58 protein-coding genes and 2 tRNA genes (2 of these 60 running past the window's edge) are annotated in these 57,408 nt (G+C 33.6%); 38 read left to right on the top strand and 22 right to left on the bottom strand.

Annotated elements, in window-relative coordinates:
- The 4 genes from AC6CH4_RS18740 to AC6CH4_RS18755 form a co-directional block, all read left to right on the top strand.
- Positions 1–1,526: the 3' portion of a hypothetical protein gene (locus tag AC6CH4_RS18740; protein WP_498105650.1), read on the top strand. Its footprint begins 829 nt before the window's first position; the window shows 1,526 of its 2,355 coding nt (coding positions 830–2,355); its start codon lies beyond the left edge, outside the window; its stop codon occupies positions 1,524–1,526.
- Between the two features lie 32 nt (positions 1,527–1,558).
- Positions 1,559–1,963: a methylmalonyl-CoA epimerase gene (mce, locus tag AC6CH4_RS18745; RefSeq protein ID WP_498105652.1), complete on the top strand. Its 405-nt coding sequence runs from the start codon at positions 1,559–1,561 to the stop codon at positions 1,961–1,963.
- A 147-nt stretch (positions 1,964–2,110) separates the two neighbouring features.
- Positions 2,111–2,184 (top strand) — tRNA-Ile (locus AC6CH4_RS18750).
- Positions 2,185–2,366: 182 nt separating this feature from the next.
- On the top strand, positions 2,367–2,585 hold the full coding sequence (locus AC6CH4_RS18755; RefSeq protein ID WP_498105654.1) for a hypothetical protein: 219 nt from the start codon (positions 2,367–2,369) through the stop codon (positions 2,583–2,585).
- Between the two features lie 35 nt (positions 2,586–2,620).
- Here AC6CH4_RS18755 and AC6CH4_RS18760 read toward each other — a convergent pair whose 3' ends face one another.
- Positions 2,621–3,211, bottom strand: coding sequence for a riboflavin synthase (locus AC6CH4_RS18760; RefSeq protein ID WP_498105656.1), 591 nt, complete (start codon positions 3,209–3,211; stop codon positions 2,621–2,623).
- A gap of 57 nt (positions 3,212–3,268) precedes the next feature.
- Between AC6CH4_RS18760 and pdxA the strand changes: the two genes are divergently transcribed.
- The 13 genes from pdxA to AC6CH4_RS18825 all read left to right on the top strand — a co-directional run bounded on the left by pdxA (position 3,269) and on the right by AC6CH4_RS18825 (position 12,057).
- Entirely contained in the window at positions 3,269–4,318 is a 1,050-nt protein-coding gene (gene pdxA, locus AC6CH4_RS18765) for a 4-hydroxythreonine-4-phosphate dehydrogenase PdxA (RefSeq protein WP_498105658.1), read from the top strand.
- A gap of 106 nt (positions 4,319–4,424) precedes the next feature.
- On the top strand, positions 4,425–4,976 hold the full coding sequence (locus AC6CH4_RS18770) for a YceD family protein (RefSeq protein ID WP_056186989.1): 552 nt from the start codon (positions 4,425–4,427) through the stop codon (positions 4,974–4,976).
- Between the two features lie 9 nt (positions 4,977–4,985).
- Positions 4,986–5,180 carry a 50S ribosomal protein L32 gene (gene rpmF, locus AC6CH4_RS18775; RefSeq protein WP_007137315.1) on the top strand — a complete coding sequence of 65 codons (195 nt, stop codon included), beginning with the start codon at positions 4,986–4,988 and terminating at the stop codon, positions 5,178–5,180.
- A gap of 173 nt (positions 5,181–5,353) precedes the next feature.
- Entirely contained in the window at positions 5,354–6,352 is a 999-nt protein-coding gene (locus tag AC6CH4_RS18780) for a beta-ketoacyl-ACP synthase III (RefSeq protein ID WP_498105660.1), read from the top strand.
- A gap of 23 nt (positions 6,353–6,375) precedes the next feature.
- A complete protein-coding gene (gene accB / locus AC6CH4_RS18785; RefSeq protein WP_498105662.1) occupies positions 6,376–6,861 on the top strand; it encodes an acetyl-CoA carboxylase biotin carboxyl carrier protein in 486 nt (161 codons plus the stop codon).
- A 99-nt stretch (positions 6,862–6,960) separates the two neighbouring features.
- Positions 6,961–8,307, top strand: a complete 1,347-nt coding sequence (accC, locus tag AC6CH4_RS18790) for an acetyl-CoA carboxylase biotin carboxylase subunit (protein ID WP_072969753.1) — start codon at positions 6,961–6,963, stop codon at positions 8,305–8,307.
- Positions 8,308–8,601: 294 nt separating this feature from the next.
- Positions 8,602–8,898, top strand: a complete 297-nt coding sequence (locus AC6CH4_RS18795) for a hypothetical protein (protein WP_192186827.1) — start codon at positions 8,602–8,604, stop codon at positions 8,896–8,898.
- A 75-nt stretch (positions 8,899–8,973) separates the two neighbouring features.
- The gene (locus AC6CH4_RS18800) at positions 8,974–9,270 is read left to right on the top strand and encodes a hypothetical protein (protein ID WP_498105664.1); all 297 of its coding nucleotides are present in this window, start codon (positions 8,974–8,976) and stop codon (positions 9,268–9,270) included.
- A gap of 62 nt (positions 9,271–9,332) precedes the next feature.
- On the top strand, positions 9,333–9,629 hold the full coding sequence (locus AC6CH4_RS18805) for a hypothetical protein (protein ID WP_192186829.1): 297 nt from the start codon (positions 9,333–9,335) through the stop codon (positions 9,627–9,629).
- Between the two features lie 26 nt (positions 9,630–9,655).
- Positions 9,656–9,946, top strand: coding sequence for a hypothetical protein (locus AC6CH4_RS18810; RefSeq protein ID WP_498105666.1), 291 nt, complete (start codon positions 9,656–9,658; stop codon positions 9,944–9,946).
- A gap of 19 nt (positions 9,947–9,965) precedes the next feature.
- Entirely contained in the window at positions 9,966–10,259 is a 294-nt protein-coding gene (locus tag AC6CH4_RS18815) for a hypothetical protein (RefSeq protein WP_498105668.1), read from the top strand.
- Positions 10,260–10,273: 14 nt separating this feature from the next.
- A complete protein-coding gene (locus tag AC6CH4_RS18820; protein ID WP_498105670.1) occupies positions 10,274–10,570 on the top strand; it encodes a hypothetical protein in 297 nt (98 codons plus the stop codon).
- Between the two features lie 128 nt (positions 10,571–10,698).
- Positions 10,699–12,057 (top strand): sigma-54-dependent transcriptional regulator, encoded by a 1,359-nt coding sequence (locus tag AC6CH4_RS18825; protein WP_498105672.1) that lies wholly within the window; start codon positions 10,699–10,701, stop codon positions 12,055–12,057.
- Here the strand turns inward: AC6CH4_RS18825 and AC6CH4_RS18830 are convergent.
- Together AC6CH4_RS18830 and AC6CH4_RS18835 are read right to left on the bottom strand one after the other, a co-directional pair.
- Entirely contained in the window at positions 12,054–14,489 is a 2,436-nt protein-coding gene (locus AC6CH4_RS18830) for an ATP-binding response regulator (protein ID WP_498105674.1), read from the bottom strand. The two genes, AC6CH4_RS18825 and AC6CH4_RS18830, sit on opposite strands and share 4 nt — an antisense overlap.
- 177 nt (positions 14,490–14,666) lie before the next feature.
- On the bottom strand, positions 14,667–16,568 hold the full coding sequence (locus AC6CH4_RS18835; protein WP_498105676.1) for a S9 family peptidase: 1,902 nt from the start codon (positions 16,566–16,568) through the stop codon (positions 14,667–14,669).
- Positions 16,569–16,806: 238 nt separating this feature from the next.
- On the opposite strand from AC6CH4_RS18835, the gene AC6CH4_RS18840 reads away from it, so the two are divergent.
- The 9 genes from AC6CH4_RS18840 (at position 16,807) to AC6CH4_RS18880 (ending at position 25,548) form a co-directional block, all read left to right on the top strand.
- A complete protein-coding gene (locus tag AC6CH4_RS18840) occupies positions 16,807–17,919 on the top strand; it encodes an NAD(P)/FAD-dependent oxidoreductase (protein WP_498105678.1) in 1,113 nt (370 codons plus the stop codon).
- Positions 17,919–18,692: a monofunctional biosynthetic peptidoglycan transglycosylase gene (gene mtgA / locus AC6CH4_RS18845; RefSeq protein ID WP_498105680.1), complete on the top strand. Its 774-nt coding sequence runs from the start codon at positions 17,919–17,921 to the stop codon at positions 18,690–18,692. Before AC6CH4_RS18840 ends, mtgA begins: the two co-directional genes overlap by 1 nt.
- A complete protein-coding gene (locus tag AC6CH4_RS18850; protein WP_498105682.1) occupies positions 18,682–19,638 on the top strand; it encodes a lipid A deacylase LpxR family protein in 957 nt (318 codons plus the stop codon). Before mtgA ends, AC6CH4_RS18850 begins: the two co-directional genes overlap by 11 nt.
- 263 nt (positions 19,639–19,901) lie before the next feature.
- Positions 19,902–20,315, top strand: a complete 414-nt coding sequence (locus AC6CH4_RS18855; protein ID WP_498105684.1) for a hypothetical protein — start codon at positions 19,902–19,904, stop codon at positions 20,313–20,315.
- A 562-nt stretch (positions 20,316–20,877) separates the two neighbouring features.
- Complete coding sequence (locus AC6CH4_RS18860; RefSeq protein WP_498105686.1) at positions 20,878–21,141, top strand: hypothetical protein; 264 nt, start codon at positions 20,878–20,880, stop codon at positions 21,139–21,141.
- A gap of 17 nt (positions 21,142–21,158) precedes the next feature.
- The gene (locus AC6CH4_RS18865) at positions 21,159–21,494 is read left to right on the top strand and encodes a hypothetical protein (protein WP_498105688.1); all 336 of its coding nucleotides are present in this window, start codon (positions 21,159–21,161) and stop codon (positions 21,492–21,494) included.
- Positions 21,495–21,496: 2 nt separating this feature from the next.
- A complete protein-coding gene (locus AC6CH4_RS18870) occupies positions 21,497–22,684 on the top strand; it encodes a PfkB family carbohydrate kinase (protein ID WP_498105690.1) in 1,188 nt (395 codons plus the stop codon).
- Positions 22,678–23,853, top strand: coding sequence for an adenylosuccinate synthetase (locus AC6CH4_RS18875; protein ID WP_498105692.1), 1,176 nt, complete (start codon positions 22,678–22,680; stop codon positions 23,851–23,853). Before AC6CH4_RS18870 ends, AC6CH4_RS18875 begins: the two co-directional genes overlap by 7 nt.
- Positions 23,854–24,594: 741 nt before the next feature.
- A complete protein-coding gene (locus tag AC6CH4_RS18880; RefSeq protein WP_498105694.1) occupies positions 24,595–25,548 on the top strand; it encodes a hypothetical protein in 954 nt (317 codons plus the stop codon).
- Between the two features lie 295 nt (positions 25,549–25,843).
- On the opposite strand, the gene AC6CH4_RS18885 is transcribed toward AC6CH4_RS18880, so the two are convergent.
- Both AC6CH4_RS18885 and AC6CH4_RS18890 read right to left on the bottom strand, forming a co-directional pair.
- On the bottom strand, positions 25,844–26,308 hold the full coding sequence (locus AC6CH4_RS18885; RefSeq protein ID WP_498105696.1) for a hypothetical protein: 465 nt from the start codon (positions 26,306–26,308) through the stop codon (positions 25,844–25,846).
- Positions 26,309–26,391: 83 nt separating this feature from the next.
- Positions 26,392–26,465, bottom strand: a tRNA-Ala gene (locus AC6CH4_RS18890).
- A gap of 105 nt (positions 26,466–26,570) precedes the next feature.
- On the opposite strand from AC6CH4_RS18890, the gene AC6CH4_RS18895 reads away from it, so the two are divergent.
- From AC6CH4_RS18895 to AC6CH4_RS18905, 3 genes are all read left to right on the top strand, one after another.
- The gene (locus AC6CH4_RS18895) at positions 26,571–27,335 is read left to right on the top strand and encodes an enoyl-CoA hydratase/isomerase family protein (protein WP_498105698.1); all 765 of its coding nucleotides are present in this window, start codon (positions 26,571–26,573) and stop codon (positions 27,333–27,335) included.
- Between the two features lie 421 nt (positions 27,336–27,756).
- Positions 27,757–28,206: a 6-pyruvoyl trahydropterin synthase family protein gene (locus AC6CH4_RS18900; protein ID WP_498105700.1), complete on the top strand. Its 450-nt coding sequence runs from the start codon at positions 27,757–27,759 to the stop codon at positions 28,204–28,206.
- Between the two features lie 90 nt (positions 28,207–28,296).
- Entirely contained in the window at positions 28,297–29,040 is a 744-nt protein-coding gene (locus AC6CH4_RS18905; protein ID WP_026983567.1) for a UDP-2,3-diacylglucosamine diphosphatase, read from the top strand.
- Positions 29,041–29,043: 3 nt separating this feature from the next.
- Here the strand turns inward: AC6CH4_RS18905 and AC6CH4_RS18910 are convergent, their stop codons facing one another.
- The 9 genes from AC6CH4_RS18910 to AC6CH4_RS18950 form a co-directional block, all read right to left on the bottom strand.
- Positions 29,044–30,252 carry a cytochrome c3 family protein gene (locus tag AC6CH4_RS18910; RefSeq protein ID WP_498105702.1) on the bottom strand — a complete coding sequence of 403 codons (1,209 nt, stop codon included), beginning with the start codon at positions 30,250–30,252 and terminating at the stop codon, positions 29,044–29,046.
- Positions 30,253–30,336: 84 nt separating this feature from the next.
- A complete protein-coding gene (locus AC6CH4_RS18915; protein ID WP_056187127.1) occupies positions 30,337–30,693 on the bottom strand; it encodes a hypothetical protein in 357 nt (118 codons plus the stop codon).
- Between the two features lie 321 nt (positions 30,694–31,014).
- Positions 31,015–31,935, bottom strand: a complete 921-nt coding sequence (locus AC6CH4_RS18920) for an alpha/beta fold hydrolase (protein ID WP_498105704.1) — start codon at positions 31,933–31,935, stop codon at positions 31,015–31,017.
- Positions 31,935–33,215, bottom strand: a complete 1,281-nt coding sequence (locus AC6CH4_RS18925; RefSeq protein WP_498105706.1) for an MFS transporter — start codon at positions 33,213–33,215, stop codon at positions 31,935–31,937. Before AC6CH4_RS18925 ends, AC6CH4_RS18920 begins: the two co-directional genes overlap by 1 nt.
- Positions 33,205–34,905: a single-stranded-DNA-specific exonuclease RecJ gene (gene recJ / locus AC6CH4_RS18930; RefSeq protein ID WP_498105708.1), complete on the bottom strand. Its 1,701-nt coding sequence runs from the start codon at positions 34,903–34,905 to the stop codon at positions 33,205–33,207. Before recJ ends, AC6CH4_RS18925 begins: the two co-directional genes overlap by 11 nt.
- Before the next feature lie 136 nt (positions 34,906–35,041).
- Positions 35,042–35,386 (bottom strand): HopJ type III effector protein, encoded by a 345-nt coding sequence (locus AC6CH4_RS18935; RefSeq protein ID WP_498105710.1) that lies wholly within the window; start codon positions 35,384–35,386, stop codon positions 35,042–35,044.
- A gap of 26 nt (positions 35,387–35,412) precedes the next feature.
- Entirely contained in the window at positions 35,413–36,288 is an 876-nt protein-coding gene (locus tag AC6CH4_RS18940; protein WP_498105712.1) for a hypothetical protein, read from the bottom strand.
- A 27-nt stretch (positions 36,289–36,315) separates the two neighbouring features.
- Entirely contained in the window at positions 36,316–37,035 is a 720-nt protein-coding gene (gene rsmI, locus AC6CH4_RS18945; RefSeq protein ID WP_026983559.1) for a 16S rRNA (cytidine(1402)-2'-O)-methyltransferase, read from the bottom strand.
- A gap of 36 nt (positions 37,036–37,071) precedes the next feature.
- Positions 37,072–38,151 carry a DUF8457 domain-containing protein gene (locus AC6CH4_RS18950; RefSeq protein ID WP_498105714.1) on the bottom strand — a complete coding sequence of 360 codons (1,080 nt, stop codon included), beginning with the start codon at positions 38,149–38,151 and terminating at the stop codon, positions 37,072–37,074.
- A gap of 237 nt (positions 38,152–38,388) precedes the next feature.
- Here AC6CH4_RS18950 and AC6CH4_RS18955 point away from each other — a divergent pair, with 237 nt between their 5' ends.
- The 4 genes from AC6CH4_RS18955 to AC6CH4_RS18970 all read left to right on the top strand — a co-directional run bounded on the left by AC6CH4_RS18955 (position 38,389) and on the right by AC6CH4_RS18970 (position 40,231).
- Positions 38,389–38,979 carry a thymidine kinase gene (locus AC6CH4_RS18955; protein ID WP_115847924.1) on the top strand — a complete coding sequence of 197 codons (591 nt, stop codon included), beginning with the start codon at positions 38,389–38,391 and terminating at the stop codon, positions 38,977–38,979.
- A 27-nt stretch (positions 38,980–39,006) separates the two neighbouring features.
- On the top strand, positions 39,007–39,453 hold the full coding sequence (locus AC6CH4_RS18960; protein WP_498105716.1) for a DUF8479 domain-containing protein: 447 nt from the start codon (positions 39,007–39,009) through the stop codon (positions 39,451–39,453).
- Between the two features lie 104 nt (positions 39,454–39,557).
- Positions 39,558–39,821, top strand: a complete 264-nt coding sequence (locus AC6CH4_RS18965) for a DUF6364 family protein (RefSeq protein ID WP_498105718.1) — start codon at positions 39,558–39,560, stop codon at positions 39,819–39,821.
- Entirely contained in the window at positions 39,818–40,231 is a 414-nt protein-coding gene (locus AC6CH4_RS18970; protein ID WP_498105720.1) for a type II toxin-antitoxin system VapC family toxin, read from the top strand. Before AC6CH4_RS18965 ends, AC6CH4_RS18970 begins: the two co-directional genes overlap by 4 nt.
- 99 nt (positions 40,232–40,330) lie before the next feature.
- Here the strand turns inward: AC6CH4_RS18970 and rpoN are convergent, their stop codons facing one another.
- From rpoN to AC6CH4_RS18985, 3 genes are all read right to left on the bottom strand, one after another.
- Positions 40,331–41,791, bottom strand: coding sequence for an RNA polymerase factor sigma-54 (gene rpoN, locus AC6CH4_RS18975; protein WP_498105722.1), 1,461 nt, complete (start codon positions 41,789–41,791; stop codon positions 40,331–40,333).
- Positions 41,792–41,922: 131 nt separating this feature from the next.
- Positions 41,923–43,368, bottom strand: a complete 1,446-nt coding sequence (asnS, locus tag AC6CH4_RS18980; protein ID WP_498105724.1) for an asparagine--tRNA ligase — start codon at positions 43,366–43,368, stop codon at positions 41,923–41,925.
- 390 nt (positions 43,369–43,758) lie between these two features.
- Complete coding sequence (locus AC6CH4_RS18985; protein ID WP_498105726.1) at positions 43,759–46,125, bottom strand: efflux RND transporter permease subunit; 2,367 nt, start codon at positions 46,123–46,125, stop codon at positions 43,759–43,761.
- Between the two features lie 180 nt (positions 46,126–46,305).
- On the opposite strand from AC6CH4_RS18985, the gene AC6CH4_RS18990 reads away from it, so the two are divergent.
- The 4 genes from AC6CH4_RS18990 (at position 46,306) to AC6CH4_RS19005 (ending at position 50,676) form a co-directional block, all read left to right on the top strand.
- Complete coding sequence (locus tag AC6CH4_RS18990) at positions 46,306–46,635, top strand: DMT family transporter (RefSeq protein WP_194657438.1); 330 nt, start codon at positions 46,306–46,308, stop codon at positions 46,633–46,635.
- A gap of 213 nt (positions 46,636–46,848) precedes the next feature.
- Positions 46,849–47,610 carry a sensor histidine kinase gene (locus AC6CH4_RS18995; RefSeq protein WP_498105728.1) on the top strand — a complete coding sequence of 254 codons (762 nt, stop codon included), beginning with the start codon at positions 46,849–46,851 and terminating at the stop codon, positions 47,608–47,610.
- Positions 47,573–48,292 carry a LytR/AlgR family response regulator transcription factor gene (locus tag AC6CH4_RS19000; protein WP_498105730.1) on the top strand — a complete coding sequence of 240 codons (720 nt, stop codon included), beginning with the start codon at positions 47,573–47,575 and terminating at the stop codon, positions 48,290–48,292. The genes AC6CH4_RS18995 and AC6CH4_RS19000 overlap by 38 nt, the downstream gene beginning before the upstream one ends.
- Positions 48,293–48,405: 113 nt before the next feature.
- Positions 48,406–50,676 carry a cation:proton antiporter gene (locus tag AC6CH4_RS19005; RefSeq protein ID WP_498105732.1) on the top strand — a complete coding sequence of 757 codons (2,271 nt, stop codon included), beginning with the start codon at positions 48,406–48,408 and terminating at the stop codon, positions 50,674–50,676.
- 114 nt (positions 50,677–50,790) lie between these two features.
- Here AC6CH4_RS19005 and AC6CH4_RS19010 read toward each other — a convergent pair whose 3' ends face one another.
- The 3 genes from AC6CH4_RS19010 to pyrH form a co-directional block, all read right to left on the bottom strand.
- Positions 50,791–53,286, bottom strand: coding sequence for a DUF5686 family protein (locus tag AC6CH4_RS19010; RefSeq protein ID WP_498105734.1), 2,496 nt, complete (start codon positions 53,284–53,286; stop codon positions 50,791–50,793).
- 118 nt (positions 53,287–53,404) lie between these two features.
- Complete coding sequence (frr, locus tag AC6CH4_RS19015; RefSeq protein WP_192186887.1) at positions 53,405–53,968, bottom strand: ribosome recycling factor; 564 nt, start codon at positions 53,966–53,968, stop codon at positions 53,405–53,407.
- A gap of 147 nt (positions 53,969–54,115) precedes the next feature.
- Positions 54,116–54,823, bottom strand: coding sequence for a UMP kinase (pyrH, locus tag AC6CH4_RS19020; protein WP_026983543.1), 708 nt, complete (start codon positions 54,821–54,823; stop codon positions 54,116–54,118).
- Positions 54,824–55,013: 190 nt separating this feature from the next.
- Between pyrH and AC6CH4_RS19025 the strand changes: the two genes are divergently transcribed.
- Positions 55,014–55,631, top strand: coding sequence for a thioredoxin family protein (locus tag AC6CH4_RS19025; protein WP_498105736.1), 618 nt, complete (start codon positions 55,014–55,016; stop codon positions 55,629–55,631).
- A gap of 345 nt (positions 55,632–55,976) precedes the next feature.
- On the opposite strand, the gene truB is transcribed toward AC6CH4_RS19025, so the two are convergent.
- Entirely contained in the window at positions 55,977–56,672 is a 696-nt protein-coding gene (gene truB / locus AC6CH4_RS19030) for a tRNA pseudouridine(55) synthase TruB (protein ID WP_498105738.1), read from the bottom strand.
- Positions 56,672–57,408 carry the 3' portion of an undecaprenyl-diphosphate phosphatase gene (locus tag AC6CH4_RS19035; protein ID WP_498105740.1) on the bottom strand. The gene runs 61 nt beyond the window's last position, so only the last 737 of its 798 coding nucleotides appear in the window; its start codon lies off the right edge, out of view; it ends in the stop codon at positions 56,672–56,674. The genes truB and AC6CH4_RS19035 overlap by 1 nt, the downstream gene beginning before the upstream one ends.

Consider the following 57,408-nt stretch of genomic DNA (forward strand, 5'->3'; position numbering starts at 1 on the left):
TGAGAGTTGTGACAGCCTACAGTTTTCATCCTCAAAATGAAGCAGATTGGAATAAGTCATTAGCAATGGCAAAAGATAATAAAGAGAAAGCAGCACTTTGGGCGATTCATGGTTATTACAAAGATGAGGTACAGGCTATTGATAAAATTTACGGATTAGATCCTAAAAGTGAACATCTGAATTATCTGCTTACCAGATTGGTAAACAAACAAGAGCAGAATGTCAATAATTCTTTTGAAGAAAGCGCAAAAGAAAATGAACCCGCAAAAAAACTTTCAGTTGCTGAAAATAAAGAAATAAACAAAAGTAAAATTGATAAAAAAGCGTTTGATTTAGTTTCGAAAATTACCACAACAGGGAATACTGAAAAGCCGTATTTGTGGAATATTGCGTTGGGATATTTGCAAACACTAAAAGGGGATTATGTAAATGCAGATACTAATTTTGACAAAGCAGAAAAAATAATGCCTAAAACAGAACTGGCGAAATATCAGTTAAGACTGCTTCGTTTTGTAAATAATATGAGTAAAATTGATAGGCTAACCGATAAAAGCGAACAAACTATTCTCGTCGATTTGAATTGGTTATATCAGGAGCTTCCTAAAACATATAAAGGGGGAGAATTTCGTTATCAAAATGCTTCTTCATGGAGCAGAAGTTATTTAGCAGCACTTTATAAAGCAAATGGCAATCCGGTTATGACGGAGATATTCGGTGAATCGCGTTATAGCTACTGGAATGACGGAAATGCTTTTTATGATAATGAAAAAAATCTTCTAGCCATGAAATCCTTTCTAAGTAAGAACAATAAAACTGAAATAGAAAAAATTGGTGCCAGCATTTACAGTTTGAAGTTAAAAGATATCAATAATTTTCAGGCAGTTCAGGCGACGTTCAAAAATAAAATTTCTGAAGCAATTGCTTTTATAAAAGAAACAGATTCTGTTCAATATTATAATTTCTTAGGAAATCCGTTTAACGGAAATATTAAAGATTGTCACGATTGCGAACATGCAGCCTACCAAAAGAAGAAGTATTCTCAAATTGAATTTTTAAGTACAATAAAATCTATGCAGGATAAATTGGCTCAAAAAGAAGATGTATATACAAATAGTTTATTGTTAGGAAATGCATTTTATAATATCACCCATTTTGGAAATGGACGGACTTTTTATGAAATTAGCATTGTAGGTTATGGTTCAAGTCCATACTCATTTAGAGATTCGATGAAAAAAATGATTACGAATTGCGATCTGCCTAAAATGTATTATCAAAAAGCATTTGAGGCTGCTACTACAAAAGAGCAAAAGGCGAAATGTGTGTATTTATTGTCAAAGTGCGAACGTAATGACTATTATAACAATAAGTATAATAATGTAACCAATTGGTGGAGTGTTGAAGATGATAAAATTAATTTTATTGCCTGGAGCGGATTCAAGGCTTTAAAAAAGGATTATTCGGATACAAAATATTATCAGGATGTAATTGCCGAATGTGGTTATTTTAAAACGTATATAAATCAATAAGTTGTAACAGTATTTATTGTAAAATTAAGAAGATGGTAAATAAAATTGAACATATAGGAATAGCGGTTAAAAATATAGATGATGCGAATGTATTGTTCGAAAAATTACTGGGAGTTCCATCATATAAAGAAGAAGAAGTAGAAAGTGAAGGGGTTTTAACTTCTTTTTTTCAAACAGGAACAAATAAAATTGAGCTTTTAATGGCAACTAATCCAGAAAGTCCGATTGCTAAGTTTTTAGAAAAAAAAGGAGAAGGAATTCATCATATCGCTTTTGATGTTGAAGATATTTATGCGGAAATAGAACGCTTAAAAAGTGAAGGTTTTGTATTGATAAATGAAGTTCCGAAGAAAGGTGCTGACAATAAATTGGTGGTTTTTTTGCATCCAAAAAATACAAACGGGGTTTTAGTGGAGCTTTGTCAGGAAATAAAGTAAAAATTCTCATTTACTAATTAAGAAATAATACATTGAAAATCAATTGCGTTTAGAAATAGAGGTGTTGCAATTTGAAATTAAATAGAAATCATATCTTAAAATATTTGCAGTGAATAAAAAATAGTAGTAATATTGCATCCTCAAACCGGTCCTATAGCTCAGCTGGTTAGAGCACCTGACTCATAATCAGGTGGTCCCTGGTTCGAGCCCAGGTGGGACCACGTAGTAAAAAAGCTTCATAAAATTTTTATGAAGCTTTTTTTTGTGATTAAGGTTGTAATTTTGGTAAAAACTTCTACATTTGCCAGTGAATTTCGGCAGAGACCTCGGTTTTTGTGAGATTTTTAGATAAAAAGACCCCAAGTCTAATTGTAAATACTGTGCTTGTTCGCACACTGAAATTATGAAGATAGTAAAGACAATTTTTTTCACATTTTTTTTGACACTGATTAATGTTTGTAGTGTTTTCGCTGATCCGCCTGCACTAGATGATCCTACTGATCCACCACTTGAGCCACCTGGAGGACCTATTGATAGTTATCTTTTGATTTTAATAATAGCTGCCTTAATGTTAGGGATGGTTGTTATATATAAAAATAAAATAAAAAAAGCTTCAGTGTAAAACTGAAGCTTTTTTAGTGATATGATTTTGGGATTTTATTTGTTGATCGAATAAAGTTTCGAAATGTATTTGCCTACAACATCAAATTCTAAATTTATTTTAGTTCCGACTTTAAAGTTTTTGAAATTAGTATTTTCAAAAGTATAAGGTATAATCGATACACTAAATTCATCAGTTTTAGAATTTACAACTGTCAGGCTAACGCCGTTTACAGTAATAGAGCCTTTTTCAATAGTGATATTGTTAAGGTTTTTGTCGTATTCAAAAGTGTAATTCCAACTTCCGTTTGCTTCTTCAATTTTAATACACGTTCCCGTTTGGTCTACATGGCCTTGTACAATATGTCCATCCAGACGATCGCCTAATTTCATTCCTCTTTCCAGATTTACGACATCGCCTGTTTTCCAGTCTCCAATATTTGTTTTTAAAATGGTCTCGTCAATAGCGGTAACGGTATAATATGAATCTTTTATGGCTACGACTGTCAGGCAGATTCCGTTGTGAGAAACGCTTTGATCAATCTTTAATTCATTTGTAATGGAGGAGTCAACCGTAATGTGAAGATTGTTTTGGTCTTTTTGTATTTCGTGAATCCTTCCAAGGGTTTCTATAATTCCTGTAAACATTGTTGTTTTATTTTACTAAATTTGCACATCAAAATTAGTAATAAATAATCTGAGCTCATGAATAAAAAAGCAGAAAATATAATTGTTGGAATTTCAGTTGGAGATTTAAACGGTATTGGAAGCGAAGTTATACTTAAAACATTCGAAGATTCTCGCATGTTAGAAATGTGCACACCGGTTATTTTTGCAAACGCTAAAATACTTTCATTTGTTAAAAAAAGTATCACTTCAACAATTCAGTTTCATGGTGTAGATAAATTAGATCAGGTTTTGCCTGGAAAAGTTAATGTCTTAAATCTGTGGAAGGAAGGGGTTGATATTAATTTAGGGACAAATGATGAGAAAATTGGAGAATATGCAATTAAGTCTTTTGTTGCAGCTACTACTGCCCTGAAGGAAGGTGAAATTGATGTTTTAGTTACGGCTCCTATTAACAAGTACAATATCCAGTCAGAAGAATTTAAATTTCCCGGACATACAGATTATTTAGATCAGGAATTAGAAGGTAATGCCTTGATGATGATGATTCAGGATAATTTGAGAGTGGGTTTGCTGACAGATCATGTGCCGCTAAATGAAGTTTCGTCTCATTTGACAGAAGAATTAATTACAAGAAAAATCGAAACCGTCAGAAAATCTTTGATTCAGGATTTTAGTATTGTAAAACCGAAAATTGCTGTTTTAGGATTAAATCCACATGCAGGTGATGGAGGAGTTATAGGAAAAGAAGATGATTTAGTTTTGAAGCCAGCTTTGAGGAAAATATTTGAAGCCGGAACGATGGTTTTTGGTCCTTTTCCTGCTGATGGCTTTTTTGGAAGCGGTCAATATGAAAAATATGATGCTATTGTAGCAACTTATCATGATCAGGGATTGATTCCTTTTAAAACATTGTCTTTTGGAAAAGGAGTAAATTATACAGCAGGTTTAAATAAAATAAGAACATCGCCAGATCATGGTACAGCGTACGATATTGCTGGAAAAGACATGGCAGATTTCAATTCATTCAAAGAGGCAGTTTATCTCGCGATTGACATTTATCGTTCGCGTAATCAGTATGAGGAGATTAGCCAAAAACCTCTTAAAATAAAAGAAAAACAGTTATAAACAAAAAAAGGTGAATAAGATTATTAGTTTTATAATAATTTTATATCTTTGCACCCCAATTCAGGTATCTGAGTTTTAGATACGAATTGGTCAAATTGATGTTAAGATGAGCAAATCAAAAGAATTTTTAATTCCTTTTATGGGATTGAAGCTGGGAAAACACCATTTTGAGTATCAAATAAGTAACGCGTTCTTTGAGAACTTTGATTACGACGAATTTCAAAGTTCGGATATCAAAGTGAGTTTAGTTTTAGATAAGAAAAGCAACATGTTAGAGTTGGAATTCAAACACAAAGGGACTGTGAATGTACCTTGTGATCTAACAGGCGAAGATTTTGATCTTCCTATAAAAGGGAAAATGAAATTAATTGTTCGTTTTGGAGACGAATTCAATAATGACAATGAAGAGTTGTTGATCTTGCCACACGGAGAGCATGAATTAGATGTTGCACAATACATTTATGAAATGATTGCCCTTTCGGTACCGCTAAAACGAGTTCATCCAGGCGTAAAAGACGGAAGTTTACAAACGGAAGCCTTAAAGAAACTAAATGAACTGACTGTAAAAGAAGTCAAAGAAGAAAAAGAAGAGAGTAAAAAAGAAGAAGATATTGACCCGCGCTGGGACAAATTAAAGCAACTATTAACGGATAAATAATATAGTAAAATGGCACATCCTAAGAGAAAAATCTCGAAAACAAGAAGAGATAAGAGAAGAACACATTATAAAGCTACTGTAGCTCAAATCGCTACATGTCCTATTACAGGAGAAGCACATTTATACCACAGAGCTTACTGGCATGAAGGTAAAATGTATTACAGAGGGCAAGTTGTTATCGATAAATCTGTAGCGGTTGCTTAATACGTTTTTGTAAATTATACTAGAACTCTCACATAGTGAGAGTTTTTTTTGTTGGTTATAATTTTCTTTTTTTAAGAAATTATCTACAAATTAATTTCGTTTTTTTTTGTAATTTTCAAGTCTTTTAAAAATTTTTCAAATATCCTGTATTTGAAAAGAAATAATAAAATATAATGAATACAATCACAGCCGCAATTACCGCTGTTGGAGCCTATGTTCCCGACTACATACTTTCAAATAAAGTATTGGAAACAATGGTCGATACTAATGACGAATGGATCACTACTCGTACCGGAATTAAAGAACGAAGAATTCTTAAAGATGCTGATAAAGGAACATCGTTTCTTGCCATAAAAGCAGCACAAGATTTAATAGCAAAAGCTAATATTAATCCCTTAGAGATTGATATGGTAATAATGGCAACAGCTACTGCCGATATGCCGGTAGCCTCTACAGGAGTGTATGTTGCAACAGAAATTGGAGCTACTAATGCATTTGCATATGATTTGCAGGCAGCGTGTTCAAGTTTCTTATACGGAATGTCAACTGCTGCAGCTTATATACAGTCAGGGCGTTACAAAAAAGTTTTATTAATTGGTGCCGATAAAATGTCATCAATTGTAGATTACACAGACAGATCTACTTGTATTATTTTTGGAGATGGAGCGGGTGCCGTTTTATTCGAACCAAATTATGAAGGTTTAGGTTTGCAAGATGAGTATTTACGAAGCGATGGTGTAGGGCGCGATTTTCTTAAAATTTCTGCCGGAGGTTCTCTAATCCCAACTACAGAAGAGACCGTTAAAAACAGACAACACAATATTATTCAGGACGGAAAAACCGTTTTTAAATATGCTGTAACTAATATGGCTGACGCTAGCGAATTGATCGTTAAAAGAAACAATTTGACTAATGAAGATGTTGATTGGTTAGTACCACATCAGGCAAACAAACGTATTATTGATGCTACTGCAAGCAGAATGAACCTTGAAGATTCAAAAGTATTGATGAATATTGAAAAATATGGTAATACAACTTCAGCAACTTTGCCATTAGTATTAAGTGATTTTGAACACCAATTCAAAAAAGGAGATAATATTATTTTAGCCGCTTTTGGTGGTGGATTCACTTGGGGATCTATTTACCTGAAATGGGCTTACGATACAAAATAAATTAAAACTAAAAACGAATCATTATGGATTTAAAAGAAATTCAAAACCTAATCAAATTTGTAGCAAATTCGGGAGTTGCTGAAGTAAAGTTGGAAATGGATGATGTAAAAATCACGATCAGAACAACTTTAGAAGGAAACGTAACTGAAACTACTTATGTACAACAATTACCAGCTCAGCAAGCTTTACCGCAAGCTGTTGCTCCTCAAACTGCTCCAGCTGTTGTTAATGTAACTAGTGAAGCGTCTGTTCCGGCTGAAGATTCGAAATTTATCACTATAAAATCGCCAATCATTGGTACTTTCTATAGAAAACCGTCTCCAGACAAACCAGTTTTCACTGAAGTTGGAAGTGTTATCTCAAAAGGAGATGTTCTTTGTGTAATTGAAGCAATGAAATTATTCAACGAAATCGAATCAGAAGTTTCAGGTAAAATTGTAAAAATTCTTGTTGACGATATGTCTCCTGTAGAATTTGACCAACCTTTATTCTTAGTAGATCCATCTTAATTTTAGATCGTTAGATTTTTAGATTTTTAGACTTTTTCGAAAGTGCTTAAAATCTAATTATCCAATTATCTAATTATCTAATTATCTAATTTTAAAAAGATGTTTAAAAAAATATTAATTGCGAATAGAGGAGAAATTGCACTTCGTGTAATTCGTACATGTAAGGAAATGGGAATTAAGACTGTAGCGGTTTACTCTACAGCTGATGCAGAAAGTCTACATGTAAAGTTTGCTGACGAAGCGGTTTGTATCGGACCTCCTCCGAGTAACTTATCGTATTTGAAAATGTCAAATATTATTGCTGCTGCCGAAATTACAAATGCAGATGCAATTCATCCAGGATATGGGTTTCTTTCAGAGAATGCTAAATTCTCTAAAATTTGTCAGGAGCACGGAATCAAATTTATTGGTGCCGCTCCTGAAATGATTGATAGAATGGGAGACAAAGCTTCTGCAAAAGCGACAATGAAAGCTGCAGGAGTTCCGTGTGTACCAGGTTCTGACGGATTATTAGAATCTTTCGAACAAACACAAAAATTGGCTAAAGAATTTGGTTACCCGGTTATGCTTAAAGCAACTGCTGGTGGTGGTGGAAAAGGAATGCGTGCTGTTTGGAAAGAAGAAGAATTGTTGAAAGCATGGGAAAGTGCACGTCAGGAAGCTGCTGCTGCATTTGGAAATGACGGAATGTATATGGAGAAACTTATTGAAGAACCACGTCATATCGAAATTCAGGTTGTTGGAGATTCATACGGAAAAGCATGTCACCTTTCTGAAAGAGACTGTTCAGTACAACGTCGTCACCAAAAATTAACTGAAGAAACACCTTCGCCATTCATGACAGACGAATTGCGTACTGCAATGGGAGAAGCTGCTGTAAAAGCTGCTGAATTCATTAAATACGAAGGAGCCGGAACTGTAGAATTTCTTGTAGACAAACACAGAAATTTCTATTTCATGGAAATGAATACGCGTATTCAGGTGGAGCACCCAATTACAGAACAAGTTATCGATTATGATTTGATTCGTGAGCAAATTATGGTGGCTGCCGGAATTCCGATTTCAGGGAAAAACTATTTACCACAATTACATGCTATTGAATGTCGTATTAATGCTGAAGATCCTTATAACGATTTTCGCCCTTCACCAGGAAAAATTACTACGCTTCATATGCCAGGAGGACACGGAGTTCGTTTAGATACTCACGTTTACTCTGGTTACAGCATTCCGCCAAATTACGATTCGATGATTGCTAAGTTAATTACAACTGCACAATCTCGTGAAGAAGCTATCAGCAAAATGCGAAGAGCTTTAGATGAATTCGTAATAGAAGGTGTGAAAACTACAATACCTTTCCACAGACAATTAATGGATGATCCAAGATATATTGCAGGAGATTATACAACTGCATTTATGGATACTTTTAAAATGAATCCAATCGAATAATTATAAAGGCTGTCAATTTTGGCAGCCTTTTTTATTTTACCTTATATTTTAACCCGACAGATTTTTTAAAATCTGTCGGGTTTTGTTTTAAAATGGCTTAGTAAACACTTAAAGTGTATACTTTTTACACACTCATTTTTAAAATTACACACTTTTTTGAATTTCTAAATTTTGGCACAATTAGGTTAAGGCCTTTAAAAATAGGGGTTTGAATGATTTGGCATGTTGTGTTTAGTTTACGGCATAATAATTTCATTATCTAAAGCGTAAACAACTATTAAACTAAATATTATTATGAAAAATTTATTTTTATCAGCCGCTATTGTTTTGGGAAGTTTATCTTCATTCGCATCGACTTCTCCAATTACAAATTCTATTATAAAAACGATTTCAATTCAGGACGAATACACAGAAATTAAATTAGAAGAAGTACCGGCTCCAATTACTGAAGCTTTAAAGAAATCATTTCCGGATGCAGTTCTTTCAAAAGCATACAAAAATGCAAAATCGGAATACAAATTAGATGTTACTGTTGGAGAGAAAGTAGGTTCTCTTTATGCTAATGCAGACGGAACATGGATTAAAAAATAATTTAAATAGACACTTCAATGTTTATTCAAATTAGTAATACTAAAATTAAATTACGAATACTAAAATATAACTATTATGAAAAATCTATTTTTATCAGCCGCAATCGTTTTGGGAGGTTTAACATCATTTGCTTCAACTTCGCCAATTTCAAATACAATCGTAAAAACAATTTCAATTCAGGACGAATACACAGAAATTAAATTAGAAGAAGTGCCAGCAGCAGTTACAGATGCGCTTAAAAAAGCTTATCCGGATGCAGTACTTTCAAAAGCATACAAAAATGCAAAATCAGAATACAAATTAGACGTTACTGTAGGAGACAAAGTAGGTTCTCTTTATGCTAACGCAGATGGATCATGGATTAAAAAATAATCTACAGAGATTCAAGTTTTAAAGTTTAAAAAAATATTATATACACCATTAAATTAAATATCATGAAAAATTTATTTTTATCAGCCGCAATCGTTTTGGGAGGTTTAACTTCATTTGCTTCAACTTCTCCAATTTCAAATACAATCGTAAAAACTATTTCAATTCAGGATGAATATACTGAAATCAAAGTAGAAGAAGTACCAGCTGCAGTTACAGATGCGCTTAAAAAAGCTTATCCGGATGCAGTACTTTCTAAAGCTTACAAAAATGCAGCTTCTCAATATAAATTAGAAGTTACTGTAGGAGACAAAGTAGGATCTCTTTATGCTAATGCAGACGGATCTTGGGTTAAAAAATAATCACTAACTACTAAAATACTATTATTATGAAAAAGCTAATCTTATCGGCAGCTATCCTGTTAGGAGGGTTGTCAACACAGGCAGCAGTTATTGATGAAACAAATACAATAACGCATTCAATAAAAATTCAGGATGAGTATAAAGAAATTGATGCTGTTCCAGCAGCTATTAAAACAGCTTTAGATAATGCTTATCCAGGAGTTAAACTTGATAAAGCATATGTAAACGACAAAAAAGAATACAAAATTGAAATTACTGTCAGAGAAGTAAAATCAATCGTTTACACTGATGCACAAGGAAATATCCTTAAAAAGTAATCAAATAAATTCCCATATTATGAAAAAGTTAATCTTATCGGCAGCTATCCTTTTAGGAGGTTTGTCAATGAATGCAGCAACTCAGGTTGTAACAAATTCAATTGTTTCAGTAAGTATTCAGGATGAATATACTGAAGTTGCTGCAGATGCTGTTCCAGCCGCTGTAAAATCAACAATTGAAAAATCGTTTGTAGGTTCTAAACTGGAAAAAGCATGGAAAAATGCTAAGGAAGAATACAAACTTGAAATTTCTAAAGAAGGTAAAAAATATACCTTTTTTACAGATGCTTCAGGAAACATCATCAAAAAATAATTAAAAAGAACATTATGAAAAAGTTAATCTTATCAGCAGCACTAATTTTGGGAAGTTTATCAATATATGCAACAACTACAGAAGCTGAACCTGTAAAGATTGCTGTCAACAATGTTCAGGATGAATATAAAGAAGTTGCCGTTGATGCAGTTCCGGCTGTTGTCAAAACAGCTTTAGAAACAGCTTACCCTGGTGCAAAACTAGTGAAAGCTTATACAAATGAAAAAAAAGAGTATAAACTCGAAATATCAGTTGGTGACCAAAAGGCTACTGTGTATTCAGATGTCAATGGCAATTGGTTGAAAATATAATTAGGTGAAATTAGATTTATGTTTTTGGTAAAAAAGAGATTGCGACGTGCAATCTCTTTTTTTTTGCATAATTTTATGAAAATACAAGTTTAATAGTATTATTTTAGCAAAAAAGACCCTAAAAACAGATGTCAAAGATATTACTGATAGAAGATGATATTTCGTTTTGCAAATTATTAGAGAAATTTCTAATAAAGAAAGCATACGACGTAACCGTTGCTTTCTCGGCAGAAGAAGCCCGATTGGCAATGAAGAAAGAATCTTTCGATTTGATTCTGACAGACCTGCGCTTGCCCGATTCCGACGGCATAGGACTGATGTCTGAATTTAAAACTTCAAACCCTGAAATCCCTGTGATTCTTATGACGGGATATTCAGATGTAAATACTGCGGTTAAAGCCATAAAAAATGGTGCAGCCGATTATATTTCAAAACCTTTTAATCCTGATGAGGTTTTATTGGTCATTACAAATGCTTTAAAAAATTCTGAAACAGAAGAAGAAGTTCTTAGGAAAGAAATAAAAGCTCCGAAAAAGAAAGAAGCTACTTCATCTGAAAATGAATTCGTCAGAGGTATTTCTGTCGCTTCCAAAAAATTATTAGATCACATTCATTTGGTGAGCCCAACGGATATGTCGGTTTTGATTATTGGAGAAAGCGGAACAGGAAAAGAAATCATTGCCAAAAGCATTCACCAGCAAAGCACCAGAAAAAACAATAATTTTATTGCAGTAGATTGTGGCGCAATTCCAAAAGAATTAGCTGCAAGTGAATTTTTCGGACATTTAAAAGGATCTTTCACAGGAGCAATCAGCGACAAGATGGGGTATTTTGAAGCAGCAAATGGCGGAACTTTGTTTTTAGATGAAATAGGAAATCTTTCTTATGAAAATCAAATACAGTTATTGAGAGCACTTCAGGAAAGAAAAATTAAGCCTGTTGGAAGCAATAAAGAAATTAACGTCGATATCCGCATCATAACTGCTACAAATGAAGATTTACGTGAGGCAGTAAAAAATGGCGATTTTAGAGAAGATTTATACCATAGAATCAATGAATTCTCGATTCTTTCGCCTTCATTAAAAGACAGGGAAGAAGATTTAATGGTTTTTGCCGAATATTTTCTGGAAAAAGCCAATAATCAGCTGAATAAAGAAATAATTGGATTTTCGCCTGAAGTTGTTGCTATTTTTCAAAAATACAATTGGCCTGGGAATTTACGTGAGCTGCAAAACTGCGTAAAACGTGCCACACTTCTTACCAGAGGAAATTTTATTGAAAGCGATGTTTTGCCAGCCGAGTTTTTTCAGGTTCAAAAAAACAATCAGCAAAATACTAATGAAACTTTTTCATTGTCTGAAAATGAAAAGGAAACTATTATTCATGCACTTTCAAGAACTCAAAATAACAAATCGGAAGCAGCAAAACTGCTTAAAATTACCAGAAAGACACTTTATAATAAATTAAAGCAATACAACATCGATTAAACAATTTCTTTTTGTAGCGCTTTAAAAAGTGATTCAGTTTTAGCTTTTAAGGCCTTAAAAATGTCTTTTAAATCAGAAATTTCAAAATCATTTTTATCTAATACTTTTAGTATCCCGCCAATTTCATACGCTTCAATTTGATTAAACATTGGCGCAATTCGATGTGCAATCGCATTTATTTCCGGGACATTTTCTTCTTCAATTGCAGTTTCTAAAAACACCAGATTTTCATTGGTGCTTTCTATAAATGATTTTAAAACTTCATTTAAGGCATTTTTATCATTTCCCAGAAAGTCTTTTAGGGTTTCTAAGGAATATGATTTTGCAGCTATTTTTTCTTCGTTGTCATTAATGTCAACCACAGGTAAAGTATCATTTTCTAAAATAAGATGAATGGTTTCCAATAATATTTTTGGTGAATACGGTTTTTTAACCACAGTTGTAAAACCGGCTTCTGCATATACAGACGGAGCTAAATCAGTTCTTCCGGTTAAAGCTATTACCGGTTGATTTTTGTAAATAGAAGTATTCTTAAGTTTTTGAAGAAACATGAAACCATCCATTTCCGGCATTTGAATATCAGTTATGATAAAATCAAAATTCGTTTTCTGAATTGCTTCCAAAGCTTTAATTGCACTGTTGAAAGACAATACCTGATGGTTTTCCTGTCTTAAAACACCGCTTGTTAAATTGAGCAGATTGATATCGTCATCAATCACAATGAAAGTCTGTTTTTTAGTATTGCGAACGATTGGTTTCTTTGTTTCGGAAATAGTAGTATTACTGGTGTCAAATAACAATGGAAGTTGTATTTCAAAGGTACTTCCTTTACCGAAAGTACTTTCAAGCTGTAAAGTTCCTCCTAAAATAGAAATTATTTTTTGGCAGATTGACAATCCTAAACCTGTTCCGCCGTATTTTTTTTCGATACCTTCATTGGCCTGAGCAAATTCTTCAAAAACTAATTTCTGATTTTCTTTTTCAATTCCAATTCCGCTATCTTCAATTATAATCGTAAAAAACTGATCATTTTCGGCAATAAAAGCACCGATTCTGATAAAACCTTCTTCCGTAAATTTATAAGCATTTCCAATAATATTGCTTAAGATTTGTTTCAATCGAAACGGGTCTCCTACAATTTTAGTATTCAGTTTGTCATCAACATTAATAACAAGCTCGATATTTTTTTGTTTGTAAACGGTCTGAATGCTTTTGGCTACTTCATCAATAATTTCAGGTAATGAAAAAGGTACTTTTTCAATCGTAATTTTCCCTGCTTCAATTTGAGAAAAATCCAACAAATCCTGAACCAGCTGCGTAATATATTCAGAAGAATTTTTGATATTTTTAATAAAATAAGACTGCTTCGTATTCACATCAGAATTCCCTAAAAGCTCCGAATAACCTACAATGGTACTTAAAGGTGTTTTTAAATCATGACTTACGGTCGAAATCAGTTGCTCGCGGCTTTTCAGTAAATTCTTGGTTTTGAAATTCGCAATTTCGAGCTGTCTTTTATAGACTTGCGATTTCGAATAATCGCTTACAATTAAAATCGAGAAAAATAAAGTCAATATCAAACCAATAATAGCCGAAGCCGTTACTATTTCGTTGACTTTTTTAAGTGATTTTTCTTTTAAGGAATTGTTTTTAATTGAATTGATAATAATCTCGCGTTCAATAATTCTAAGTACTTTTCGAAGTTGCTCAGAGATGGCGATTTCATTTTTAAGCAATTTATTTTCCTCAAAATTCAGTGATTCTTTTTTCTTTTCTGCCTTAAGTTTTACATTGCTCAAAAGCTTTTTCGAATTGGCCAGGATAGAATCAGAAGCCTGTTTGCTTAACGTATTGGTGCTGTCATCCGGAATATTCTGATTGAGATAATCAACATATTTCTGAAGTACATTTCGCTGGTAACTTCCAAGCTGATTTGGGCTTTTAGTAAAATCCTGAAGCTCTAATTTTCGGAGTTTAAACTCCATTTTGGTAATTTCATCAATAGCAGTATTTACCGAAACTTCATCGTCAGCTTTGTTTTTTATCGCTTTTAACTGCTGAATGTTTTTAGTTTTTTCAGATAAATAATAATTAACGCTGTCCAGCAACGTTTTTTGATATTGTGTAGTTACGATCTGTTTTAAAGTGTCAATTCGGGAGCGTAAAGAATCGGTTTCAGTAAGATAACTTTTAAAGTCACTTTCAGAGTTCGTCTGAATTGTTTTTCGGGCTAAACTTTCAGTTTTATATACGTTCGAAAATAATTTGCTGACTCTTAGAATCTTGGTTTTTTCGAAGGCAATTTTATCTTCCAGTTTGTTATAAACCACATTTTCAGAATATAAAAACCATCCAACTGTAACAACCAAAGCCAGTAATGCAACATAGCTGAAAAGCACTTTAATGGCTGTGTAACTTTTTTTGCTCTCCATGTTATTATTCTAGGGATTTGGAAGTTTTTTAAAATCGAATTCCCTGCAATTTATTCAAAAAATTCTGTTTTAAAAAGAGAAATGAAATCAAAAGTGTTACATAAATTCAAAGTTCTGAAAATAAAATAGCCACAGATTATATAAATCTGCGGCTATTAAATATTTCTTATTCTTAAATTATAGCGTTTCGTTCAGCCATTTAAAAAATTCACCTTGCCAAACCTGAGCATTTTGAGGATGCAATACCCAGTGGTTTTCATCCGGGAAATAAACAAATCGGCTTTTGATTCCTCTTAATTGTGCAGCCTGAAAAGCTTCTTGTCCTTGTCCAATTGGCACACGGAAATCTTTTCCTCCCTGGAAGATTAAGATAGGTTTGTTCCACTTCTCAACCATAGTTGCAGGATTAAAAGTCGTGTATGATTTTTGAGCTACAGCATTGTCTTTTTCCCAATAAGCACCACCAAAATCCCAGTTGTTAAAGAAAACTTCTTCGGTCGTTCCTAACATACTTACGGTATTGAAAACGCCATCGTGCGCAATAAAAGTTTTGAAACGATTATTGTGAATTCCGGCTAAATAAAACACGGAATATCCACCGTAACTTGCACCAACGCAACCTAAACGGCTTTTGTCAACATAGCTTTCTTTGGCAACATCATCAATCGCAGAAAGGTAATCGTCCATAACTTGTCCGCCCCAATCTTTACTGATTTTCTCATTCCATTCAACTCCGTGCCCAGGCATACCGCGACGGTTTGGTGCAACAACTACATAACCTTTAGCAGCCATTAAGGAGAAATTCCAACGGAAAGAATAGGATTGTGTTAATGCACTTTGTGGTCCGCCCTGGCAGAATAACAAAGTTGGATATTTTTTTGTTGCATCAAAATTTGGAGGTAAAATTACCCAAACCAACATTTTTTTACCGTCAGTTGTTGTAACATAACGTTTTTCTGTTTTGCTTAAAGCTAAAGTTTTGTATGTATCTGTATTTACATTTGAAAGTTGTTTCCAGCTGTTTTTCTTCAAATTGTAAGAATAAATTTCCGGTGCATGATTCATGTCATTTCTGGTTACGATGATATCATCTCCAGCGAAACCTACTAAATCATTTACGTCAAAATCACCATTTGTAATCTGGCGAACCTGAATGGCAATTCTTGTCAATCCCGGAAAGTTTACCACAAAAAGTTGTTTTGTACCGTCAACTGGTGCTACAAAATAAACGTTTTTACCATCTTTACTCCAGATAAAATTATCTACAGTTCCGTCCCAATTAGCAGTTAAGTTCGTTTTGATTCCTTTAAATTCAACAATAATGTCGTTTTTATCAGCTTCGTAACCATCACGCTTCATTTGCAGCCAGGTTAAATTTCCTGTTGGAGAAAATTGTGGAGCGGTATCGTATCCTAAATTATCTTCAGTTCTGTTGGTTGTTTTTTGAGTCTCTAAATTATACTCATAAATATTGGTGTTTGTAGAAATTGCATAATCAGTTCCTGCTTTTTTCTTGCAAACGTATAAAATACTTTTTCCGTCTGGAGACCAGATGTAATCTTCGTCACCACCAAAAGGTTTTTGAGGAGAATCGAAGTTTTCACCTTTTAAGATGTCAATTCCGGTTGTACCTTCTTTGTTTTCTTTATAAAAAACGTGGTTGAATTTCCCTTCGTTCCAGGTATCCCAATGACGATAATCTAAACCATCATAAATTTGAACATCTGATTTGGTAAGGCTTGGATAAAAATCTTTTCCTAAAACCTTTTCCAGTTTAACTTCTTCATTGTACACTAAAAATTTTCCGTCAGGCGAAATATTTTTGTCGGCTAAAACAGCTTTAGTGTCTTTAATTTCTGTTGCAATTCCACCATTTACTGGCAATGTGTAAAATTTTGAAGACGATTTGTTTTCTTCTACTGAGGGAGTAGAAACTTTAAAAACAACATTTTTTTCATCTTTCGAAAGTCCAAGTGCGATCACTCTTCCTAATTTCCATAACAATTCTGGTGACATTACATTCTGTCCGATAGCGTTTAAACTCATCATTATTAAGGTTGTAAATAATACTTTTTTCATAATAAAATTCTAATATTCGTGGGGCTAAAAGTACAAATATATTTTAGCAAGTAAATGTTAAAATAATTTGAACCATATAAGTAATATAAGCTCATTTAATTAAGAAAACCAACAGATTAGAATTTCTTTCGAAACTTCTATGTCCTTAGCCTGACAAAGAATTAGGCAATAAAATTAAATGAACTTATATTACTTATATGGTGAAAAAAAAATCATTATTTTTATAAAAATTTGGAAAATGGAATTAAGTTACTGGGAACTTAAAAACTGGTTTACGAATGTGGACTATACGATTGTGGGCAGTGGAATCGTAGGTTTGCATGCCGCATTACGCTTACGCGAAAGATTCCCAACGGCGAAAATTCTGGTTTTAGAAAGAGGAATGTTGCCACAAGGCGCCAGTACTAAAAATGCCGGTTTTGCCTGTTTCGGAAGCCTTTCTGAAATTATGGAAGATCTCAAAACACATTCAGAAGAAGATGTTATTAATTTGATTGAAAAAAGATGGAAAGGTCTGCAGTTGCTCCGAAAAAGATTGGGAGATGCTGCAATAGATTTTAAACCTCACGGCGGATATGAATTGTTTTTGAAAGAAGATGATCTTGGTTTTGGAGAATGTATTTCGAGATTGCCTTTTATCAATGAAATTTTAAAACCACTTTTTAAGGCTGATGTTTTTAGCAAAGAGATAGACCGATTTGGTTTTGAAAACATTCAGGAATATTTAATTTTTAATCCGTTTGAAGCGCAGATCGATACGGGAAATATGATGCAGGAATTGCTGAAACAAGCCGTTGCTGCTGATATTTTAATTTTGAATCAGCAAACGGTAACAGGATATTCAGATTTAGGAAATCAGGTTCAAATCGCATTGAACGATTTTAGTTTTACTTCCAAAAAAATATTGTTCGCAACAAATGGCTTTGCTAATACGTTAACAAAGGGAGCAGTCCAGCCGGCAAGAGCGCAGGTTTTAATTACGGAACCAATTCAAAATTTAGATATTCGGGGCACTTTTCATCTGGATCGCGGATATTATTATTTCAGAAATATTGGTGACAGAATCTTACTTGGGGGAGGCCGAAACTTAGATTTTGAAGCAGAAAACACAACCGAATTCGGTCAAACGAAAATTGTACAAAATAAATTGGAAGAGTTGCTGAAAAATGTAATTTTACCAAATCAGGATTTCCAGATCGCGCATCGTTGGAGCGGGATTATGGGAGTAGGGAACAGTAAAAATCCTGTTGTTTCGCAATTGTCTGAAAACGTGTTTTGTGGAGTGCGTTTAGGCGGAATGGGCGTAGCAATAGGCAGTTTAATAGGAACAGAATTAGCAGATTTAATATAATGGCAGCAACCAAAAAACCAGCACCAAAAAAAACAACCGCAAGCAAACCAAAGCCAGCAGCGAAAAAGAAAACCAATCGCACGTTTGGCGAGAAAGTAAAATGGTTTTTTATAAAACTGTTTTTATGGTTTTTCGGACTTTCGATCGGATCAGTCATCATTTTTAAATATGTGCCGGTACCTTTTACGCCGTTAATGGTGATTCGTGCTATCGAAAATAAATTAGGAGGAAAAGAAGTTTATTTTGATCACGATTGGGAACCGATTGAGAAAATTTCGATGAATTTGCAGAAAGCAGTTATCGCCAGTGAAGACGGAACTTTTTTATATCACAACGGTTTCGATTTCAAGGCACTTCAAAAAGCCTATAAAAGCAACGAACGCGGACGCCGAATTCGTGGTGGAAGTACGATTTCGCAACAAACGGCCAAAAACGTTTTTTTATGGCAGGGGAAAAGTTATTTCCGAAAAGGTTTAGAAGCTTATTTTACCGTTTTAATCGAAATTATCTGGGGGAAACAACGCATCATGGAAGTTTACCTGAATAGTATTGAAATGGGCGATGGCGTTTACGGTGCTTATGCCGCAACAGAACATTGGTACCGTCGCGACGCTTCGAGCTTAACACAAATGCAGGCCGCCGGAATTGCAGCAATATTACCAAATCCAAGAAAATTTAAAGCAACAGGTTCTTCAAGTTATATCAATCGACGCAAAGAACGAATTGTTCGTGAAATGCGTGCTGTTGGAAAAATAAATTATAATGGGAAATAGAAACGCCTTTCTTGCGCTTTTCCTATTGACAACAGTTTTAGGTTTTGGACAGGCAAAAACAAAAGAATTTGGTTTTATTACGGATAATGATTTATACACTTCGTCTAAAAACGATATGTATTATACGAACGGTTTAGAGCTTTTCTTCAGATATCTTTCCAAAAACGAAAACGAAAAAATCAATAAAAAGATTACCGAATTTCGTGTTGGACAATACATTTACAATCCGAGATTTATTAATGAAACGGCTGTTGATATTAACGATCGTCCCTTCACTGGTTATCTTTTTGCCGAAGCCGGACGCAGTTTTTTCTACCAAAGCGAATCGGTTTTAAAGACTGATTTTCAATTGGGTTATATGGGGCCGAATGCTTTTGGCCGTGAAACTCAGGAAAGTTTTCATCATGTTATTGGTTATAAAAAAGTGTATGGCTGGGAAAATCAACTTCATAATGCACTTGCTGTACAGGCACACGCATTGTATTCGAAGAAATTATTTCCGAATAAACATAACGATTTTGTAGATCTTCATTTTCAGTCAGAAGCGAATTTGGGGACAATTTTTGATGGGGTTTCTACAGGGTTTTTAGCCCGAATTGGTTTTAAGAAATTACTTCCTGTTTATGATTCTAATTTGCACGACGCTTCTGTAAGTGCTCAACCGCAAATTGATGTGAGGGAATTTTACTTTTATGCGATGCCAAGCGTCAATTACCAATTTTACGATGCTACCATTGAAGGCAGCATGTTCAGCGACACCAGTCCGGTGACTTTTGAGTTGGAACCGCTTCGTTTCAACGCCGAATTTGGTTTGAAATACCGCCACAACAATTTCAATATTTCGTATTCTTTTCTGTACCGCGGCCGTGAATTGAAAGATCCTGAAACGAATACGAATTCAGGTTATTTTTATGGATCAATTCGATTAGGGTTTTTGATTAAGTAAGGGGTTTTTGCCACGAAGGCGCTAAGGCACTAAGTTTTTTTTTAACCGCAATGTGCGCTATCCCGATAGCTATCGGGATACGCGAAGAGCGCAAAGCCATCAAGCTTTACCGCAATCTTGTCATTTCGACGAAGGAGAAATCCCCGCAAGTAGCTCGACAAAGTTGCCACAATCTTGTCATCCTGACGAAGGAAGGATCACATTAGAAGCTCGACAAAGTTTTGTTTATTTATAAGTTCATAAACCTGATAAAAAATAAAAACATGCTAACATATTTTTTTGAGTTTGCTTTTTTAATTGGTTTTATTTATGTGTCCGCTAGATGGGGAACGTTTTTGATTTCAGATTTAATTACCGGTTTTATTTTATTAGTATTCTTTACCAATTTTCATTTTCAGGGAGATCCTGTGAGAAACCAAGGAGAAATTATTGTGTTTATGGTTAATCTGTTTTTTTACGCAATTGTTTTTGTTTCGTCTTTGTTTATTTATTTCGATAAAGAGAACGAAAAAAGAATGTATTATATATTTCCAATTTTCGTCTACTTTATTTTTATAATTATTGATCCATTAGACTTTGATGAATCTTTTGGCGCGATGTATGTCCCTGTTTTTTTGGCATTTTTTCCTGTGTACTTTTTTAAGTATTATAGAAAATATATAAAAGAAGAAGTGTGATGTTAAGTGGAATTCTTTGCGAAAGAAATAAAATTACTATTGAAAAAGTAATGGCAGGAACAGTCATGTTATTTGTTTATTTTATACCAACGATTATGTCCTGGAATAAAAAAACAGCAAATACTTATTTGTTTTTAACCTCCTCACCGCATGGACAGTGCTTTTCTGGTTTATTTCTTTTGTTTGGGCGTTACAAATAAATAGGCAACATGCAAGAATTTTGGCTGAAGAGAAGAAAGCTAAAAGTATGGTTAAAAAATCTCGTAAAGTCATGAAGACGCAAAGTTGGATTTGTAAAAAGTTATTACTTCGTATCGATAATTTTTAATTTAGAATAATTACTTTGAGATTACAGATTGAAAATCTATGTTTGTCGGGGGTGAATCTATTATAAAAGAAATGTATATTATCAATAAACAGGTATTAATACGTAATTTTTAAAAATAAATAAATAGTATTTTTGAATAATATGGTTTTCCGTAATTAAGCTATAAATCAAAGCTCTACATTTGAGTTCACTATTTTTAATAATATCATTTTTCACAACATTAAATAATAATTTATGAATAAGGAAAGAAATATAACTTTAACCATCGAGAATTTAACTGACGAACAAGTTTTAAAAGAATTTGTAAAAAGATTTGATTGTGATGGAGCAGTTCTTATTTATATGGAAAAAAATGTAGAAGTTGGATTCGGTAGATGGAAAAATACAGATGGTCGTATTTGGGTCAATGAGCTACTTAAAATCATTAAAACATCGCCTATTTCAATTTTGGATATTAAAAGAAAATCAAGAAAAAAAGTGATTAAAAATCAATTATAAACTAAAAAAATATAATTATGGGAGGAAGTGGTGGTGGATCAAGTTATTCTAGAGGATTATCTAGTGGAGGAAAGAGAACTGATGGTGATGAATGTGGTAAAGTTAATTTTTTAACTAAGTTGCAAATGATTCAGCCAGCTGTAATTAATTATGCAATAGATGATGCTTTGATAGTAACGGAGTCTTTTGGAACAGTTGTAGTAACTGGGCAGCATGGTGTTTGTGGTTCGATAACTTCATTAGATGTTGTAAAGCTTATAGAATGCATGAAAAAAGGTTTTTCTTTTAAAGCAACGGTTGTAAGTATTACTCCTTCTAGTTGTGAAGTGCGTGTAAGATCATTAATTAAGTAAATATGCTAAATATAATTGGAGGCACATATGTTGAAAGTTGTATTGAACCACAATACAAAGAATTATATGGTTCCGGTTTACGTGCTGCAATTGCATTATCGGGCAAAGATTTTTCTATATTATTTAATAGTTGTGTTGGTTGCGATGATGAAAAAATTGCTCAATATAAAGCGAAATTATTTAATTTTAATTGTGATTTTTTTATATTAAATCGAACAGTTGAATTTGATTATTATCATCCTTTATCACCGCCAGTTCCACTTAATCTTAATAATAATATTGTTCAGCTTCAGGATATTACTGCAGAGAATGTTTTGTATTATGGAATGATCGAAGCTAAAGTCAAAGTTTCAGCAGATTATTTAGTTTATGATCCCCAAAACCATAAGAGTTTTAAAGAAACTGAATCGACTGCAAAACATTTAGCATTAATACTTAATAAAAAAGAAGCTCTTGCACTAAGTGAAAGTGATAGTTCTGATCTTATAGAAATTGGTCATAGCTTGTTGAAAACTGAAAAAGCTGAAGTTGTTGTTATTAAAAATGGACCACAAGGCGCTTTGGTGTTTGAGGATGGTCTTGTTAAAGAAATCCCTGTTTTTGAGACAAAAAGTGTTTGGCCAATTGGTACCGGAGATATATTTTCAGCTGTTTTTGCTTGGAAATGGATAATTGAAAAAAATAGTTCATTCGATTCCGCATATCAAGCCTCAAAATATGTATCTCAATTTTGTGAATCACCACAATTTCCTTTAGTACTAGAAAAAGAATCTTATATAGAATTAGAAAAACCAAAACCTAATAAATTAATATATTTAGCAGGCCCTTTTTTTTCGTTTGGACAGCGTTTTTTAATAAATGAATTTAGAATCGCTTTAATTGAATTTGGAAATGAAGTGTTTTCTCCTTATCATGATGCTGGAGTTTTGGATGATAATTGCAGCATCTCAGAAATTAAGGATGTAGCAAAATTAGATCTTCAGAATATTTCAAATTGTGATACATTATTGGCTGTGCTTACTGGTAACGATGCTGGAACGTTATTTGAAATTGGTTATGCAAGAGCTCTTAATAAGAAAATTATTTTATTTTCAGAAAACATGAATAGAGTTGATTTAACAATGTTTGTTGGAAGTGATTGCGAAATTATAGAAGATTTTTCAACCGCAGTTTACAAAGCCTCATGGTAAAAAATAAAGCAATAATAGTAATTGGCTTAGGTTTTGGTGACGAAGGAAAAGGTATAACAACAGATTATTTGTGTTTGAAGAATAATAATCCTATAGTTATTAGATTTAATGGAGGGCATCAAGCAGGTCATTGTGTAGTAACTAAAACTGGAGAAAAACATATATTTTCGAACTTTGGTTCTGGAACTCTTAGAGGTATACCTACCTATTGGTCTAGTTATTGTACATTTTCTCCCGTATTATTTCTGGAAGAATTATTGACCTTAGAATATAATGCTAAAATTTATGTTGATTATAACTGTCCTATAACAACTCATTACGATGTTTTGTATAATAGAACATTAGAAACTACACTTGATGAGAATCGAGCGGGTAGTTGTGGTCTTGGATTTGGAGCAACGATAAACAGGGAAAAGTCTTCGAATTCTCTTTTATTTAAGGATTTATTTGATGCTCATGTTTTGTTTGAAAAGCTGCAACTTATTAGAAAATATTATAGGAAGAAAGTTAATTTAGATACTTCCTATGATTTCGATTCATTTGATCATGAAGTTGAGGAGGAAAATTTTATAAAAGCGATACAAAAACTAAAAGTATTGATAGATAATAGAATAGTAGTTCCTGTTTATGAGAGTGATATTTTTCAAAATGATTGGTCAACCTACATATTTGAAGGCGCACAGGGCATTTTACTTGATCAAACTTACGGACAAAAACCTCACATTACAAAAAGTAACACAACATCAAGAAATGCAATTGAAATGATTAATAGACAAAAATTAAATTGTTCTATTGAAATATGGTATGTTACACGATCTTATCAAACTCGTCATGGAGCTGGTCCATTTAAAGTGACACATGCTAATTTTGAATTGATTAATACGGAAGATGAAACAAATTTATTGAATGAATATCAGGGTGAATTTAAAAAAAACTTTCTTGATATTGATGATCTGAATTATGCTATAAGTTGTGATAATCTTTATTCTAAATCTTATTCTAAAAATTTAATGGTAACATGCTTAGATCACTTCGAGGGAGAAAATATTTTCTTTTTTAAAAATAATAATTTAGAATCAAAACATTTTAAACTGTTATCAAAGGAACTACAATGTGATTTTCAGACTGTGTGTTATAGTTTTAGTAAATATGCTGAGAACATTTTATAAAAGATTGTATTACAAACTAACTAGGCTGAATTTATAATCGCTGCAGAGTAATTAAATACACAATCTAAAGAAATCCCGAAACTAAAATTTCGGGATTTCTTATTTAAGTACTTAAGTCAACCCGTTTAGGTTCTATCATAAAGTGTTGGGTTTCTGTCATGAAATCTTTACGTCAGGAACCTAAAATTTTAGATACGACAGAGTAAAACTTTAGGTTCTAAACCTAAACGTATACGTTGATGACGTCAAATTTGTCGTGGCGAACGTATAAAATGTAGCCATATAGGGTAAAAATATCATGATAGAGCCTAAACGATGGGTTGAGAGCCTAAAAGTAAATCTACAACCCAACTCAAATATCTAATAAAAATAAAAACTTTCTAATCTAACCCCGATAGAACTGGAAATCCTTATTGTGCCGGTTCGGCAGAAAAGATTGAGAAGCAGGGAATTTGCAATTTGTAATCGAAAAATTTTTAAAATCATTTGTTTTTAACTTTTTAAAAATCAGGTACATATACTTGTTTTTAATTTTTAATAAATAGATACCTTTGAATAGAGTTTTTGTTATCAGCTATCAATCATTTTTCATGATAACAACTTCTGTAATGTTAATTATTAAGATGATTTAAACTTTATAAGAATTATAGAAAATATTAAAATAATTCATTTCTTCGAAGAATAGAGATTAAAATAAATCACATCATTATTGCCTATAAATTAACTTATAAAATTTTAGATATGAAAAACTTTACAATAATTATTCTAATTGTTTTTAGCTTAATTTCTTGCGCACCAAAAGGGCCACTTGTTAGTGTTGGAAAAAAAACGGATAATACAATTGAAAATGCCGTAATGGATACAATAAAAAATTTCGGTTATGTACCTATTGATCCAATGCCTGTCAAAGTAAATAATTTTGACGGATATTTTAATATTACAAATAGCGATTATTTAAACGCTTTATCTGATGAAACCATTCTGGTAGCTACAGGTATTTATAATAAAAATGGAACTGTAACTTTCGGTCCTATTGGTGGCACAATAGAAGGGAAAAAGTATGTAGTAATTTTAGATTGGATTAAATACACAACGCTTCCTCAATTAATTTCTGAAAACGATTCTGGAGAGATTGAATTATATGATAAATATGTTAATAATAGATCAAGAGTAAAAATAAATTCTATTCCAATTTATGAAGGTATTGGATTAAGAATTCAAGCAACTTTTATTGCTACAACCTCAAATTTAGATGTTAATGGTATTTTTGGTCTGTCAGGTAATTATAACTCTTCAAGCTTTAAAGGAAGTTTAGTTATACAATCTATGGGTATAAGTGGTAAATCTGTGAATCTCCCTCTTCCAAGTGATATAAATCCAACATCAATTCAAAATGCTTTAATGGCGATTTCTTCGATAAGGGCTTTAGTTTATACATCTGAGAATAAAGATTTAAAAATTACACCGAGAATTATAGGTTTTTACAATACAATTGGTGATAAAACAAATAGAGACCAGATGGTGTCTTTTTTATCATCTTTAGAAATCCCTTTTAATGTAAGTACTACGGCTGATCAGCAAATTGAATTTTATGAAAAAAACTTGAAATCTAAAAAAAAGTTGCGTGAATTAGAAAAATTATACAAAGAAGAAAATGGAGAAAATATTTCATCTAAAAAAATCACTAATAATTAAAGTAAAATTAAAACTTGGTATTTAGATAGAGAAAATCTTGTCTATTAAATTCGTCAAAAAATATTGTTATAAAGTCCAACCCGCCCGATAGCGCCGATTTGCAATCCGTGCCCACAAACTAAATCCACAACCCAACTCAAACATCTTATAAAAACAAAACTTCTAATCTAGCCCCGCTATCCCTTCCAATCTTTTGTGTCCGCCGTGGCGGACGCAAAAGATTGGAAGGGATAGCGGACAGGTGGTCTTTTGAAAACTAAACTTCTGCTCCTGAATATTTAAAGAAAATTAGATATTAAAGTTCTAAATCTTCTGAAGAATCTAATTCTTTGCTGAAATACCAATTTTTTAGAATCACTATGAAATTTGAAAGTATAGCAATAAAAATAATTTTGATTAGAAAAATGGTAATAGATTCGGAGACACCATCCATGATATCAGGAATTTTGTTGTCGTATTTTCTTCCACCGTAATTTTGCAAGATGAAAATTAACGCCCAAAAGCTGAAGAAGAATAGAACTAGATAAAGCAGCATCGATGCATTCTTGTATAGATAATAAAAAATCGCTGAGAATATAAAACTTGCAATTGAAGTGTAAAATAGACTCATAATTACAAAACCATCGAAGAAAAAACCAATCGTTATAGTGTAATTTTTTAAAGTTACAAGTATAAAATAGACTGTAGTAATTAGGACAGTGAGAATAGTTGCCTGAATTATAGTAAGAAAGCTTTTGATGTCTTCTTTGTCTTCTTCCATTTGATAATGAGTTTCTTGTGAAAACTATTTTTTTGAGTCTGAAATAAAAAAACCGTATCACAATAAAGTAATACGGTTTTTTGTGGAGAATACCGGATTCGAACCGGTCACCTCTTGCCTGCCAGGCAAGCACTCTAGCCAAATGAGCTAATCCCCCAAAGCGTTAGCAAATAAAGTCAATTAATTGGCAAAAAACAAATTTCAAAAGGCTTCGGGTGAAATTATTTTTCAAAACCGTAACTTTACGTTCAAATCTATTTTTATGAGTGCAGAAATTCAAAACGGTTCTTTATATACAAGTTTTCATAATGCTGTGGCAACGGTGCAATTTGGTCATCCGGCTAGTAATTCTTTTCCACGTGAATTGTTGAATCGGTTGACATTGGAAATTAATGAGTTAAGCCGAAATGAAGCAGTTTCGGTAATTGTTTTGCAAAGCGAAGGTTCAAAAGCTTTTTGTTCCGGCGCTTCGTTTGATGAACTTTTGCAAGTGGAAAATGAAGAACAGGGAACAGAATTTTTCTCTGGTTTTGCGCATTTGTTAAACGCCATGCGAAACTGTTCTAAATTGATCGTGGGCCGCGTTCAGGGAAAAGCTGTCGGTGGCGGCGTTGGCATTATTGCAACCTGCGATTATGTTTTGGCTACAACTGAAAGCGCCATAAAATTATCGGAACTGGCGATCGGAATTGGTCCGTTTGTGATCGAGCCGGCTGTTTCGCGTAAAATTGGTAAAACAGCGATGACCGAAATGACGTTGGCTGCAACCGATTGGAAATCGGCAACATGGGCTTTGGAAAAAGGACTTTATGCATCGCTTCATAATGCAGATGAACTGGATGCTGCGGTGGAGAATTTTGCTCAAAAACTGAGTTCGTACAATCCGGAAGCTTTATTCGAAATGAAGAAAATCATTTGGGAAGGAACTGAGCAATGGGAATCGATATTGATAGAACGTGCTGCCATTACCGGGAAATTGGTGTTGTCTGATTTTGCCAGAGAGGCTTTGACGCAGTTTAAAAAGTAATACAATGCGAATAGTTTTAAACACATAGAGACATAGGTTGGATTGTGTTGAAAAGAGGCGTTTCACTTGTATTAAGACACATAGCTATGTGTGAAAGCTAGCTTTTTCAATTTTCTTTTTTCAAAGCATAGAATCTATGTTTCTATGTGCTTAAATTTTTTGCCACAGATTGCACAGATTAAAGTGATTAATCTTTTAAGATATTTTATGCTATGTGTAAAAAGCGAGCTTTTTTTAGTTTCCTCTTTACAAAGTATAAAACCTATGTTTCTATGTGTTTAAACAAATTTTACTTCAAAATAAATTACTTATTAGAATGATCTCATTGTGGTTCAGGTTGGAATTTGGGATTTTTCTTTATTTGGAATTTATTATTTAAACGGTTATTAATTCGTAAATTTGCAACCTAAAATTCAAATCGATGAGTAATATCAGAATTACAAAACAATTTAACTTCGAAACCGGACACGCTTTGTACGGGTACGACGGAAAATGCAAAAACGTTCACGGGCACAGTTATAAATTATCGGTAACGGTTATTGGTTCGCCAATTACAGACCGGTCGAATGTGAAATTCGGAATGGTAATTGATTTTTCGGATCTAAAGAAAATTGTTAAAGAAGAAATCGTCGATCAGTTTGATCATGCAACCGTTTTTAATGAAACGACGCCGCATATCGAATTGGCAAATGAATTGAAAAACCGTGGGCATCATGTAATTTTAGTAGATTACCAACCAACTAGTGAAAACATGGTGGTTGATTTTTCTAAAAGAATCATCGCAAGACTTCCTGCCGGAATTACATTATTCTCCCTTAAACTTCAGGAAACAGAATCGTCGTTTGCAGAATGGTACGCTTCCGACAACTAGTCGAAAGTCCAAAGTCCAAAGTCAAAAGTTTCCCAACCAGAAATCTAAGAAGTCTTAAAATCTAAGAAGTCTAACAATCTAAAAATCTAAATGAAAAAAATATATTTCGCTTCTGATCAGCATTTTGGTGCTCCAACTCCGGAGTCTAGTTTACCGCGTGAAAAGAAATTCGTGGCCTGGCTGGATGAGGTAAAAGAAGATGCAGAAGCTATTTTTTTATTGGGTGATTTATTTGATTTTTGGTTCGAATATAAAACTGTTGTTCCGAAGGGTTTTGTGCGTATTTTAGGCAAACTGGCTGAGATTCGCGACAGCGGAATTCCGATTTATTTTTTCGTGGGAAATCATGATTTATGGATGAATGATTATTTTGAAACCGAATTGAATATTCCGGTTTATCATGATAACAAAGAATTTACTTTTAACGGAAAAACGTTTTTAATTGGTCATGGCGACGGAAAAGGACCTGGTGATAAAGGCTATAAACGAATGAAAAAGGTATTTACAAATCCGTTTTCAAAATGGCTTTTTCGTTGGTTGCATCCGGATGTTGGTGTTAGTTTAGCGCAATATTTATCGGTTAAAAATAAACTGATTTCGGGTGATGAAGATGTAAAATTTTTAGGGGAAGAAAACGAATGGCTGGTTTTATACGCCAAACGTAAACTCGAAACCAAACATTATAATTACTTTATTTTCGGACATCGTCATTTACCGATGATTATTCCGGTTGGAGAAGAATCCAAATATGTAAATCTGGGCGACTGGATTGGTTATTTTACTTATGGTGTTTTTGACGGCGAAACTTTCGAATTGAAGAAATTCGAAAAGTAAACTTTATTTGGCCGGATAGATTCCGATTTTGTGTGTTCTCAAAATATAATTCGATAATTGTTTACTATCAGAAAGCTGAAATTTAATCGCACCCGATGATTTTTTCGGCATATGACATTCTACACAATTACTCGCCAATAAACTTCCCGACATTGTTTTAAGCGTTTTATCGGAATGTTTTATACCGTTTTGGTGACAACTCATGCAAATTTTAGAGTAAGAAGCTAAGTTTTTAGAAGCATTCTCATGTGGATTATGACAGGTAATGCAATCCATTTTTTCGCTGTTGATGAAACATTTACTTTGCGTCATCAAACGAAATTGATTTCCGTGAACGTCAAACGTGGCTGTATCTGTAATGCTTCTTGTGCTTCTGTAAAAGTCTGAAAGATTATTTCCGGGTTTAAAATCAAAACGGGATTTCATTTTCATTCCGTCATTTCCGCCATGGCAAAGGGCACAGGCGTCTAATTTTTGTTGTCTGTTTAAGTTTTTAAAACTGGTGATGCTATTGGCAACTTTTACGTTTGGATTTTTTAGGTGAAATTCGGCGTGTTGCTTGGCCGGCCCGTGACAACGCTCGCAATCAATCCCATAAATTATAGTTTTGGGATCAATTATATCTTCAACATCCATCGACATTACATTTTTCTCGGCAGAATTTTGCTGAACGGTCCGGCTGCTCGCATTTGAAGCATGACATGAATAACAATCTTTAACTACCATTCGGTCAAAATAGGGTTTGTCAGCGGGAAATCCCGGACTTGTGGCCCAACCTTTTATGGAGTGATAATAAGAAATGGGTAATTCGTAAGTGTTGCCGTCTCGCCAATAAACAGATGTTTGGGCATGTTTCGTTCCAAAAACAATATCAAAACGATGTGCTTCAACTTCTTTTCCATTTTTGTATAAAACCTGATACAGGCTGTCGTTGCGTTTTTCTATGACTAATTTGGTGTTTTTGTCGTAAATGAAAGTATGATTTCCTTTATCGAAATCACCCAAAACATTTCCTAAGAGAGCGGGAGCAGTTGCTTTGAAGTGCGAACTTTTTAAAGCCATGTCGTATTGAGTCTGATGACATTGAATACAACTTTCGGATCCCGCATAATCGGTTCCGCGTGGGTCAATATATTCATCAGATTTGTTCGTGCAGTTGGATAAGAAAACCGCTAAAACCGCAATGGCAAAAAGAATCCTTGATTTTTTCATTAACGTAAATATACTTTTTTTTGAAGAAAATCAAAATATATTTAAAATATGAAAAAAATGTAGTTAAAATATTTAGAATGTTTCTTAATTCATTCCAACTCCGTAGACATATTCATCCAGTTCAATTCGGAATAAAGAACCTTCAACCAAATCTTTAATCGATTTTAATTCTTTAATGGAAACGGCTAAATCAATTTGAGCACAAGGTGTTTTGAGTAGAAATTTATGACAGGAGTTTTTTAGTTCGCAAGCTTCACAACAGGCATTTTCGATCATGCTGTCTTCGATCAAATCACAAAAATAATTGAGTTCCTGAACCGTAAAATAGAAACCGGTTTCTTTAAAAACCAATTGTACTTTGTCTGTAATGGTTTCGTTTTCCTTTTTCCAGTAAAAGGCAATTCCAAAATTGTTGTGGTATAATTGTTCTATTTCTCTCATTGCGATCCATTATTTCAACAAATATAAATATTATTTATATTAATTCTAAATAGAAATTCATAAAATTTGGAGAAAATTATTTCACCATATAAGTGATATAAGATCATTTAATATAGATTGTGAAAGGTGATATAACCTTAGATGGTGGAAAAAATGCTTAAAATTTATTGGCTATGTATCATGTTAGAAATTGCTGGCTGAAAACTACTTTATTCATAAGTTTAACATTTTCAGTGATTTGAATTTAAACAGTATAAATAAATTGATTTCATTTAATAATTTGTTATAAATTTTATTATAGATATTGTTTTAAATGGGAATTTATTCAAGCCACTTTTTAATACTTTGAAGAAATTGATCTTGTTGATCGACAAACAGGTAGTGTGAGCAATTTTGAAGTAAAACAAAATGATTTTGTCCCGCTATACCTTTTATAGAATTGATTTGTGCCGATGAAAAAACACCATCTTCTTTTCCGTAAACAGCATAAATAGGAATTCCGTTTTTCTTTATTTTATTTAAAGCTGGTCTGCTGTCAATATTGTTTTGCTTTTCATTTTTGTAGAAAAGCAACGGAGCGTTTTTGTTTCGAATATTCGTTTTGAAGAAATCACTCGCTTCATAATCACTGTACAGTTTTTTTGAAGCTTCCGTTGGATTGGGCATTTTGAAATAATTATTTTCACTTGCCAGATCAAAACAAGCTTTTCGATATTCAGCAGAATTTTTACTTAGCTTTTCGATTGCCTTTATTTTCGATAACTGAGTTGTGTCTTTTTTGGTTGTTGCAATTTTTGTAACCGAATTTAAAATATGATCGTACGTTTCCTGTTGCGAGAATAAGGCTCCAACCATGATGAGGTTACTTACGTTTTGCGGATATTTCTCGGTATAAAGTGTCGCAACCAGACCGCCAAAACTGTGCGCCATAAGGGTGGCTTTTTTGAGGCTGTATTTTTTGTAAATCGCATTTAAATCTTCAAAAGCTTCTGCATAGGTGATTTTAGCTTCAGGATCCGCAGATCTTCCTTCGCCTCTTCGGTCGTAAACAATTACGTAAAATCCCAAATTAACTAATTTTTGTGCCGTTGTACTTTCAAATAAAGTGGAGTTTCCGCTTGGACCTCCATGAATAAAAATTAGGGCTTTCTCTTTTTTGTTTCCGTATGTTTTGATGTAGAGATTCTGTCCGCTTGCAAAAAGAGATATTGTAAAAATGAAAGCCAATAATAATTTTTTCATTATTCCATATTTTGATGCTCTTCCATATCTTTTTGAAGATCTAAATTTCTAAAAGTAGGAGATGCAACTCCGAAGCCTAAAACAGTTAATAAGGTCATACTTCCTCCAAAAACTACAGAAGTCACCGTTCCCATTAATTTTGCTGTTAAACCGCTTTCAAAAGCGCCTAATTCGTTTGATGAGCCCACGAACATAGAGTTTACTGCAGCAACACGTCCGCGCATATGATCCGGAGTTTTGAGTTGTAAAATCGTTTGGCGAATCACTACTGAAATTCCATCAGCAACTCCGCTTAAAAACAGCGCCACAACAGATAGCCAGAAAATGGTTGAAACTCCAAAAACAATAATACAAAGTCCGAAGATGAAAATAGCAATTAAAAGTTTCATTCCGGCTTTTTTGTATAACGGAACGTAAGCTGAAATCAGCATCGTAATAAAAGCGCCAATTGCCGGAGCTGCCCTTAAAACTCCAAAACCTTCAGGGCCGACTTTTAAAATATCCTGTGCAAAAACTGGTAATAAAGCCACGGCTCCTCCAAAAAGAACAGCCACCATATCTAGAGAAAGAACTCCCAAAATAGTTTTATTATTGAAAACAAATTTGATTCCTTCTTTTAAACTTTCCATAACCGGTTCACCAATCTTAGGATTTAAAATTGGTTTTTTACTAATTTGAGTTAAAGCAAGTAAGGCCGAAACAGAAAAACCAACAACAAGACACATCGACCAGTGAACTCCTATCCAATTGATTGAAAATCCTGCAACCGCTGGTCCTAAAACAGCGCCAATTTGCCAAACCGAACTACTCCAGGTGGCAGCATTTGGATAAGCTTTTTTAGGTACAATTAAAGATAAAAGGGAGAAAATAGTTGGTCCTAAAAACGCACGAACCAATCCGCCCAGAAATACTAAAAAGTAAATCGAATATAAAATGAGATCAGACGATGCATCGCCTACAACTGCAGGCCAGGTCAATAAAAATAATCCGAAACTGATGATTGAAAATCCTAAAATACACCATACCAACATTCCTTTTTTCTCCCTTTGGTCGACAATATGTCCGGCAAATAAGGCCATTGAAACAGCTGGAATTACTTCCATCAAACCAATGATTCCAAGTGAAAGCGGGTTCTTAGTTATGCTGTAAACTTCCCATTCAATCACAATAAACTGCATTGACCAGGCAAAAACCATTGCAAAACGCAATAATAAAAACATATTAAATTCTCTAAAACGCAGTGCCTGATACGGGTCGTTTTTCTTTTCTTTATTTTTCATTTGTTCTGATATCTTTTAACATAAGTTGAGTTGAAACATTTCCGTTCCACTCGTTTTCAGCAATAGTATAAGCCAGCTGAAAAGTATTTTGATTTTTTGTAAGGCCTAATTTTTTTCCTAGTCCAAAGCCAATTGCGGCAATTCCTTCTGAGTTATACTGCTTCGCGAAAAGCCTTAAATGCTCATCTTCTGAACCCAGGGTTTTAGCATAACCAGTATCTTTTACCTCCGTAGTCATAAAAACCGGCGTCATATTCAATGGGCCAAAAGGTTCGAATTGCTTTAAAATTCGAATTAATTTGGGCGTGATGTCTGAAAAATTAATTTCGGCGTCGATTTCGATTTCCGGAGTTCGCATTTCGGGTAAAATAGTTTCTTGAACACATTTCTCAAAAGCTTCTTTAAAAATCGGGTAATTTTCAGCTTTCAAAGTCATTCCGGCAGCATACATATGGCCTCCAAATTGTTCCAAATGGTGAGCGCAGGCATCCAAAGCATTGTAAACATCAAATCCTTTTACAGATCTTGCCGAAGCTGCATATTTATCACCGCTTTTAGTGAAAACCAAAGTGGGACGGTAATAGGTTTCGATTAATCTTGAAGCCACAATTCCGATAACGCCTTTGTGCCAGTCTTCCTGAAAAACAACGGTTGAAAAACGCTCTTCTTCCTGATTTTCTATAATTTGCTGAAAAGCTTCTTTGGTGATTTTTTTATCTAAATCTTTTCGGTCGGCATTATATTGTTCGATTTCTGAAGCAAATTGCTGTGCCTGTTCAAAATCAAATTCGGTTAATAATTCAACTGCATGATTGCCATGTTTGATTCTTCCTGCCGCGTTTATTCTTGGAGAAATGATGAAAACAACATCTGTAATATCTAAAACTTTCTTTTTTACCTGATGCACCAAAGCTTTAATTCCCGGTCTCGGATCGCTGTTGATTACCTGTAACCCGAAGTAAGCCAAAACCCGGTTTTCGCCCGTTATCGGAACAATATCTGCCGCAATCGCAGTAGCCACTAAATCAAGATACGGAACCAGATCTTCGATGGTTTCATTTCGATTTTGACCTAAAGCCTGAATCAATTTAAAACCAACGCCGCAACCGCACAATTCATCGTAGGGGTAGGAGCAGTCTTCTCTTTTTGGATCTAAAATCGCGACCGCATCTGGGAGAATATTTCCGGGTCTGTGGTGATCGCAAATGATAAAGTCGATGTTTTTTGCTTTCGCGTAGGCGATATGATCAATGGATTTAATTCCACAGTCAAGTGCAATAATTAAAGAGAATCCGTTATCATCGGCAAAGTCAATTCCTTTAAATGAAATTCCGTAACCTTCGTCATAACGATCCGGAATATAAGTGGCAATGTTAGGATAATGGGATTTTAGATAAGATGAAACTAAAGAAACCGCTGTCGTTCCATCAACATCGTAATCGCCAAAAACCAGAATGTTTTCCTGATTTTCAATAGCCGCTTCGATTCGGGCAACCGCTTTGTCCATATCTTTCATCAGATAAGGATCATGAAGATGTTCTAAGGATGGGCGAAAGAAATTTTTGGCATCTTCAAAAGTTTCAATACCACGCTGAATCAAAAGTGTTGCTACAAAATCTTCTACATTTAAGGCCTGCGCCAAATGTTTGACTTTATCTTCAGAAGGTTTTGGTTTTAATGTCCAACGCATGGTTGATTTTAGATTTTAGAGTGTTGATTTTAGATTTCTGAATCAACAATATTGTTTGTCAAATCGAGCGGAGTCGAGATTCTTATTAGTATAAAAGGGCTTCGACTCCGCTCAGCCTGACAGACGTAATGATATTTTATTTTAACTCAAGTGCATTTCCTTCAAACTTAATTCCGTCCCAACCTAAATTGATGAAGTTTCTAATATTTTGGTGGTTAGTTCCATTTGGATCTTTTAAAACTTCTTCGAAATAAAAGGCACCAAAACAGGCTAAAGTTTCTTCTTTGTTTAAGTTCTGCAATTTGGCGAAAGAAAATAATTTGCAAGAACCTGAATTTTCTCCGGCAGCGTTCTCTTGTGTTCCGTTTTGGAAAGCAGTTGGTGTAAAATTGTAATTTTCCTCAATTACTGCAATAGTTTCAGGGAATGTTATTTCGTTTGGTGTTTGTTTTAGTTTTTCTAAAAAGGCTTGGATGATCATGATATTAATGCTTTTTTGGTAATTTTTTATAATGAAATATGATATTTGTCCAAAGTATTCAAAAACCAACTTGAATGGTTTTTCCAATTTTTGTCTTTGTTCAATTTGTTAATTACTATTTGATTGTATTTTTTGTTTCTCTGTTCTAAAAGTAATTCAATAAAAGAATGAAAATAGAAAATTTCGTTTTCTGTTTTGAATATAGTTTTTGGAAACTGATTTTCTAAATAATAGTTTAATTTGTCACTGTAAATCGCAGAATGATTTTTTTTAAGGTATTCAAAAGCATAAAAATTGTTTTTTTGCAATGCTAACGTTTCAATTCTGTTTAAATAACTTTCTTCAAATTCTCTGTTTTGAAAACATCTACTATATAAAAACCAATAAATATCTTTATCACTATAGATAACCAAACTATCTATTTTTTTCATAATCACGTCAGTTTTAACCGCTTTTGTCATAGCAATTTCTCGTTCATTTTCAGTAGTAATTCCATCTAAAGCATTGATCCTTATTTTATTCCAATATTCATGATAGATTATTGAAGAAATTGGTTCATTGTCTATTTGACAACCTTCAAATGTTTCAACATATTGATTACGATTTAGTTCATTTCGAAATAGTTTTCGAACATCTACTTTATTAGTATTAATGGCTTCTATACTTACATAGGTTCTAATAACAGGATTTTCGCTTTCGGTCAATTCTATAAGTTCCGATTCAGATAATATATTTTTTAATTTTTGAAAATTCAGATATTGTATTGATTTCTCGCAAGCAATACCAACACAATCTGAATGTACTGAATTAACTTTTATAATGGAATTAATCAGTTGTTGCTTTGTTTGACTAAAGCAAAAATTAATTAAAAAAAGTAATCCAATTAGATATAATTGTTTCATGATATTTTGACTAAAGAATAGTAACAGTTACTCTTCTTCATCCTTAGAAAACTTACTTTTCTTAGGTTCTTTTATTATTGTTTTTCCTGCAACCACAACTACGATTTCGCCACGTGGCGCTGTTTTTTCAAAATGGGTTAAAACTTCTCTTGCGGTTCCTCTCACATTTTCTTCATGCATTTTTGATAATTCCCTTGAAACGCAAACTTGTCTGTCTTCTCCAAAATATTGAATAAACTCCGCTAAAGTCTTAACGAGTTTGTGTGGAGAAACGTATAAAATCATGGTCCTTGTTTCTTCGGCTAAAGCCAAAAATCGAGTCTGGCGTCCTTTTTTATCAGGCAGAAAACCTTCAAAAACAAATTTATCATTTGGTAGTCCGCTGTTTACTAAAGCCGGAACAAAAGCCGTTGCGCCAGGTAAACATTCTACTTCAATTTTATTTTCAACACAAGCACGTGTCAATAAAAAACCTGGATCAGAAATCGCCGGAGTCCCCGCGTCCGAAATCAGAGCGATAGTTTCGCCGGCTTTCAAACGTGCAATTAAATTTTCGGTTGTTTTGTGCTCGTTGTGCATGTGATGGCTGTGCATATGCGTACCAATTTCAAAATGCTTCAACAGTTTTCCACTCGTTCTGGTATCTTCGGCCAAAATCAAATCGACTTCTTTAAGAATGCGAATGGCACGAAAAGTCATGTCTTCAAGATTGCCAATTGGCGTTGGAACGATATATAATTTAGACATAATTTTTTATTAGTGAAAGGTAAAAAAGTGAAAGGATTATGAGAATTTCTTCTCTACAATTCCCAAGAAACGCTCAGCATAATCGTCTTTTCCTTCCCAATTGTTATAATCTGGTTTTACCATATTTTCGATAAAATCCTGCGCTTCTCCATAAGTGTCAAAAGTCAATAATTGATTTAAAACACGGCTGTAATCTTCAGAGCTGTTTCCGAACAGGTTTTTAGTGAAAGCAATTCGGTCATTTAAATCGATATGAAAACCTTTTGCCAGTTTTTCATTTAATGTTACCGCTTTTGGTTCAGCCGGAGTTTCCAGAACCTCTGTTTCAATTTTTGTCTCCTGAATTTCATTAAGTGATGGAAAAGGAGTTGAAGGAACAGATTCAAAACTGTCTACTTTTACAAACTGCGCATCGGCATAATTAATTCCGAAATCTTCAAAAGCAAAAGGAAGCGGATTTGTTTTTGATGTAGTTTCAATTTTTGGTTCCTCTTTTTCTTCAATTTTTTCTTCTGATTTATCTAATTCAAAAGCAGGCTTAAAATCCGGAATTGGGTTTATATCGCTGCTTGTTTTAAACGAAAGATCTCTATTTGCTTCTATTGTTTTTTTTGCCTCGAGAACAGCTTCGTTGATTTTTTCAATAATTGGATCTTTAACACTTTCGACAGTTTTGGTTTCTTCAACTGTTTCCACTTCTTCTGTTTCAGTAACAGCTTCCGGTTCTTCAATTTTTTCGATAACCGGTTCTTCGATAATTTCTTCAGCAGGTTCCAGAGTTATTTCTTCCGGAATTTCAGCAACTATTTCTTCTGCAATTGCTGGCTGTGGAGTTTCTTCAACTACAGTTTCTTCCGCAACAATTGGAGATTCTACCTTAGGTTCTGCTGGACTTACTTCTTCTTTTTCAAAAATAGTTTCAATTTCCGCAGTGATTTCACCGTGGCTTATTGTTGGTTTTGCACCGTCGAAATTTTCATCTACAAATTTTAAAACCGCCAGTTTCTCATATAATTTCTGCGTTTCAAGATACAATTGATTGATATCGGATTTGTTTTTAAGTTTTAAAATTCGATGTGCAATGCTGATTAAATCGGCTTCCAATTTTTTTTTCATAGCTGTAGAAATTATAGTGAATAGGGGTAATTTATATGTTTTGTAATTGAATGTCTTTATTACGGAAAGAAATCAACAAGATTTTTTTTTATTTCTGTTAATAAGCGATTGCGAATCTCCGATTTGATAAAAATTTTCTACTTTTGAAAAAGTGTAAAAACAGCAATTTTTCACGTCGATTTATTACCAGTACAAAGTAATAAAAACTATTCATTTTTAAAGGTAGAAAAATACAAAATGTTTCTCGAAAATACAGTAAATCACAAAGAACAATTTGGTTGGATTGAAGTTATTTGTGGATCAATGTTTTCGGGTAAAACCGAGGAGTTAATCCGCAGATTAAAACGCGCCCAATTTGCCAAACAAAAAGTCGAAATCTTTAAACCTGCTATTGATACCCGCTATCATGACGAAATGGTGGTATCTCACGATGCCAACGAAATTCGTTCAACTCCGGTCCCAGCCGCTGCCAATATAGCTATTTTAGCACAAGGATGCGACGTTATCGGAATCGATGAAGCGCAGTTTTTTGATGATGAAATCGTTACCGTTTGTAATGATCTTGCCAATCAGGGAATTCGTGTGATAGTAGCAGGGCTAGATATGGATTTTAAAGGAAATCCTTTTGGACCCATGCCGGCACTTATGGCTACAGCCGAATATGTAACTAAAGTGCATGCCGTTTGCACGAGAACTGGAAATCTTGCCAATTACAGTTTCCGTAAAACGGATAATGACAAATTGGTGATGCTGGGCGAAACGGAAGAATACGAACCGTTGAGTCGTGCTGCCTATTATAATGCAATGAAAAAAAGTCAGGAGAAATAGATTTAACTCATTAAGCCACAGTTAACAATGCAAGACAAGAAAAATAGAAGAAAACAAAATATCTTAGTAGTAGGTGTAATTGGAATTGCAGTGGCTTTAGCGGTTTATTTTCAGTTTTTTCTTTCTGAAAGTAGAGGGGAAGTAAAGGCCGAAATAACAGAATTGGTTGCAAAATACAATAAAAATTGCCCGCTGAAAATTCAGGAAGGAATCCGATTAGATAGTGTAAGCTTACCTAATTTACCTGAGGAAAAAGCTGTTCAATACAATTTGACATTGCTGAATGTAGAAAAAGAAACAGCAGAGATTGATGTAATAAAAAACGAAATCGAAAAAAGTTTGATAAGCACTGCTAAAGCAAATCCGGGGCTTCAGGTTTTTAGAGACAATGATTATGCTTTGATTTATAGTTATAAAGACAAAAAGAATGTTTTCTTGTTTGATGTGAAAATATTACCGGATCAATACAAATAATTTAGAATTTAGATATAAAATAAAACCCGACAGATTTTGAATTTGTCGGGTTTTGTTTTGTACGGACAAAATTATTATATTTGTACGTATTAAAATGTAAAGTCATGGATGCGAAATTAACATTGAAATTAGATAAAAGTGTAATCGAAAAGGCAAAGGTTTATGCAGCAGAGCACAAGCATAGTTTATCGCTTTTGGTTGAAAATTATTTGAAAGTTATTACTTCCATAGATAAAAAAGAGGAAAAAGATGAGATCAAAATCTCCAATCTCGCCAAATCTTTTACTATTAAAGAGGCCGATGCAAAAATTGGAACTGATTATAAAAAAGAATTACAAGATATTCTTATTGAAAAGTATGGCTTATGAGATTGTATTTAGATACAAATGTGATTCTGGATTTAATTTTGAATAGAGCACCTTTTTTCGATGATATTGCAAGAATTATAACACTTTATGAAATGGGAGAATGTGAGTTATTTACTTCCTCAGTTTCAATAGTAAATTGCAATTATATTTTAGGAAAAAATATCGACAGAAAACAAGTAATTGAAAATCTGAAAATCTTGAGATCTTTTTGCTCAATCTTGACAGTTTCTGAATTAGAAATTGATAAAAGTCTGAATTCAAATTTTAAGGATTTTGAAGATGCGGTGCAATATTTTACTTGTATAAAGAATGATTGCAATTTTATTATTACCAGAGATTTAAAAGATTTTAAAAACTCTGAAATACCTGCAATAAGCCCTAAGGAATTCCTAGCGTCAATTAAAAAATAAAACCTGACAAATTTTTTAAATCTGTCAGGTTTATTGTTTTTTGTATATATTGTAGGGCCGGATTTTAATCCGGTTTATTATGGAATATGATTGATTATATTAAATCTTCTTCCTCATTCTCGCAACCGGAATATCAAGTTGTTCGCGATATTTTGCAATCGTTCTTCTCGCAATCGGATACCCTTTTTCTTTTAAGATCTCTGCTAATTGATCATCTGGCAAAGGTTTCTTTTTGTCTTCTTCTTCAATTGTATTTTTTAAGATCTTTTTGATTTCTAAAGTCGAAACATCTTCTCCCTGATCATTTTTCATGGCTTCAGAGAAAAACTCTTTGATTAGTTTTGTTCCGTATGGTGTTTCTACATATTTGCTATTAGCTACGCGCGAAATCGTCGAAATGTCTAAACCAACCATATCGGCAATGTCTTTTAAGATCATTGGTTTTAGTTTGGTTTCATCGCCATCTAAAAAGAATTCTTCCTGATAATGCATAATGGCATTCATCGTTACAAAAAGCGTTTCCTGACGCTGTCTGATCGCATCGATAAACCATTTAGCTGAATCCAGTTTTTGTTTGATAAACTGAACTGCATCTTTTTGTGCCGACGATTTATCACGGGAATCTTTATACGTCTGCATCATTTCCTGATAATCTTTAGAAACGTGCAGCGACGGGGCATTTCTTCCGTTTAAAGTCAATTCAAGTTCACCATCCACAATTCTGATCGCGAAATCAGGAACTACATTCTCTGTTACTTTATTATTTCCAGTGTATGATCCGCCCGGTTTTGGGTTTAATCTTTCGATTTCATGAATTGCTTTTTTAAGCTGTTCGTTTGAAACAGCATATTTCTGCAATAATTTATCGTAATGTTTTTTGGTAAAAGCATCAAACTGATTTTCTATAATATCGATTGCCAAATCAACATATTCCGTTGGTGTTTTGTGTTTTAACTGCAACAATAAACATTCCTGCAAATCACGTGCGCCAACGCCTGAAGGTTCCAGTTCGTGAATCACATGCAGCATTCTTTCGACCATTGCTTCATCAGTATAAATTCCCTGAGTAAAGGCCATGTCATCCACCATATCGGCAACGCTTCTGCGGATGTAACCCATATCATCAATACTTCCAACAAGGAATTCAGCGATTTCGCGCTCTTCATCATTCAAAATAAAAGTATTCAGCTGATTGATTAAATCCTGATGAAAACTAATGGGCGATGCAAAAGGCGTTTCGCGCTCTTCGTCTTCACTGTAATTGTTCACCTGAGTTTTGTAATCCGGAGTATCGTCGTCGCTTAAGTATTCGTCGATGTTAATGTCGTCTGCTTCGATTCTGTCAGATTCTGCATCATCATAATCGTCGTATTCTTCATTAGCGAATTCATCGGCTTCGTATTCGTCTTCTTTACCAGCTTCCAAAGCCGGGTTTTCGTTCATTTCTTCTAATAAACGTTGCTCAAAAGCTTGCGTAGGCAATTGAATTAACTTCATCAGCTGAATTTGCTGTGGAGATAATTTTTGTGATAATTTTAAATTTAAAAATTGCTTTAGCATAAAAAAAGTTGCTAAGATACTAAGGCTCTAAGGCACTAAGCATCTTTTTATTGACGAATTAAATTCGGATTAAAATTATTTTTTCATTTCTATTCTAAAAACTCAGAACCTCAGTATCTCAGTACCTTAGATTAAAATTCTGCGTTTCCTGGAGTTCTCGGGAAAGGAATTACATCTCTAATGTTTGTCATACCTGTTACAAACAATACCAAACGCTCAAATCCTAAACCGAAACCTGCGTGTGTTGCAGAACCAAATCTTCTGGTGTCTAAATACCAGTATAATTCTTCTTCATCGATATCTAGGGCTTTCATTTTCTCCACCAAAACATCGTAACGCTCTTCTCTTTCAGAACCACCAACAATTTCTCCAATTCCAGGGAAAAGGATGTCCATGGCACGAACTGTTTCTCTTCCAGGTTCTGTGTTGTCGTTCAAACGCATGTAAAACGCTTTAATATTTGCCGGGTAATCGTATAAAATTACCGGACATTTAAAGTGTTTCTCCACTAAATAACGTTCGTGTTCTGATTGTAAATCAGCTCCCCATTCTTCAATGATGTAGCTGAATTTTTTCTTTTTATTTGGAGTTGAATCTCTCAAAATATCAATTGCTTCTGTATAAGAAACACGTTTGAAGTTGTTCTCCAAAACGAAATTCAATTTCTCTAACAAAGCCATTTCGCTTCTTTCTGCCTGAGGTTTTGATTTTTCTTCTTCTAAAAGTCTTCCTTCTAAGAATTTCAAATCATCTTTACAGTTGTCTAAAGCATATTTAATTACGTACTGAATAAAATCTTCAGCCAAATCCATGTTGTCATCAAGATCGTTGAAAGCAACTTCCGGCTCAATCATCCAAAATTCCGCAAGGTGACGGGAAGTGTTTGAATTCTCCGCTCTAAAAGTTGGTCCAAAAGTATAAATCTGACCCAAAGCCATTGCAAAAGTTTCTCCTTCTAATTGTCCGGAAACCGTTAAGTTTGTTTCTTTTCCGAAGAAATCTTCTTTATAATTTACTTTTCCGTCTTCCGTTCTTGGTGTGTTGTCGAAAGGCAAAGCGGTAACTTTAAACATTTCTCCTGCACCTTCAGCATCAGAACCTGTAATGATTGGCGTATTCACATACACAAAACCTTTATCCTGAAAGTATTTATGAACCGCAAATGACAATACCGAACGCACACGCATAATTGCACCAAAAGCATTCGTACGAACACGTAAATGTGCATTTTCTCTTAAGAATTCCAAAGAATGTTTTTTAGGCTGCATTGGGAATTTCTCTGCATCAGAATCTCCAAGAATCTCAAGTTGTTTAACCTGAATTTCATATTTCTGACCAGCACCTTTGCTTTCAACCAAAGTTCCCGTTACAGAAACCGCAGCTCCGGTTGTGATTCTTTTTAAAGTTTCTTCCGGTGTATTTTCAAAATCAACAACACATTGTATATTATTAATGGTAGAACCGTCATTAAGCGCGATGAACTGATTATTTCTAAAAGTTCTCACCCATCCTTTTGCATTTACTTCCTGTAGCGTCGTCGTACTGTTTAATAAGTCTTTAACTTTTGTGTGTTTCATTTTATATATAATGTTGAAATTAAATTATTTGTTGTGCAATAACTGCAAATATAAACGATAATTATTAAAATTAGAAGCTGTTTCCCGCTATCCGCTATATCTTTTTAGGCAGAACGTTTACGGTAAACGAGAAATTTCCGATTGCCTAAAAAGGATACCGCTCCTATCGGGGCTAGTGGCCTCGTTTTCAAGAGTCCTGTCTTGTCATTTTTGTCATTGCGAGGAACGAAGCAACCGCACGAGAAAAAGCAGTAACTGATTTAGCAAGTGAGATGCTTCGTTCCTTGCAAAGACTAAGCTTGTGTCTAAATCTTTGTCAAAGTTCAAAACTTTGACAAAGATTTGTAATATTTAATTCGCGAAAATTCGTGAAATTCGTGGCAAAAAAAATTACCCCTCCAAGTTCTCCAAATCCTCTTTCTTAGCCTTCTTCTTCTCAAAAGTCAAAACCAAAGCCGGTAAAACCAATAAATTCGCAAACATAGCAAACGCCAATGTGCAGGAAATTAGTCCTCCAAGTGCAATCGTTCCGCTAAAACTAGAAAGTGTGAAAGTAGCAAATCCCAAAATTAAAACTACTGATGTATAAAAAGTACTGATTCCCGTTTCTCTTAAAGCACTGAAAACAGATTTTTTTACTTTTCCGTTACTTTGGATTAAATCATGTTTGTATTTTGCCATAAACTGAATCGCATTATCAACCGAAATTCCAAACGCAATACTGAATACTAAAATCGTGGATGGTTTTAATGGAATTCCAAAATAACCCATTAATCCAGACGTAATGCAAAGCGGTAAAACATTCGTAATCACCGATGCAAAAACCATTTTGAATGATCGGAACAAATACAGCATCAAAATTGCAATTACTAAAATCGCGAAAATCAAGGATTCAATTAAATTGTCAACCAAATACGATGTCCCTTTCTGGAAAACCAGTGCTTTTCCGGTAACGGTAACTTCGTAACGATCTTTCGGGAAAATTTCATCAATTTTTGAATGTAATTTTTTCTCGACTTTCGCCATTTCGTCGGTACCAATATCTTTCATGAAAGTGGTGATTCGGGCATATTGTCCAGTTGAATCAACATAAGCTTTCATTAAATTTTCTTTGCTGTTTTTCGTTACATTTTTGGCATAACCTAAAATAAAAGTCTGCTCCTGCGAAGTCGGCAATTGGTAATATTCCGGGTTTCCATTGTAGAAAGCTTGTTTCGAATATTTAACCAAATTCACAATAGAAACTGGTTTTGCCAATTCAGGCATTTCAGTAATTGTATTTTGAAGTTCGTCCATTTTACGAATAGTTGACGCTTTCATAACACCTTTTTTGTGTTTGGTGTCAATCATGATTTCCAGTGGCATTACACCGTTGAACTCTTTTTCGTAGAACAATATATCTTTAAAGAAAGAAGCGCTTTTTGGCATTTCACCAATCAAACTTCCGGAAACTTTCATTTGAGCAACTCCAATAACACTGAAAACCAAAAGCAAACCGTAAATCGTATAAATTACTTTTCGTTTATTTCTTACCACATTTTCTACAAAATCCAACAAGGTCGAAATGTAGGTTTTCGTTAAATGGTATAAATGTTTTTCTCCCGGAACAGGCATGAAACTGTATACAATAGGCACAATTAAAAGCGTCAATAAATACACTGAAATCACGTTTATGGAAGTCACCAGACCAAATTCAAAAAGCAAATCATTTCCGGTAATCATAAACGTTGCAAAACCAATCGCCGTAGTTAAATTCGTCATTAAAGTCGAAACTCCAATTTTAGAAATAATTCGTTGTAAAGCCTTTGCCTGATTGTTGTGCAATTTAATTTCCTGCTGGTATTTGTTGATTAGGAAAATACAATTCGTAATTCCGATTACGATAATTAAAGGTGGAATAATAGCGGTTAAAATTGTGATTTTATAATGAAATAATCCAAGCGTTCCAAACGACCAGATTACACCAACAATTAAAATGCAAATTGAAATAAACGTTGCTCTGAACGAACGGAAAAAGAAAAAGAAAATCAGAGAAACTGTAAATAAAGCCGCGCCGATAAACAATCCGATTTCGCCTTTCATGTCTGCAGCGTTGATCGTTCTGATGTATGGCATTCCCGAAACTTTCAAATCGATTCCGGTTGTTTTTTCGAATTTATCGATTTTCGGAACCAGATTTTCGAGTATAAAAGTCTTTCTTTCAGCTGTGTTTACAAGTGCTTTGTTAATATAAATTGCTGAACGAATACTGCCGCTTTCTTTATTAAAAAGCAATCCTTCATAAAAAGGCAAGTTGTGAAATAAATCGTATTGAATCTTTTTTAAATATTCCGGATCGTTCGCTTTCTTTTGATCGATAAATGGCGAAAGAACAAACTTTTCGTTTACGGTGTCTTTCTCTAATTTTTTCAAATCATTTAAAGAAACTACTAAATCAACTTCTTTAGAATTTTTCAAACCGGTCATCAATTCATTCCAGGCAGCGTAATTTTTTGGTGTGAAGAATTTTTTGTCCTGAAAACCAATTACGACAAGGTTTCCTTCTTCGCCAAATTTGTCTAAGAATTTTTGATAATCTTTGTTTGCGATATGATTTTTAGGAAGTAAATTGGCTTCAGTATACGTCATAGCAAGATTTTTCCATTGAAAACCAAGGAAAATTGTCAGTGCCGCAACCAAAATTAATATTGTTATTCTGTTTTTAAGAATGATTCGGGCTACTTTTTCCCAAAAACCAACGTGAATAGCGTTTTTCATAAAATCTTTAAAATGGATGCAAATGTAATGAAAAGTGCTCGAAATCATAACTAATTGCTTGTATTTTACTTAATGTTAACACAAATTTGCAAGTGCTGAATTTGTGATAAATTCCTGCTTTTTGCTATTTAGTCATTAGCTTTTTCTCATATTTGTACTTAATTTAAAAATGAAACGAAAATGAATTGGATTTTATTAATCATTGCTGGCCTTTTTGAAGTAGGTTTTGCATCATGTTTAGGCAAAGCCAAAGAAACCTCAGGAATTATTTCAACTTATTGGATGGCAGGTTTTTTTGTCTGTCTTTCGATCAGTATGATTTTATTATATAAAGCCACACAAGAATTACCAATAGGAACTGCTTATGCCGTTTGGACTGGAATTGGCGCTGTTGGAACCGTTTTAGTTGGGATTTTTATTTTTAAAGAACCGGCAACTTTTTGGAGAATATTTTTCCTTTCAACATTAATTGCTTCTATTATTGGGTTGAAGTTTGTTTCTAGTCATTAAGATATGGCACACAGATAACGCGGATGAAAAGGATTTACACAGATTAGTTTTTTATTAAATTATTTAAAAAATATGCCACAGATTTCACAGATTCGCACAGATTAAAAAATCTTTAAAATCATTTTAATCTGTGGCAAAAAAAAGAAGGCTGATTTCGCAGACTTTTTAATTCGTGAAAATTTGTGAAATTCGTGGCAAAAAAACTTTTAAAACATGCAAGAAAACAACACCATCACTTTTATTTTTTTAGCCATAATTTTATTACTGGTTATCATCATTTGTTTTATGGTGTATCAATTAATGCAGGCAAAAAAATCAAAAGAAGATGCTGAGCAAAGTTTTTATACGCTGGAAAGAAAAGTGAATGACTTGCAGTTAGAGACTTTAGAATCGAAACTGAATCCGCATTTGTTTAAGAATATTTTAAATTCGATTCAGTCGCACGCATATCAAACGTATTTTGCTTTGGATAAATTGGCCAATGTCCTGGATTATATTTTATACGAAAGCAAAAAGAAATTCGTCACAGCTAAAGAAGAAATTGATTTCGCCTTGAATTTAATCGAAATCAACAAAATTAAAATCAGTCCCCTTTTTGAGTTAAAAATCAAAACCAATATCAATAAAGAAGACAAATTATATGAACAACCTTTATTGGCGCCGTTAATTTCGATAGATTTAATTGAAAATGCTTTTAAACATGCCGACTTACAAAGTGCTGATGCTTTTATTTCAGTTGTTTTTGAGTTCAAAGACAATGCTTTTTTTATGACGGTTTCGAATAAAATCTCTGATAAAAAAGTATTGAAAAAGGAACGAAGCGGTTTTGGCCACGCCACTTTAGAACATCGTTTACGAATTATTTATAAGAATAATTTCAAACTCGATCGATTCGTAGAAAACGACATTTATATAGCTCATCTTAAAATAGATTTACTTGAATACAAAACTGAAATGCTTGCTTCTGGACGATGAGTTACCTGGATTAACGTACCTGAAAATGCTTTGCGAACAAATTCCCGAAGTAGAAATTGTAAAAACATTTAATAATCCGGATAAACTTCTTGTAGAAATCCCGAATCTCGATTTTGATTTATTAATATCAGATATCGAAATGCCGGGAATTGATGGCTTGCATTTAGCTGAAATGCTGGACAATAAATTAGTCATTTTCTGCACGGCTTATAAAGAATACGCTGCCGACGCTTTTAATATTGATGCGGTTGATTATATTACAAAACCTGTAAAACTGGAGCGTTTGCAAAAAGCGATCTTAAAAGCTTATGAACGATTCAATAAACCAGATACGGCAAAACAATTTATTCAGTTAAATACTGACAAAGGGAAAACCTTGTTGTATTTCAATCAAATTCAATACATCAAAACTGCTATCAGTGACAGTCGTGACAAAACTGTTTTACTTGTTGATGGAAGTTTTCTGAATCTAAAAAACGTTAAATTTGATACGCTTTTAAAAGAGTTACCAGAAGCTGATTTCTGCCGAATAAACAAAAAAGAAATTGTGGCGGTAAAAGCAATAAAATTCTTTAATCACAATGAAATTGTATTGCATCATTTAGAGGAAAATCATAAAAATACAACCTTAATTCTGAGTGAAACCTATCGTTCTGATTTTTTGAAAAAGGTAAAAATCTAACTTATTACAAAGTTTTTCGGACTTGTTACATAGATTGAAAATTAGGTGTAAAATTGCTTTTTCACGTAGTTCCGAGTTATGATATTTGCAGCAATAAATCAAAAAAATGAGTTATGAATAACATTAAAAACTCTTTATTTTATGTTACTGTAATTGGTGGTTTCACTGCATTAATATATTGGGTAATCTCAAAAGGAGCTTCGCTTGAAGTGGGGCGCGGAATTGTTGAGAAAAAAATAGAAAGCAATCATTGGAATGATTTTCTGCATTCTATGGTTGAAAATTTACAACATCCATTAGCTATTTTATTGGCACAGATTGTGACTATTATTTTAGTAGCACGTTTGTTTGGCTGGATTTTTAGAAAAATTGGACAGCCATCCGTAATTGGAGAAATGATCGCCGGAATTGTTTTAGGACCCTCTTTGGTCGGAATGTATTTCCCGGAATTTTCATCCGCTTTATTCCCAAAAGAATCTTTAGGAAACTTACAATTCTTAAGTCAGATTGGTTTGATTCTTTTCATGTTCGTTATCGGAATGGAATTGGATTTAAAAGTTCTTAAAAATAAAGCGCACGAATCAGTGGTAATTAGCCACGCTAGTATTGTAATTCCATTCGCATTAGGTTTGACACTTGCTTATTTTATATACGCAACTTTTGCACCGGTTGGAGTAGCTTTTTCTTCTTTCGGATTATTTATGGGAATTGCCATGAGTATTACTGCTTTTCCGGTTTTAGCCAGAATTGTTCAGGAAAGAGGCATGCAAAAAACCAAACTCGGAACTATCGCGATAACATGTGCCGCAGCAGATGATATAACAGCCTGGTGTATTTTAGCGGTTGTAATTGCGATTGTAAAAGCAGGTTCATTTACAAGTGCTTTATATGTAATTGGTTTAGCAATTTTGTATGTAATTGTCATGCTGAAAATAGTTCGTCCGTTCTTAAAACGTGTTGGCGATTTGAATTCAACTCGCGAAAGTTTGAATAAACCCGTTGTTGCCATTTTCTTTTTAACGCTTTTGTTTTCGGCTTATGCTTCTGAATTAATTGGAATTCACGCTCTGTTTGGTGCTTTCTTAGCCGGAGCAATTATGCCGGAAAATAATAAATTCAGGAATATTTTTATCGAAAAAGTAGAAGATGTTTCCATCATTGTTTTATTGCCATTGTTCTTTGTGTTTACAGGTTTACGTACACAAATTGGGTTACTAAATGATCCTTATTTATGGAAAGTGACAGCTGTAATTATTGCAGTTGCCGTAACCGGAAAGTTCTTTGGAAGTGCATTGGCAGCAAAATTTGTTGGGCAAAACTGGAAAGACAGTTTAGCTATTGGAGCCTTGATGAATACACGTGGTTTAATGGAATTGGTAGTATTAAATATAGGTTACGATTTGGGTGTACTTTCAACTGAAATCTTTACTATGATGGTAATCATGGCTTTGGTAACTACTTTTATGACGGGACCAGCTTTAGATTTTATTGGCTTTATTTTTAAAGATAAAATTACGGCTATTCCTCAGGAAATTGGAAATAAAAGCAAGTACAAGATTTTACTTTCGTTTGCAACTCCAGAGAAAGGAAAAAAACTTTTGCAGATTGCCAACAGTTTAGTTAAAAAACAAGGTGACAACTCGATTGTAACGGCAATGCATTTGTCGTTAAGTACAGAGATACATTCGTTTGATGTTAAAGATCATGAACGAAAAATGTTAGTTCCGGTGATTGAAGAATCACAGCGACTGAATCAAAATATGGTAAGCGTTTTTAAGGTGACAAATGATATTGATACTGATATTATTGACACAGCAAATCAAGGTGAATATGATTTATTGTTAGTTGGTTTAGGACAATCTATTTTTGATGGAACTTTACTCGGGAAGATTCTTGGTTTTACAACGCGAATCGTAAATCCGGATCGTTTGATCGATAAATTTACAGGGAAAGAAGGCTTGTTTGAAAATTCTCCTTTTGATGAAAGAACACGTCATATTATTGCCAAAAGTAAAATGCCGGTTGGAATTTTTATTGATAAAGATTTAGAAGAAGTTAATCAGATTTTCATGCCAATTTTTAGTCAGGAAGATGCTTTCTTGATTGAATATGCTAAGAAATTAATCAATAATAACGGCTCTCAAATTACAGTTTTAGATGCTAGCGGAGAAGTAAAAAGTACTCGTGATATTCAGGAAAGTATTCGTTCGATCGAACAAATTGCTCCAAATCATATTATGATTATGCACGACAGAACGATCAAAAAAGAATTTTTAGAAAGCCAGAACTTAATGATTATAAGCTTAGACAGCTGGAAAAAACTGATCGAATCTCAAAGTACATGGTTGAATAACACGCCTTCGGTTTTGATTTTGAAACCATAGGGTTTTAAAAATTCCAATAAAAAAATTCCAAATTCCAATTTATGACAATTGGAATTTGGAATTTTTTTATTGGAATTTGGAATTTATCCCGAGGCTTCGGGCTTGGAATTTAATTTACAATCCCAAATCAAGTACATAAGAAATCTTAACCGCAATATTATCTTCAAATTTCAATAATTGATTTGGTCCATAACGATAGAAGCCGCCTAAACCAAAACCTTTGAAAATTCGGTTTAATTCGATTCCTGATTCAAAAAAACCTTTGTCTAAAGTTTTATAAGCCGGTCCAACATGTTGTTCCGGTTTTTCCATATTTCCCCAAGCCATTCTTGTTACTAATACCAAGGAAGGGCGAACTTTTTTCATGATTTTAATTCGGTCAAAACCGTGTTTAATTTGAAAAAATACGTATTGACTTGAGAAGAACTCATTAAAATACATGGTTTCAAAACTATTTCTTCCGGCAAAAGTAATACGTTGCAGTACGGTTTCTTTAGTTAGGTTATTTGGCATTGTGTTGTACAAATGCGTAATAGGAACGTCTCCCATCGCAACACCTCCTTGTAAAAGTAAACTTGTTTTTTGCCCGTTTAAGTACTTTTTTTCATACTCGGTTTTGAAATCTATTTTGCTGAAAGTAAAATCGTTTTCTAAAACATTTGGAAGCGATTGTGTATACTGAAAAGTAAATCTCGGAAACCTTTTGTCTGATTCTGTTCTTCCGGTTGGTGTTTGCATGAAATCGCTAAACGGCGCCCAAACTATTGAGGCCATTGCCGTTGTCATGATATAACTTGAGTATAATTGTCCGTTTAAATTAAAAAGATAATCAAATTTTGGCTCGACATAGGTTCGTGATAATTCAAAAACAGCTTCCGTTTTCGGGATAATTTTTGTTTGCACATTAGCCTTCCAGCTAATGTATTTGTAAAAAGTACTAATATTGATGGGACGCGGATCGTAAATTTTGAAAACGCGTTTGTCAACGGCGAAAACCGTACTTGCAATTTCCCGAACATCATCCGTATAAGAACCATTTAACCAGGTGTTGGTAGATTTGTCCAATAAAACTCCGGAACCTAAGCTGTATTTGAAATTACCATCTTTTGTTCCGTAAGCTGTATATCCTTCAATTCTAAAATTTTTAGAAAAACGATCATTTGTAATTCCGCCAAGGCCTAAACGAAATCCTTCGTAATTATTATAACTGATGATTTTTTTTAAGTCAAGATCTATAGGGCCAAGTGGTAAATAACCATTTATGATTTTTCGTCCAAAGCCTAATCGTTTTTCGATTCTTTTACTTATCGAAATACTGTCTAATAATTGATATGTTTTCTGGCTTTTTAAGTCTAAACTTTCTTTTCTGTAGGTGTTCCAGAAATCTTCAGGTTTTTTGCTGGCATCGTCCTTAATTTCAATGTAAAGCGATGCATTTTTTATTATTGGATTTGTGTTGTAGTGAATATCGAAATTATTACTTTCAGAAAGTAAGTACGTAAAATCTGAAGCTGATTTTTTTCTAGGCTCAAAATTATCTTCGACATCTCCGTCAAACTGAATTGTCCCGCCTAAAATTTTGATATCATCGTCATTTTTTCCTTTTACAATTTTGAAAGTAGTATTGCTTTGAAACCAGATTTTTTCATTCGGGACATATTCAAATTCGTGAATTCCGCTGATATCCAAAACACCTTTTATTCGCATTACCGCTTTCGCGACAGCAAAATTTTCCTGATCGATATACAAAACGCCTTCAAGGCCATTTGATTTTCTTTTTTTCTTGTTTTTAAAGTAAATCATGTAGGTATTTCTACCTTTTATCGGAACTGTATCAAGTAGTTTATAATTGTAATCGGTAAATGCATTATCTGCAATCGGACTCTGGTGTTTGGTTTCGAACAATTCATATTTCGAATCGTAAATCGAAATGGACTGTAAGTTAAATGCAATGATTTCGTAAACAGGCTGTTTGAAACCTGCCATTTTGGTACCGAGAATCGTTTCTTTGAGCTTGTTATTTCCAAACTGATATTGTGAAACTTTTTCAGTCTGAAATAAATGTTGTTTGCTGATGATTTCTTTAAACTTATAATCAGAGGAATCAATATTGATTTGTTTTTTATTGAAATCTTTATAAGCAGCAGAAGAATCAATTCTGCCGTCGATAGAATCAGGATTCGCTGTAACGATAAGTTTATTATAGGTTTTGTATTCAAAACTGCTGAGTTTCTTCTGCGGATTGTTCCGGTTTTTATTCGCAATAACTTTCTTTATAATAGTCAAAGCCGGATTTTCATTAGAAACAACAACTTCCTTTAAATCATCTGTTTTTTGAGAAAGTGAAATCGAGTAAAACTTTTTATTATCTGTTAAAGCAATAATTTTCGTTTGGAATCCTATATAAGAAACTGAAATACTGTTGATTTTTGAACTAATTTTAAGATCAAATTTTCCATCAACATCCGTAATAGTATTGTTGCTATCTGAAGTTGTTATTGTGGCAAACGGAAGGGGTTTTCTGTTTGAATCGGTAACAATTCCGTTTATTTGAAATTGCGCCTGAATAGTAAGCGTAAAAAACAAAGTCAATAAACAAAATAGCTTCATACAGAGGATTATAGTTTCAAAAACGAAAACATTCTAATTTTGGTATGCAAAAATAAGAATAAAAAAATCCGTCTGGTATAATTTAACCAAACGGATTTTTAATTTATATCGAATAAAATTACACCTTCATGATTTCAGCTTCTTTCGCAGCCAATAATTCATCGATTTTTTTGATGTAAGTATTAGTCAGGTTTTGAACTTCTTCTTCAGCAGATTTACAAACATCTTCAGAAGTTCCTTCTTTTTCTAATTTTTTAATATCGGTGTTGGCGTCTTTACGAACGTTACGAACTCCAATTTTTGCATCTTCCGCTTCAGATTTTGCCTGTTTCGCTAAATCTCTACGACGATCTTCTGTTAATGGTGGAACACTGATAATAATCATGTCTCCGTTATTCATCGGATTAAAACCGATGTTAGCGATCATAATCGCTTTTTCAATAACATGAAGCATGTTTTTTTCAAAAGGCTGCAAAGTTATTGTTCTTGCATCCGGAACACTAATTTTTGACACTTGCGAAAGAGGTGTTGCAGATCCGTAATAATCTACAAAAACACTTCCTAACATGGCCGGAGAGGCTTTTCCTGCGCGAATATTTAGAAATTCTTTCTCTAAATGCGCAATTGAGCCATTCATTGATTCTTCAGTACTCTCTAATATAAAATCTATTTCTTCACTCATTTTTTTAGATTTTTAGATTTTTAATTGAATGAGATTTTTAAAATCATCCAATTTACTAACTAATATAATTTTATTTTTTTAATTGCTTTAAAGATTATCAGGATTTTCTAAAAATCTAATGATCTAACGTCTAATAATCTCAGTAGCCTAAATGTTAACTACGGTTCCGATGTTTTCACCTTCACAGATTTTCAATAAATTTCCAATTTTGTTCATATCAAAAACAACGATTGGTAATTTATTTTCCTGGCTTAATGTGAAAGCTGTAGTATCCATTACGTTTAATCCTTTTTTAAGGACATCATCAAACGAAATGAAATCAAATTTTACTGCTGAAGCGTTTTTCTCAGGATCGCAATCGTAAACACCATCAACACGAGTTCCCTTCAGGATAACATCAGCATTGATTTCGATTCCTCTTAAAACAGCAGCAGTATCAGTTGTGAAATATGGATTTCCGGTTCCGGCTCCAAAAATTACGATTCTTCCTTTTTCAAGGTGACGGTCAGCTCTTCTTTTGATGTATGGCTCTGCAATAGATTCCATTTTCAATGCAGTTTGCAAACGCGTTTTCATTCCTTTATCTTCAAGTGCGCCTTGTAAAGCCATTCCGTTAATTACGGTTGCAAGCATTCCCATGTAATCGCCTTGTACTCTGTCCATACCGGCACTGGCACCAGCAACGCCTCTAAAAATATTTCCTCCTCCAATAACAATAGCAATTTCTACTCCTTTACTGTGAATCTGCTTAATTTCTTCAGCATATTCGGCTAATCTTTTAGGGTCAATTCCGTATTGTAAATCACCCATTAAGGCTTCGCCGCTAAGTTTTAGAAGAATTCTTTTATATTTCATGTTTGTGTTGCGTTAATTTGTGCAAATATAGACATATTCTGATTTTTAAAAATAATGTTTACAAAAAATTAATTGCTCTTTTATATTTAAATTTAGAAAGACTTTTACGCTTATTTCTGTCGAATCTGATAAAAGTCATTTGGGCGTCTTTTTAAATTGCTTAAATTTATAAAACCAAAACGAAACAAATATGAAAAGTATTGTAGCTAAAGCATTATTCAACAGTTATTCGTACGCAGAATATCGAAAATTAGTAACCGATTTATTATCCGAAGGAAAATCAACAGGAGACGACCAATCAGAAAGTTTGACACATTATACGAGTTTAAACGAAGCCCGTATGAATCGATTGGAAAAAACAATTAAAATTTCGGAAGAAACAATTGAGAAACTACAAAATTTAGATAATCATTTTATCTGGTTGGTAATTTCTGAAGGATGGTGTGGTGACGCAGCTCAAATACTTCCTATATTGAATAAAATGGCTTTGGCATCTGATAAAAAAATTGATCTTAAAATTGTACTACGAGATCAAAATGATGAATTAATGAGTCAGTATCTGACCAATGGAGGAAGAGCAATTCCAAAAGTTATTGTAATTTGTAAAGAAGCCGGAATTGTTCGTGCAGATTGGGGACCAAGGCCAAAGGGCGCAACCGAATTAATGACAAATTATAAAAGAGACTTTGGTGTAATTGATGAAAAAATAAAAACCGATTTACAATTATGGTATCTGGCAGATAAAGGAATTTCGGTTCAGGAAGAATTGATTGAGATAATGGATAATATAAAATATAACCGATTGTAATTTTTGTAATAATTGTCTGTAACTAAATGTTATTAAAGTGTTGAAAACAAATGTTATAGTGTTTTGATGTGTATTGATTTTTTTATATCTTAGTGGCATAATCCCACTTCTATTATTTACTTTTTGATTTACTCTTTTTATTGGTGTCTCTTTAATGTTTAACAATTAAAAATGCACTATCATGAGAAAGTTATTCGACAGGTTTTACGATTTTATTTCAGGTTTATTGTTTGGAGGGAAAAATATGACACATTATTGACCTCGAAAAAACAAGTACGGAAAGCAAAATTATTTTAGAAGTTGGCACATTACTATTGCCTCATTTTGTAATGTGCTATTTTATTTTTACTCCAATTTAAGGCTTTCCTCAAACAAAGTAATATCAGTTGCATCTTTTACATCGTAATCGCCAATTTTAGTTCGGCGCAAAACGGTCAAATGCGAACCTGAATGCATTGCTTTTCCAAAATCAAAAGCTAAGGAACGAATATAGGTTCCTTTACTGCAAACGACTCTGAAATCAATTTCAGGTAATGCAATTCTGGTAATTTCAAATTCGTGAATAGTTGTTTTTCTACTGGCAATTTCTACCGTTTCTCCAGCGCGTGCGTGCTCGTATAAGCGGATGCCATCTTTTTTAATGGCTGAAAAAATAGGTGGTTTTTGATCTATTTCACCTAAAAACTGTTTTACGGTTTCATGAATTAAAGCTTCATCAATATGAGAAGTTGGGAAAGTTTGGTCGATCTCCGTTTCTAAATCGTACGATGGAGTAGTGGCTCCAATGTAAAAAGTACCCGTATATTCTTTGGCCTGACCCTGAAGTTCAGAAATTCTTTTGGTAAATTTTCCGGTACAAATCAATAATAATCCAGTCGCCAAAGGATCTAAAGTCCCCGCGTGTCCAATTTTGAACTTTTTTGGAAGTCCAACTTTATTGATTAATAGGTATTTTAATTTATTGACAGCTTGAAACGAACTCCATTTTAAAGGTTTGTCTATCAGTAAAACTTGTCCGTCTAAATATTCTTCAGTTGTCATTATATAATGGTAAGCGGGTGAATGAAAAAGTGGATAATCAATAAAATGATTCCGGCAATGATTCGGTAATAACCAAAAACTTTAAAACCGTTTTTAGTCAAAAATCCAATGAAGGTTTTGATTGCTAAAAGTGCTACAATAAAAGCTACAACGTTTCCAATAACTAGAATGTTAATCTGGTCATGAGATAATTCAAATCCGTCTTTATAATAGTCGTAACATTTTTTTACGGTTGCACCTAACATCGTTGGAACAGCCAAAAAGAATGAAAATTCAGCCGCAGTAGTTCTTGATAATTTTTGCGACATTCCGCCCACTATACTTGCACCACTTCTGGAAACTCCCGGTATCATAGCAATACACTGAAATAATCCAATTTTAAAAGCCTGTAAATAAGTGATTTCCTGAGAAGTTTCTGCTGTATTTGGATTGTTGAACCATTGGTCGACTTTCAATAAAATCAAACCTCCTATTAAAAGTGAAATAGCAACTGTAACCGGATTTTCTAATAATCCATCGATAAAATCACTCAATAATAATCCTAAAACTACGGCCGGAATAAAAGCGACCAAAAGTTTAAAGTAAAAATCAAGGGTCTGAAAGAAACGTTTGAAATATAAAACAACAACTGAAAGTATAGCACCAAGCTGAATAACAATCGTAAAAAGTTTAGTAAAGTCTTCGTGTGCAATTCCGAAAAAAGAAGAGGCAATAATCATGTGTCCAGTTGAAGAAA

The organism is Flavobacterium sp. GQ95, assembly GCF_059758655.1.

Excerpts from the sequence above, each read along its gene's own strand:
- mce (WP_498105652.1), top strand. The coding sequence starts at position 1,559 with ATGGTAAATAAAATTGAACATATAGGAATAGCGGTTAAAAATATAGAT.
- AC6CH4_RS18755 (WP_498105654.1), top strand. The coding sequence starts at position 2,367 with ATGAAGATAGTAAAGACAATTTTTTTCACATTTTTTTTGACACTGATT.
- AC6CH4_RS18760 (WP_498105656.1), bottom strand. The coding sequence starts at position 3,211 with ATGTTTACAGGAATTATAGAAACCCTTGGAAGGATTCACGAAATACAA.
- pdxA (WP_498105658.1), top strand. The coding sequence starts at position 3,269 with ATGAATAAAAAAGCAGAAAATATAATTGTTGGAATTTCAGTTGGAGAT.
- AC6CH4_RS18770 (WP_056186989.1), top strand. The coding sequence starts at position 4,425 with ATGAGCAAATCAAAAGAATTTTTAATTCCTTTTATGGGATTGAAGCTG.
- rpmF (WP_007137315.1), top strand. The coding sequence starts at position 4,986 with ATGGCACATCCTAAGAGAAAAATCTCGAAAACAAGAAGAGATAAGAGA.
- AC6CH4_RS18780 (WP_498105660.1), top strand. The coding sequence starts at position 5,354 with ATGAATACAATCACAGCCGCAATTACCGCTGTTGGAGCCTATGTTCCC.
- accB (WP_498105662.1), top strand. The coding sequence starts at position 6,376 with ATGGATTTAAAAGAAATTCAAAACCTAATCAAATTTGTAGCAAATTCG.
- accC (WP_072969753.1), top strand. The coding sequence starts at position 6,961 with ATGTTTAAAAAAATATTAATTGCGAATAGAGGAGAAATTGCACTTCGT.
- AC6CH4_RS18795 (WP_192186827.1), top strand. The coding sequence starts at position 8,602 with ATGAAAAATTTATTTTTATCAGCCGCTATTGTTTTGGGAAGTTTATCT.
- AC6CH4_RS18800 (WP_498105664.1), top strand. The coding sequence starts at position 8,974 with ATGAAAAATCTATTTTTATCAGCCGCAATCGTTTTGGGAGGTTTAACA.
- AC6CH4_RS18805 (WP_192186829.1), top strand. The coding sequence starts at position 9,333 with ATGAAAAATTTATTTTTATCAGCCGCAATCGTTTTGGGAGGTTTAACT.
- AC6CH4_RS18810 (WP_498105666.1), top strand. The coding sequence starts at position 9,656 with ATGAAAAAGCTAATCTTATCGGCAGCTATCCTGTTAGGAGGGTTGTCA.
- AC6CH4_RS18815 (WP_498105668.1), top strand. The coding sequence starts at position 9,966 with ATGAAAAAGTTAATCTTATCGGCAGCTATCCTTTTAGGAGGTTTGTCA.
- AC6CH4_RS18820 (WP_498105670.1), top strand. The coding sequence starts at position 10,274 with ATGAAAAAGTTAATCTTATCAGCAGCACTAATTTTGGGAAGTTTATCA.
- AC6CH4_RS18825 (WP_498105672.1), top strand. The coding sequence starts at position 10,699 with ATGTCAAAGATATTACTGATAGAAGATGATATTTCGTTTTGCAAATTA.
- AC6CH4_RS18830 (WP_498105674.1), bottom strand. The coding sequence starts at position 14,489 with ATGGAGAGCAAAAAAAGTTACACAGCCATTAAAGTGCTTTTCAGCTAT.
- AC6CH4_RS18835 (WP_498105676.1), bottom strand. The coding sequence starts at position 16,568 with ATGAAAAAAGTATTATTTACAACCTTAATAATGATGAGTTTAAACGCT.
- AC6CH4_RS18840 (WP_498105678.1), top strand. The coding sequence starts at position 16,807 with ATGGAATTAAGTTACTGGGAACTTAAAAACTGGTTTACGAATGTGGAC.
- mtgA (WP_498105680.1), top strand. The coding sequence starts at position 17,919 with ATGGCAGCAACCAAAAAACCAGCACCAAAAAAAACAACCGCAAGCAAA.
- AC6CH4_RS18850 (WP_498105682.1), top strand. The coding sequence starts at position 18,682 with ATGGGAAATAGAAACGCCTTTCTTGCGCTTTTCCTATTGACAACAGTT.
- AC6CH4_RS18855 (WP_498105684.1), top strand. The coding sequence starts at position 19,902 with ATGCTAACATATTTTTTTGAGTTTGCTTTTTTAATTGGTTTTATTTAT.
- AC6CH4_RS18860 (WP_498105686.1), top strand. The coding sequence starts at position 20,878 with ATGAATAAGGAAAGAAATATAACTTTAACCATCGAGAATTTAACTGAC.
- AC6CH4_RS18865 (WP_498105688.1), top strand. The coding sequence starts at position 21,159 with ATGGGAGGAAGTGGTGGTGGATCAAGTTATTCTAGAGGATTATCTAGT.
- AC6CH4_RS18870 (WP_498105690.1), top strand. The coding sequence starts at position 21,497 with ATGCTAAATATAATTGGAGGCACATATGTTGAAAGTTGTATTGAACCA.
- AC6CH4_RS18875 (WP_498105692.1), top strand. The coding sequence starts at position 22,678 with ATGGTAAAAAATAAAGCAATAATAGTAATTGGCTTAGGTTTTGGTGAC.
- AC6CH4_RS18880 (WP_498105694.1), top strand. The coding sequence starts at position 24,595 with ATGAAAAACTTTACAATAATTATTCTAATTGTTTTTAGCTTAATTTCT.
- AC6CH4_RS18885 (WP_498105696.1), bottom strand. The coding sequence starts at position 26,308 with ATGGAAGAAGACAAAGAAGACATCAAAAGCTTTCTTACTATAATTCAG.
- AC6CH4_RS18895 (WP_498105698.1), top strand. The coding sequence starts at position 26,571 with ATGAGTGCAGAAATTCAAAACGGTTCTTTATATACAAGTTTTCATAAT.
- AC6CH4_RS18900 (WP_498105700.1), top strand. The coding sequence starts at position 27,757 with ATGAGTAATATCAGAATTACAAAACAATTTAACTTCGAAACCGGACAC.
- AC6CH4_RS18905 (WP_026983567.1), top strand. The coding sequence starts at position 28,297 with ATGAAAAAAATATATTTCGCTTCTGATCAGCATTTTGGTGCTCCAACT.
- AC6CH4_RS18910 (WP_498105702.1), bottom strand. The coding sequence starts at position 30,252 with ATGAAAAAATCAAGGATTCTTTTTGCCATTGCGGTTTTAGCGGTTTTC.
- AC6CH4_RS18915 (WP_056187127.1), bottom strand. The coding sequence starts at position 30,693 with ATGAGAGAAATAGAACAATTATACCACAACAATTTTGGAATTGCCTTT.
- AC6CH4_RS18920 (WP_498105704.1), bottom strand. The coding sequence starts at position 31,935 with ATGAAAAAATTATTATTGGCTTTCATTTTTACAATATCTCTTTTTGCA.
- AC6CH4_RS18925 (WP_498105706.1), bottom strand. The coding sequence starts at position 33,215 with ATGAAAAATAAAGAAAAGAAAAACGACCCGTATCAGGCACTGCGTTTT.
- recJ (WP_498105708.1), bottom strand. The coding sequence starts at position 34,905 with ATGCGTTGGACATTAAAACCAAAACCTTCTGAAGATAAAGTCAAACAT.
- AC6CH4_RS18935 (WP_498105710.1), bottom strand. The coding sequence starts at position 35,386 with ATGATCATCCAAGCCTTTTTAGAAAAACTAAAACAAACACCAAACGAA.
- AC6CH4_RS18940 (WP_498105712.1), bottom strand. The coding sequence starts at position 36,288 with ATGAAACAATTATATCTAATTGGATTACTTTTTTTAATTAATTTTTGC.
- rsmI (WP_026983559.1), bottom strand. The coding sequence starts at position 37,035 with ATGTCTAAATTATATATCGTTCCAACGCCAATTGGCAATCTTGAAGAC.
- AC6CH4_RS18950 (WP_498105714.1), bottom strand. The coding sequence starts at position 38,151 with ATGAAAAAAAAATTGGAAGCCGATTTAATCAGCATTGCACATCGAATT.
- AC6CH4_RS18955 (WP_115847924.1), top strand. The coding sequence starts at position 38,389 with ATGTTTCTCGAAAATACAGTAAATCACAAAGAACAATTTGGTTGGATT.
- AC6CH4_RS18960 (WP_498105716.1), top strand. The coding sequence starts at position 39,007 with ATGCAAGACAAGAAAAATAGAAGAAAACAAAATATCTTAGTAGTAGGT.
- AC6CH4_RS18965 (WP_498105718.1), top strand. The coding sequence starts at position 39,558 with ATGGATGCGAAATTAACATTGAAATTAGATAAAAGTGTAATCGAAAAG.
- AC6CH4_RS18970 (WP_498105720.1), top strand. The coding sequence starts at position 39,818 with ATGAGATTGTATTTAGATACAAATGTGATTCTGGATTTAATTTTGAAT.
- rpoN (WP_498105722.1), bottom strand. The coding sequence starts at position 41,791 with ATGCTAAAGCAATTTTTAAATTTAAAATTATCACAAAAATTATCTCCA.
- asnS (WP_498105724.1), bottom strand. The coding sequence starts at position 43,368 with ATGAAACACACAAAAGTTAAAGACTTATTAAACAGTACGACGACGCTA.
- AC6CH4_RS18985 (WP_498105726.1), bottom strand. The coding sequence starts at position 46,125 with ATGAAAAACGCTATTCACGTTGGTTTTTGGGAAAAAGTAGCCCGAATC.
- AC6CH4_RS18990 (WP_194657438.1), top strand. The coding sequence starts at position 46,306 with ATGAATTGGATTTTATTAATCATTGCTGGCCTTTTTGAAGTAGGTTTT.
- AC6CH4_RS18995 (WP_498105728.1), top strand. The coding sequence starts at position 46,849 with ATGCAAGAAAACAACACCATCACTTTTATTTTTTTAGCCATAATTTTA.
- AC6CH4_RS19005 (WP_498105732.1), top strand. The coding sequence starts at position 48,406 with ATGAATAACATTAAAAACTCTTTATTTTATGTTACTGTAATTGGTGGT.
- AC6CH4_RS19010 (WP_498105734.1), bottom strand. The coding sequence starts at position 53,286 with ATGAAGCTATTTTGTTTATTGACTTTGTTTTTTACGCTTACTATTCAG.
- frr (WP_192186887.1), bottom strand. The coding sequence starts at position 53,968 with ATGAGTGAAGAAATAGATTTTATATTAGAGAGTACTGAAGAATCAATG.
- pyrH (WP_026983543.1), bottom strand. The coding sequence starts at position 54,823 with ATGAAATATAAAAGAATTCTTCTAAAACTTAGCGGCGAAGCCTTAATG.
- AC6CH4_RS19025 (WP_498105736.1), top strand. The coding sequence starts at position 55,014 with ATGAAAAGTATTGTAGCTAAAGCATTATTCAACAGTTATTCGTACGCA.
- truB (WP_498105738.1), bottom strand. The coding sequence starts at position 56,672 with ATGACAACTGAAGAATATTTAGACGGACAAGTTTTACTGATAGACAAA.